Consider the following 56,817-nt stretch of genomic DNA (forward strand, 5'->3'; position numbering starts at 1 on the left):
ACGCACCGCGCAGTTGCCGGCCGTTATCCAGGGTGACCACCGTGGCTGCATCCTCGACTTGCAGGTCGACCACTTCGGCACGCACATGCTCCACCGTGGACGCGGAGCGCGCCTTGGCTTCGGCCAACCGCTGCTGCGCGTACACGCCGAAAATACCCCGTGGCGGAAATAGCTCGCTGATCGGCACCGCTTGCTCGGCCGACTCCAGCCAGCCACCGGCGCCGATATAGTCAGTGAGCCACTCGGTCAGGTCATCGGGGTTGTCCGGGTCGACGCTCATGCGTGCGGCGTTGCCGTTCAGGGTATGGCCCAGCTCGACCGCGCTGTAGGCCTCACCCCGGCCCAGTTCGGCACGCGGCTCGATCACCCGTATCTGTCGCTGCCCAGGCAGGCGCAGCAGTTGCACCGCCAGCATCGTACCGCTCAAGCCGCCGCCGATGATCAGTACATCGGCGTCGCGCAAGGATTCACTCATGCCCATAGGCCCTTATTGTTTGCCCAGATAAATATCCTGCAGGTCACCCCGCGCCAGCAACTCGGCGGCGCTGCCACTCAAGGCTACCCGCCCAGTCTCCAGTACGTAACCCTGGGACGCATAGTTGAGCGCGACATTGATGTTCTGCTCGGCGATCAAGAAACTCACCTGCTGCTCGCGATTGAGCTGCGCGATGATCTCGAAGATCTCTTGTACGATCATAGGCGCCAAACCCATCGACGGCTCGTCAAGCAGTACCAAAGTAGGACGGGTCATCAACGCCCGGCCGATGGCGACCATCTGCTGCTCGCCGCCCGAAGTGAGGCCGGCGCGGGTGTAGCGCTTGGTCTTGAGGCGTGGGAACCAGGTGTAGATGCGCTCCAGGTCGTGCTCCAGGTCCCGCCGGCTCAGGCGCCGCACGAAGCCGCCGCTGCGCAGGTTGTCTTCCACCGTCAGTTGGCCGAACACATGGCGACCTTCCAGCACATGCACCATGCCCTGGCGCACACGCCGGCTGGGGTCGATACCGGCCAGGTCAAGCCCGGCATACTCGATGGCACCACGGCTGACCTCGGCGCGCTCGGCCCGCACCAGGCCGGAGATGGCCTTGAGCGTGGTGCTCTTGCCCGCGCCATTGGCACCGAGCAAGGCCACGATGGCGCCTCGGGGCACCTGCAGCGACACCCCGGCCACCGCCAGGATCGCGCCGTCGTAGATCACCTCGATGTCCTTGACGCTTAACAGTGACGGGCTCGCGGGTGCAGCGGCGGGCTGGCTCATGGTTTATTCATCCCCGGTGCAGGTGCGTGGTGTCAGGCCTTTTTCCTTGGCGAACGCGGCGGACTTTTCATCGATCAGCGGGCGCAGCAACGCACGGTCGGCGGCGATCCAGTCGCTGATCAGCGTCCAATGCGCGCCGTCCCATTGCTGCACCCGCGCCGAGCCGCCGCCTTCGTGGTCGCGGCACGACAGCTTGAGGTTCTGCATCAGGCCCAGGTAGCCCATGTCTTTCAAGCGGGCATCGTCGATGTTCAGGTGCTCCAGCCCCCAACGGCCTTCTTCGCCATTGAGCGGGCGCTTGCCGAACCTGGCCTGGGCGGTGCGGATCGCTTCCACGGCCACGGCGGCGTTCACCAGGCCGGAGTTGTAGTAGACGCTGCCGAAGTTGTTCAGGTCCTTGAGGTCGCTGTGGCCCTTGTCGAGGATGAACTGCTTGAGGCGTTTGTGGATGTCGAAATCCGCCCCGGCCGGATACGGCGTGAGGGCCAGGTAACCCTTGGCGGCAGCGCCTGCGGGCAGCACATCTTCGCTGGAACTGGCCCAGATATCGCCGATGATATGGTCGACAGGAAAGCCGAACCGCGCCGCCGTCTTGACCGCCACCGGCGTGGACACGCCCCAGGTGCGCAGGAACACCCAGTCCGGGTTGGCCTGGCGCACCTGGCGCCATTGCGCCGATTGTTCATTGCCCGGGTCGGCGACCGGGATCTGGATGTTTTCAAAGCCATACTTGTCGGCGAGCAGCTTCAACGGGCCGAGGGTTTCGCGCCCATAGGCCGAGTCGTGATAGACCGTGGCAATCTTCTTGCCCTTGAGTTTGTCGAAGCCGCCTTCGCGCTGGGCGATGTAGTTCACCAGGGTCGACGCCTCGCTGTAGAAGGTCAGCATCACCGGGAAGTTGTAGGGGAATACCGTGCCGTCAGTGGCTTCGGTGCGGCCGTAGCCGAGGGTGATCAGCGGGATCTTGTCCACCTCGGCGCGCTCGCTCAAGGCATACGCCGCAGGTGCGCCGTTGGGCTGGTACACCGCGACCGGCGCACCGTCCAGGCCATGCTTGAAGCGCTCGTAGCACTCGATGCCCTTCTCCGCCGTCCATTCGGTCTCGCACTCCTGCCACACCAGTTTCACCCCGTTGATTCCGCCTTCGACCTCGTTGATATAGCGCAGGTAATCGATCATCCCGGCCCATACCTGCACGCCGCTGGAGGCATAGGCACCGACGCGATAGGTCGCCAGGGGAATGAATTGCTGGTCCGCCGAGGCCATGGCCTGGGGGATGGCGCCAGTCAATGTGGCAAGCGCAAAGGCAGCGCCGGCCAGGGAACGTTTGAAGGTTGCACGCATGGGGATTCTCTTATCGGTTCAGAAACGTAAAGGCCACTGACGCAGCCGGTCGCGCAGGTTGCCCAGCAGGCGAATCAAGCCCTCGGGTTCCTTGATCAGGAACACGATGATCAACACGCCAAAGATGATTTTCTGCAGGTTCTGCAACTGCCCCGCATCCACCGCCCCACCGAACAGCGCCTGCCCGGCATGGCTGAGGAAAATCGGCAGCAGGCTGATAAAGGCCGCCCCGACGAAATTGCCGGCGATGCTGCCCATGCCACCGATAATGATGATGAACAGGATCTGGAACGAACGGTTGATATCGAAGCTGCCGGCACTGGCCGTGCCCAGGTAGGCAAAGGCCCACAATGCCCCGGCGATGCCCAGGTAGAACGAGCTGACGGCGAACGCCAGGCGCTTGTAGCGCGCCACCGCAATGCCGACCACGGCAGCGGCGGTGTCCATGTCGCGGATCGCCATCCAGTTGCGGCCAATTTGGCTACGCACCAGGTTGACGGCGGCCCAGGTCAACAGCAGCACCGTCACCAGCGTCAGCAGGTAGCGGCCCAGCGGCGTATTGAGGTCGTGGCCGAACAGCGCCAGCCTGGGCGCGGAAATGGTCCCGGAGGAGCCGTAGTTGTAGAACCAGGGGAATTTGACGAACAGCCACTCCAGGAAAAACTGCGCGGCCAAGGTGGTGACCATCAGGTAGAAGCCCTTGATTCGCGAGCTGGGCAGACCGAACAGCAGGCCGACCAACGCGCTGATAATCCCACCGCCGAACAGTGCCACCGGCAAGCCCAACTCGGGCAGGCGCAGCAGAAAACCGTAGGTGGCAAATGCACCGACGGCCATGAACCCGGCTGCGCCGACCGAGGTTTGCCCGGTGTAGCCGGTCAACAGGTTCAGGCCCAGCCCGGCCAGCGACAGCACCAGAAAGGGAATCAGGATCGCATTGAGCCAATAGTCATTGCCCCACAGCGGCACCACCACAAAGGCCAGTACCCACAGGCCGATCCAGCCCCACGGGAGGCGCCGCTCAGTCAGCAACAGCGGCGCGGTTTCTTGAACAACGGGTATCGACATGGATTCAGACTCGCTCGATGGCGCGCTCGCCGAACAGGCCGGCGGGGCGGATATACAGGAAGGCCAAGGCCAGTACGTAGGCAAACCACGGCGTGATACCGCCACCGATCCAGGGGCCGATGTACACCTCGGCCAGGTTCTCCGCCGCGCCGACAATCAACCCGCCGACAATTGCCCCACCGATCGAGGTGAAGCCGCCGATGATCAGTACCGGCAGCGCCTTGAGCACCACCAGCGACAAGGAAAACTGCACGCCCTGCCGGGCACCCCAGAGCAACCCGGCGACCAGCCCGACAATGCCCGCCACCGCCCAGACGATCTGCCAGATCCGGTTGAGGTTGATGCCGATGGACAGCGCCGCCGTGGTGTCATCCGCCACCGCGCGCAGCGACACGCCCATGCGGGTTTTGTTGAACAGCAGCGCCAGCACCGTCACCAGCACGACGGCAGCGGCCGCCGCGACCAGGTCGAACTGGCTGAGCATCAGCGGCCCGACGAACAGCGGCACGTCGTCGATACCCAGGTCGAGCGCGCGCACCTGCGAGCCCATCAAACCCTGGGCCAGGCCCTCGATAATGAACGACAGGCCCAAGGTGGCCATGAACAGGGTGATCTGCGAACGGTTCACCAGCGGTCGCAGCACCAGGCGCTCGATCAGCCAGGCGCCGATGACCATCACCAGCACCGTCAACAGGAGTGCCAGGGCAAACGGCACGCCCTGGTCGTGCAGGCTGACGAAAGTCAGCGCGGCAAACAGCAGCATCGCGCCCTGGGCGAAGTTGAACACGCCGCTGGCCTTGTAGATCAGCACAAAGCCAATGGCGACCAGCGAGTACATCGTGCCGGCGAGCAGGCCGCCGAGCAGAGTTTCGAAGAAGAACGTCATCAGTGTGCAACTCCCAGGTAGGCCGCGATCACGTCAGGGTCCGCCTGCACCTGGGCCGGTGTGCCGTCGCCGACCTTGCGGCCGTAGTCGAGCACCACCACATGGTCAGACAGGCCCATGACCACACCGATGTCATGTTCGATCAACACCACGGTGGTGCCGAGGTCGCGGTTCACATCGGCAACGAAGCGCGCCATCTCGCGTTTTTCCTCGGCGTTCATGCCGGCCATGGGTTCGTCGAGCAGCAGCAGGCTAGGCCCGGCGATCAACGCCCGGCCTAGCTCCACGCGCTTTTGCAGGCCGTAGGAGAGGTTGCCCACCAGCACCTCGCGATGGGCTTGCAGGTCCAGGAAGTCGAGGATGCCCTGGGCGCGCAGCCGGAACGCCTCGGCCTCGCGTCGTGCGCGGGGCAGGCCCAGGGCTTGTTCGATAAAGGTACTGCGCATGTGCCGCGACAGGCCGGTGAGCAGGTTGTCGAGCACACTCATCTTCTTGAACAGCGCGTTGTTCTGGAAGGTGCGACCAATGCCCCGGCGGGCTGCATCCAGGGGATCGATACGGTGAAAGGCGTGTTGCTCAAAGACGATCTCACCGGCATCGAAGCGATACACGCCGTTGAGCACATTGAGCAGCGAGCTTTTACCGGCACCGTTGGGCCCGATCAGCGCACAGATCTCGCCGCGTTGCACAGCAAAGGACAAGGCGTTGATGGCCTTGACGCCTTTGAACGACAGCGAGACATCGCGTACCTGCAATATGGCCTGGCTCATGCAATCTCCCGCTTGAATTCAGCCAGCCATGTCGGCTCGACGCTGGTTTTGAGGGGTTGCCAGATATAGGCCAGGCGCTGGAAACCGAGCAGCCTGCGCACGCGGTTTTTCAACAGACGGCGCAGGCCGCTGTGCGGGTGCGCGATAGCCCACTCGCACAGGCGCCGACGCCAGGTGCCGAGGGGAGCCAGACGGCTTTCGATCTCGTCGGCCAAGTGTTGCAAACGCGCAGGCGACAGCAGCAAGCCGGTGGGCGCCACTTCGCGGCGATCACGGCGGGCCGAAGCCGGGCTCTCCGGGAAGGCCAGGCCATGGCCGCTGCTTAGCCAGTGTTCCAGCACCACGGCGAGCCCCCCTGGCCAGTCGGTGCCCTCCTCGCTCCACAGCACGGTTTCACTCGTCGGTTGCCACCAGCGCTGCACGTGTTGCGCCGGGTCGACCGGGCCGAGCAATTGGGCGAAATCCAAGCGTTGGGTGGACGACCAATGTCGCGCCTGCCGACGACTGTGCACATAGGCATGGGTAGGACGGATGCGCCACAGTTGTTGCTGCAACACCTCGGGAGCTAGGTCATCGGCGATGGACAGCACCGACGCGCCGACAGACTGGGCCGCCAACGCCAGCAGCAACAGGTTGGGCTCAAAAGCACCGCTGAGAGCCAGTCGCGACTGCTCACCGAAACCCTGTTGGCGCAAGCCGTCGGCCAGGCGCTCGACATCGCGCAAGGCATCGATCCAGCGCCAGGCATACCACTGGCCCTGGCGCTTGTGACGCAGGGCGGTTTGCAGCGGAGTGACCTGCGCCCAGTGTTGCAGTTGTTCCAGGGCATGGGGCAGATGACCGAGCCATTCGGCAGGCCATTCCAGGGCCAGCGGGCGTTTGAGTTCGTGCACGCTCATAGGGATTTTCTCCTATTGAAGTGGTAAGCGTGCGGTGGTCCGCTGGCTGTCGGGGGGATGCCTCAGTGCATTGCAGAACTCATGCCTGAACCTGCCCCCCTCTAAAACGGGCCTTTCATTAGAGAACCCCACGATTCAAAGAGACTGGAACGAACAAAGTGTTTATCCACTGTTGCGCAAGCAACAGAACCAGAAACTCCCCTGGTTCAATGCAATGTATTTATTGGATATAAAAAAATCGGGCAAACCTGTTAATTCTGACAGTAGACACCTTCACCAACGGTTACTAACTTTGAATCACCTACTCACCACGGCATCGAACAAGGCACGCGGAGGCACCAAATGAACACTTTGGAAATGATGAGCCCACGTAATGCAACGGGGACCTGTAGCGCCAAAATCATCAATGACCCTGACATCACTGATTTTCAGGCAGCAACTTTTACAGTCATGCGCGATGAGGTAAATCGGCGCTGGATGATCTATGCACAGGCTGCCGGCTCACATATAACCTCTGGCCTGAGATTCTTTATTCCACTGTCAGGTAATGTAAAAAACAAGAAGTACAAACTTGTGACAAGCCCTGACAATGACTCTGAAATGACCATCATTTGGGAAAAACTTCGAGGGGGCGAATTATTCCAATATATAAGCACTCACGGCCACGCGAAGGTTACGATCGATGAAAAGTCACGAAAAACCAGTGTGGAGTTCGAATTCATTGCAGGCGACGGCAACACCACCGTTGAAGTCTCGCATGGCCAATTAAAAGTCACTGGCTATAGTCACGATATCGGCTCAGTAACAGCCGATGTGAGGGGTGCGATAAATACCCAATACAAATCCACTGAGGTCAGCCTCACCCATCAACCGGCATCCCGCACATTCCCAGCTTCTTTTCTGGGTTGGTCACGTCATTACCAGCCTCGACCTGACGTACGCGAATTCATCATGGCATTGCGCGTTGCAGACAATCTTCGCCCCGGCACGTATCAGGTGAGCACGCAAAGCCAGGAGGTTGAAATTGTACTGTTCGACATGAACGGCAGGTTTGTGCCGTATTGGGGCTATGAAGGCGAGGTAAATATCGTCGCCATACCGACGCCTGGCACAACAAAAGGCGGTATGAAGGCAACCTTCCATTTCAAAGGTGCCGATGGAACAAAACGTGAAACCGTCGAAGTCAGCGCCGGACATTTGGACATCCGCCCTTAGCCTGTTGCTCGCACCCACGCGCTGCGTGGGTGCGACCATCAAACCGAAGTCGCCTTGAGATCGCGATAGCCGGCGCCGGGATGGTTCGGCGCCAACCGCGCGCCTTCGTCAAACAGCTTCTCACGCAAGGTGCCTTGGGCATATTCGGTCTTGTACACGCCGCGCTTCTGCAACTCCGGCACGAGCAGGTCGACGGCGTCGATAAAGGTTTCGTGGGTCAGCGCATAGGCCAGGTTGAAACCGTCTACGTCGGTCTCTTCGACCCATTCCTGCAGCAGGTCGGCGACGGTTTGCGGGCCGCCGACGAACAGCGGGCCAAAACCGCCGATGCCGACCCAGTCCGCCAGTTCATGGGGGGTCCAGACCTTGTTCTGATCGGCCGTGGAGAACGCTTCCACCGCCGATTGAATGGCGTTGGTGTGCACATGCTTGAGCGGCTCATCCGGTTTGAATTGGCTGAAATCGATACCGGTCCAGCCGGAGATCAGCGCCATCGCGCCTTCGTAGCTGACATAGGTTTTGTATTCGTCGAACTTGGCTTTGGCCTTCGCATCGGTCTCGCCGACGATCACCGTCTGCAGATTGAAAATCAGGATTTTCCTGGGGTCACGCCCGGCCTCGGCGGCGCGGCGGCGGATGTCGGCGACAGTCTTTTTCAGCAGCACCTTGGACGGCGCGGCCACGAACACGCATTCGGCCTGCTCAGCGGCGAACTGCTTGCCACGGCTGGATGCACCGGCCTGGTAGAGCACAGGCGTGCGCTGTGGCGAGGGTTCGCACAGGTGAATACCGGGCACCTGGAAGTGCTTGCCGACATGGCGGATCTCGTGGATTTTGCTCGGGTCGCTGAAAATCCGCCGCTCGCGGTCACGCAGTACGGCGCCCTCCTCCCAACTGCCTTCCCAGAGTTTGTAGCAAACCTGCAGGTATTCTTCGGCGTAGTCGTAGCGTGCATCGTGTTCGGTCTGGGCTTTCTGGCCGAGGTTCTTGGCACCGCTTTCCAGATAGGAGGTGACGATGTTCCAGCCGATACGGCCCTTGGTCAGATGATCGAGGGTCGAAAGCCGGCGAGCAAACGGGTACGGATGCTCGAACGACAGCGAGGCGGTCAGGCCAAAACCCAGGTGTTCGGTAACCAGCGCCATCGGCGCGATCAGCGACAACGGGTCGTTGACCGGCACCTGCGCCGCCTGGCGGATCGCCGCGTCGCCGTTGCCGTTGTAAACATCGTAGATACCCAGCACGTCGGCGATAAACAGGCCGTCGAACTTGCCACGCTCGAGGATTTTCGCAAGGTCGGTCCAGTACTCCAGGTCCTTGTACTGCCACGAGCGGTCCCGCGGGTGCGCCCACAGGCCGGGGGATTGGTGACCCACGCAGTTCATGTCGAAGGCATTCAAGCGGATTTGCCGGGCCATCAATGCACTCCGTTGAGATGGAAATTGCCGACCACCTGATATTTCCAGCGCAGCGGGTCATCCAGGGTCGACGGCAAGGCGGTGCGCTGGCCGGTCAGTTCGAATTCGGCGTTGCTGGCGGCAATCAGGGCTTCGGCGGCGGCGATTTGCGCTTCGGTCAACGCGACCGGGCTGGGATGGGTTTCGGCGCGTTCAAGCAAGGCCGCGGCGACATCGACGCGGATCTGCAAATCACCGAAACGGCTGATCACGTAAGGGTCATCGCTTTTCTCGACATGGCGTCGGGTGCTTTCGAGCAATTGGCGCGCTTGATTCAGAACGGGGTTCGGTGCAGTCATGGGTAGGCTCCTCAGTTCCAGGCGTGGCGGGCAGGCTTCACGCCGTTAAGCACAAAATTGCCGATCAGGTGGTATTTCCAGCGGGCCGGGTCGTGCAGGGTATGGGTGCGTGCATTGCGCCAGAAGCGGTCGAGGTTGTGCTTGGCGGTGACCGAGCGGGTGCCGGCCAGTTCGAAGAGTTTGCTGCTGGCGAGCAATGCGGTTTCGGCGGACAGGACCTTGGCCTGGGCAACCACCAGCGAGGCATTGGCCACGGTGTCTTCATTCGGTTCAGCCAGGGCAAGGTCGACCGCGATACCGGCCTTGGCGAGGATCGCTTCGGTACCATGCACACGCCACTGCAGGTCGCCGATGGCGGCAATGGTGAACGGGTCTTGCCAGCCGTGGTCCTGCTGGCTGTCGATCCATGGGCGCGCCTGGCGCGCGTAGATTTTGGCTTGCTCAAGGGCGCCCAGGGCAATGCCGGTGTCGACGGCGGCCTGGATGATCTGCGAGATCGGGCCGCTGGCGGTGGGTTGGTCGAACGCCCGGTGTGCGGGGATCACCGCGCTCAAGGGCACACTCACGCCATCGAGGGTCACGCCGCCGCTGGCGGTGGTGCGCTGGCCAAAGCCGTCCCAATTGTCGATGACGCTCAGGCCCGGTGCATCACGTTCGATAAGCGCAATAAACGCCTGGCCGTTTTCGTCATTGCCGACGGTGGGCACCAGGTGCGCAAACAGTGCGCCGGTGCAATAGAACTTCTCGCCATTGATTTGCGCGCGGTCGCCGTGGAAACGGATCTGGGTATCGAAAGTGCCGGCATTTTTGCTCTTGGCTTCGGAGAAAGCATTGCCGAAGCGGTAGCCCGCCAGGACCTTGCCGAAGTAATGCCGCTTTTGCTCCTCTGTCGCCGTTTGCACCAGGATATCCACCACGCCCAGGTGGTTCTGCGGGATCTGCCCCAGTGACGGGTCGGCGGCGGAGATCAACTTGATCACCTCGGCCACGGTCACATAGGACACTTCGGCCCCACCGTAGGCTTTAGGCACGGTGATGCCCCACAGGCCGCTGGCAGAGAACTCGTCGAGTTCGGCCACCGGCAAGCGACGCTCACGGTCGCGCGCGCTGGCATCAACGGCAAAACGTGCGGCCAGGCGCGTCGCCACTTCAATGGCTTCGGCGTCCGAACGAATGATATGGGCAGGGTGTTGAGGGTGGGTTGACATGGGCCGACTCCAGGCTCCGATGGGATGACCTGTGCAATTGCAGGAGTCGTGCCTGAATTTAATCGTCAATAAAATCAGCGGCTTGCTGGTAAGTCAGCGCTGTGGGGCGTGTTTCAAACCAGCAAAGTGCCCAGGCGCTGTTGCCTGGCGAACAGTTAGATCACCACGGTCCGAACGAAGCACACGGCCACATCACCCTCATTGCGATAGTGGTGGAACTGGCGGCTGGCGAACATGTAGAACTCGCCTGCGGCAACGTGCTTTTCTTCGTCATCCAGAATCAGGGTCAGGGCCCCTTCATACACAAACAATTGCACGCTCCAGCCTTCCGGGTCCGGTTCGGGGCTGTAGCGATCACCGGGCTCCAGGCGCATCTCCCACAACTCGACTTCGCGCCGGGCGTTGGCCCTGGCCAGCAGCACGGCCTTGCTGCCGGGGATATCGCCGGCCCAGGCCAACTCGTTGATGCGGCTGTGGTCGCCCGCATCCGGCGCCTGGATCAGGTCGCTGAACGCCACCTCCAGCGCTTCGGCGACACGGTCCAGGGTCGACAGGCTCACATTCTTCTCCCCCGCCTCGATGGCCACCAGCATGCGCCGGCTGACCCCGGACTTTTCCGCGAGCGCGGTCTGGCTCAGGTCGGCGGCGTGGCGCAGGCGACGAACGTTTTGGCTGACGTGTTGCAGGACCGAAGCCCGTTGCGGATTTTCTTTGTGCACTATATTGCTCAATTGGTAGGTGTGCGCAGTATACTGCCCAGCGTGCGGCGCATTGTGCGGTCCGTGCCTTTCCCTTGCAAGACCGAGCCGCCATGACCTCCTCGAACGTTTCCCCGCGTTTCAACCGTTTCAGCAAAGCCGAATGCATCCTGGTGCTGATCACCATGATCTGGGGCGGCACCTTTTTGCTGGTGCAGCATGCCATGACCGTCAGCGGCCCGATGTTTTTCGTGGGGTTGCGATTTGCGGCGGCGGCGCTCGTGGTCGGTTTCTTCTCACTGCGTACGCTGAGCGAGCTGACCCTGTTTGAATTGAAGGCCGGCGCCTTCATCGGCACCTCGATCATGTTCGGCTATGGCATGCAGACCATCGGTTTGCAGACCATCCCCAGCAGCCAGTCGGCCTTTATCACGGCGCTGTATGTGCCCTGCGTGCCATTGTTGCAGTGGCTGGTGCTCGGCAGGCGCCCAGGGCTGATGCCGAGCATCGGCATCATGCTGGCGTTTACCGGGTTGATGCTGCTGACAGGCCCCAGCGGCGCCTCGCTCAACTTCAGCGCCGGTGAGATCGCCACGCTGATCTGTGCAATCGCGGTGGCAGCGGAAATCATCCTCATCGGCGCCTATGCCGGGCAGGTGGATGTGCGTCGCGTCACCGTGGTGCAACTGGCCACGGCGTCGCTGTTGTCGTTTCTGATGGTGGTGCCGATGGGTGAAGCGCTGCCCGAGTTCTCGTGGCTGCTGCTGTTCAGTGCCGTCGGCCTGGGCTTGACCAGTGCGATCATCCAGGTGGCGATGAACTGGGCGCAACAGAGTGTTTCGCCAACCCGCGCCACCTTGATCTATGCCGGTGAGCCGGTGTGGGCCGGCGTGATCGGGCGCATCGCCGGGGAGCGCTTTCCGCCGATTGCCATGTTGGGGGCGGCATTGATTGTGGTGGCGGTGATCGTCAGTGAGTTGAAGACCAAGGGGCAAAAGGCCATCGACCTGGCGGATGAAAGGGAACAGGAGCAGCAGAGCTAGGGTCCGACACAATGCCAAATGGGAGTTTTCGGCCTACCTTGTAGGATCCTGCCACATGTTGCCGTTTGGTGATCACGAAAGCGGCACGTATGATGCATCTCAAACTCCCGCAGATTAGAAGCCTATGTCCCTGATAGTTCTACTGCTTCTGCCGTTCCTTGGCAGCTGTCTGGCGGCCTTGCTGCCGCACAATGCACGTAACACCGAATCCTTGCTGGCCGGCCTGGTGGCGCTGGTCGGCACTGTTCAAGTAGCCCTGCTCTACCCCCTGATCGCCCATGGTGGCGTGATTCACGAAGAATTCATGTGGTTGCCCAGCCTCGGGCTGAACTTCGTCTTGCGCATGGACGGGTTTGCCTGGCTGTTCTCGATGCTAGTGCTGGGCATCGGCACGCTGGTGTCGCTGTATGCGCGCTATTACATGTCGCCGGATGACCCGGTACCGCGCTTCTTCGCGTTTTTCCTGGCGTTCATGGGCGCCATGCTCGGGCTGGTGATTTCCGGCAACCTGATCCAGATCGTGTTCTTCTGGGAACTGACCAGCCTGTTCTCGTTCCTGCTGATCGGCTACTGGCACCATCGGGCGGATGCGCGCCGTGGCGCCTATATGGCCTTGATGGTCACCGGCGCCGGTGGCCTGTGCCTGTTGGCGGGTGTGATGCTGCTGGGGCATATCGTCGGCAGCTATGACCTGGACCAGGTATTGGCGGCGGGCGATCAGATCCGTGCGCATTCGCTCTACCCGGTCATGCTAGCGCTGGTGCTGGTCGGCGCGCTGAGCAAAAGCGCGCAATTCCCCTTCCATTTCTGGCTGCCCCACGCAATGGCGGCCCCTACGCCGGTATCGGCCTACCTGCACTCGGCGACGATGGTGAAGGCCGGCGTGTTCCTGCTGGCCCGCCTGTGGCCGTCGCTGTCCGGCAGCGAAGAATGGTTCTGGATCGTCGGCGGTGCCGGCGCTCTCACCCTCCTCCTCGGCGCGTACTGCGCCATGTTTCAGAATGACCTCAAGGGCCTGCTGGCCTACTCCACCATCAGCCACCTCGGGCTGATCACCCTGCTGCTGGGCCTCAACAGCCCGTTGGCGGCGGTCGCCGCGGTCTTCCATATCCTCAACCATGCGACGTTCAAGGCTTCGTTGTTCATGGCGGCGGGGATCATCGACCACGAAAGCGGCACCCGTGACATTCGCAAGCTCAGTGGCCTGGTCCGTCTGATCCCGTTTACCGCGACCCTGGCCATGGTGGCCAGCGCCTCCATGGCCGGCGTACCGTTGCTTAACGGCTTCCTGTCCAAAGAGATGTTCTTCGCCGAAACGGTGTTTATCTCGGCGACCCAATGGGTGGAGATCGCCCTGCCGGCGATCGCGACCATTGCCGGCACCTTCAGCGTGGCCTACGCCCTGCGTTTTACCGTCGATGTGTTCTTTGGCCCGCCCGCGACGGACCTGCCCCACACGCCCCACGAGCCACCGCGCTGGATGCGTGCACCGGTGGAGTTGCTGGTGTTTACCTGCCTGCTGGTGGGGATTTTCCCGGCTCAAGTGGTCGGTTCGATCCTGGCCGCGGCCGCCTTGCCGGTGGTCGGCGGCGTGCTGCCGCAATACAGCCTGGCCATCTGGCACGGCTGGAACGCACCGATGATAATGAGCCTGGTGGCCATGAGCGGCGGCGTGGTGCTGTACCTGCTGCTGCGCAAACAGCTCAAGCGCGGCCGCTTCGCGTACCCGCCGATCATCAGCTACTTCAATGGCAAGCGCATGTTCGAACGCAGCCTGGTGGTGATGATGCGCGGCGTGCGCAAGATCGAGAAACGCATCAGCACCAAGCGCCTGCAGACCCAGCTGTTCCTGTTGGTACTGGTGGCGGTGATCGGCGGCATGATCCCGATGCTCAACAGCGGCCTCAGCTGGGGTGACCGGCCGAAGATCCCGGGCTCCATCGTGTTCGTCACCCTGTGGTTGCTGGCGATCGCCTGCGCCCTGGGCGCCGCCTGGCAAGCCAAGTACCACCGGCTGGCCGCCCTGACCATGGTCAGCGTGTGCGGCATGGTCACCTGCGTCACGTTCGTGTGGTTCTCGGCGCCGGACCTGGCGCTGACGCAACTGGCGGTCGAGGTGGTCACTACGGTGCTGATCCTGCTGGGCCTGCGCTGGCTGCCACGGCGGATCGAAGAGGTCTCGCCACTGCCCAGCTCGTTGCGCAAGGCCCGCATCCGACGCGTGCGGGACTTGCTGTTGTCCAGCGTGGTCGGTGGCGGCATGGCGCTGTTGTCGTATGCGATGCTGACACGCCAGACGCCCAACGATATTTCCTCGTTCTACCTCAGTCGTGCCTTGCCCGAAGGCGGCGGCAGCAATGTGGTGAACGTGATGCTCGTCGACTTCCGCGGCTTCGACACCCTCGGTGAAATCACTGTGCTCGGCGCCGTGGCATTGACCGTGTATGCCCTGCTGCGCCGCTTCCGGCCGTCGAAAGAAAGCATGGAGTTGCCACCGCAACAGCGCCAACTGGCACCGGACGTGGCCACCGACCTGGTCAACCCGCGCCAAGCCAGCGATACCGCCCTGGGCTTCATGATGGTGCCCGCAGTACTGGTACGCCTGCTGCTGCCGATTGCGCTGGTGGTGTCGTTCTACCTGTTCATGCGCGGCCACAACCAGCCCGGCGGTGGTTTTGTCGCCGGCCTGGTGATGTCGGTGGCGTTCATTCTGCAATACATGGTGGCCGGCACCCAGTGGGTCGAGGCGCAGATGAGCCTGCGGCCGATGCGCTGGATGGGCTTCGGCCTGCTCTCGGCGACACTGACCGGGCTCGGTGCGCTGTTGGTCGGTTACCCGTTCCTGACCACGCATACCTGGCATTTCAGCCTGCCGTTGCTGGGCGATATTCACGTAGCCAGTGCGCTGTTCTTCGACGTCGGCGTTTACGCCATGGTCGTTGGCTCGACGCTGCTGATGCTCACCGCCCTCGGCCACCAGTCGGTACGCGCGCATAAACCGAGCAACCAGGCCAAAGTGGTTGCCGCAACAGAAGGAGCCGCCTGATGGAAGAAGTCATCGCAATCGCCATTGGGGTCCTGGCGGCCTCCGGTGTGTGGTTGATCCTGCGGCCACGGACGTTCCAGGTCGTGATGGGCCTGTGCCTGCTGTCCTACGGGGTGAACCTGTTCATTTTCAGCATGGGCAGCCTGTTTATCGGCAAGGAGCCGATCATCAAGGACGGCGTACCGCAAGACCTGCTCCACTATACCGACCCCCTGCCCCAGGCCTTGGTGCTGACGGCAATCGTGATCAGCTTCGCCATGACCGCGTTGTTCCTGGTGGTATTGCTGGCGTCCCGGGGCTTGACCGGAACCGACCATGTGGACGGCCGGGAGCCCAAGCAATGATGTGGATGAACCAACTGATCATCGCACCGATCCTGCTGCCGTTGCTGACCGCCGCACTGATGCTGATGCTCGGTGAAAAACGCCGCCCGCTGAAAGCCAGAATCAATCTGGTCTCCAGCATGATCGGCCTGGGCATTGCGATCCTGCTGCTGTACTGGACACAAAAAGGCGGCCCCGGCTCGATTGGCGTGTACTTGCCGGGCAACTGGCAGGTGCCGTTCGGTATCGTGCTGGTGGTGGATCAACTGTCGGCCTTGATGCTGGTGCTCACCGGCATCATCGGCGTCAGTGCGCTGTTGTTCGCGATGGCGCGTTGGGATCGCGCGGGCACCAGTTTCCACGCGCTGTTCCAGATCCAGATGATGGGCCTCTACGGCGCCTTCCTCACCGCCGACCTGTTTAACCTGTTCGTGTTTTTCGAGGTGCTGCTGGCGGCCTCCTATGGCTTGATGCTGCACGGCTCGGGCCGGGCGCGGGTGTCGGCGGGGCTGCATTACATCTCGATCAACCTGGTGGCGTCGTCACTGTTCCTGATCGGCGCGGCGATGATCTACGGCGTCACCGGCACCCTGAATTTTGCCGACCTGGCGTTGAAAATCCCGCTGGTGCCCGAAGCCGATCGCGGCCTGCTGCACGCCGGTGCGGCGATCCTCGCCACGGCATTCCTGGCCAAGGCCGGCATGTGGCCGCTGAATTTCTGGCTGGCGCCCGCCTACTCCTCGGCCAGTGCGCCGGTGGCGGCGATGTTTGCGATCATGACCAAGGTCGGCGTGTACACCGTGCTGCGCCTGTGGACGCTGCTGTTTTCCGGGCAGGCCGGTGCCTCGGCCTTGTTTGGCGGAGATTGGCTGGTGTACGGCGGTATGGCGACCATCATCGGCGCGGCACTGGCGATGGTGGCGGCGCAGCGGCTGGAGCGCATGGCGAGCTTGAGCATCCTGGTGTCGGCGGGGATTTTGCTGTCGGCGGTCGGTTTTGCCCAGCCGAGCCTGATTGCGGGTGCGCTGTTCTACCTGGTCAGCTCGACGCTGGCGTTGAGCGCGCTGTTCCTGCTGGCTGAATTGATCGAGCGTTCGCGTTCGGCCAACGACCTGCCGCTGGATGAAGAGATTGATGCGCTGCCCAAACCCATGGAGTCCTTGCACCCGCGTCCGGGTGTGAACCTTGACGATGAGCAACAGGCGGTGGTCGGCCAGGTGATTCCCTGGACCATGGCGTTCCTCGGCCTCAGCTTTATTGCCTGTGCGCTGCTGATCATCGGCATGCCGCCACTGTCCGGGTTTATCGGCAAGCTGAGCCTGCTCAGTGCACTGGTCAATCCACTCGGGTTGGGCGTCAGCGTTGACCAACCGATCCGCCCGGCGGCCTGGGGCCTTGTAGCGCTGCTGATCCTCTCGGGCCTGGCTTCGTTGATCGCCTTCGCACGCCTGGGCATCCAACGCTTCTGGACCCCGGAAGAGCGCCCATCGCCGCTCCTGCGTCGCTACGAGTGCGTGCCGATCTTCCTGCTGCTCGGCTTGAGCATCCTGCTGACATTCAAGGCCGAACCCTTGCTGCACTACACCCAGGACACGGCCGTCAGCCTGAACAACCCGGAACATTACGTGATGGCGGTGCTGGCCACACGCCCGGTGCCAAGCCCTGAAGCCAAGGCTGCCGCGCTGGAGGTGCAACCATGAAGCGCCTGTTCCCCGCTCCGTGGCTGTCGCTGGCACTGTGGCTGTTGTGGCTGGTGCTGAACCTGTCGGTCAGCCCCGGCAACCTGCTGCTGGGCGCACTGCTGGGCTTCCTGGCGCCGCTGATGATGGCGCCGTTGCGCCCGCTGCCGGTGCGGATCCGCCGCCCCGGGGTGATCATTCGCCTGTTCTTCCTGGTCGGCCGCGATGTGGTCATCTCCAACCTGCAAGTGGCCTGGGGCGTGCTGACCTGCGGCTCACGCCCGCCACGTTCGCGCTTTATCAAGATCCCGCTGGACCTGCGCGACCCGAACGGCCTGGCCGCGCTGTCGATGATCACCACCGTGGTGCCCGGCACGATCTGGTCGGAACTGGCGCTGGACCGCAGCATCCTGCTGCTGCATGTATTCGACCTGGAGGATGAAGCGCCGTTTATCGAGCACTTCAAGACCACTTACGAACGGCCCCTGATGGAGATCTTCGAATGAGCGCCCTGCTCTCCAATGCGATCCTGTTCAGCCTGTTCCTGTTCTCGCTGGCCATGGTGCTGACGCTGATCCGCCTGTTCAAAGGCCCGTCGGCCCAGGACCGGGTACTGGCGCTGGACTACCTGTACATCCTGGCGATGCTGATGATGCTGGTGCTGGGTATTCGGTATGCCAGCGACACCTACTTTGAAGCCGCGCTGCTGATCGCGCTGTTCGGCTTTGTCGGTTCGTTTGCCCTGGCGAAATTCCTGCTGCGTGGGGAGGTGATTGAATGATGCCGTTATGGGTGGAAGTGATTGTCGCGGGGCTGCTGGTGCTCAGCAGTCTGTTTGCGTTGATCGGTGCAGTCGGCTTGTTGCGGCTGAAGGACTTTTTCCAACGCATGCACCCGCCGGCACTGGCTTCGACGCTGGGCGCGTGGTGTGTGGCGCTGGCATCGATTATCTACTTTTCGGTGCTCAAGTCCGGGCCGGTGCTGCATGGCTGGTTGATCCCGATCCTGCTGTCGATCACGGTGCCCGTGACCACGCTGTTACTGGCCCGCACCGCGCTGTTCCGCAAGCGCATGGCCGGTGACGACGTACCGGCCGAAGTCAGCAGCCGCCGCTGATTCAACGAGCGGACAGGGAAAAACATTTGGGGCGGTGCGACGATTCGATTTGCTCCCGATAGCGGTGGATCAGTCAGCAGTCGGGGGCAAGCCCTAATGCCCGTCAGTTAAATGGTGGGTGTAGAACACATCATCTGTAGTGAGCGGCAGGTTCTCTTAACTGACATTAGGGCAGGCCCCCTCCCACATTTGGACTCGCGTGAAGCCGATTACAAAATCGCTGCGCCAAACCGGCTAACGCGTGGCATCCAGTGATCCAGGATCTCGGCTGAGGCAACGATATGATGCGCTCGCCCGATCAGCAGCCGGCGAGGCACAAAGCCGATATACCGGGAGTCATCGCTGTTATCGCGGTTGTCGCCGAGCATGAAATAGCTGTCGGCAGGCACCACCACCGGGCCGAAATTGCGCAGCGCCCGCACGGTCGGCATGAACTGGACAGTGCGCTGACGGTTGGCCGCCAGCTCGTTCAGCTTGATCCCCGGCACCGTATGGCCGGCAACGATGGGCTCGCTGATGTCCTGCGCATCACTGTAGGTGGCAGGCACGCCGTTGACCCACAACACCTCATCTTTCATTTCCAGGGTGTCACCGGGTATACCGACGATGCGCTTGATCAGGCGCATGCCATCCTTGGGCGACGAAAACGTGACCACATCGCCACGCTGGGGGTTATCAAGCTTGGCCAGGGAAATATCCGTCAGCGGCACCTTGAGGTCATACGCCACGCGATTGACCAGCACAACATCCCCCTCCAGCAACGTGGGGCGCATGGAGCCGGACGGAATGGGGTTCCAATCGGCCAGGGATGTACGGAAAATGCCGAAGCACAGCCAGAAAATGATTGCGTAACGGTAACGGCCCAACCAACGTCGCATACATCCTCGCAATACAGAAAGGGGCATTGGCACCCGCCAGACACCCAGATGATTTTTGGCTACGCTCGCTTGTTACACACCAGGATTAACTGACCATTAGCACTTGCACTCAAGGTCAATGACACAAAAGGAAAGCGGCCCCATGGATATCAAATGCTCTGTCTTTATCGCAGCCAGCATCGACGGGTTTATCGCACGACCCGATGGCGATATCGAGTGGCTTCTTCGGCCGGAGTATGAACGTGCTGTCTTGAACGGCATGACGTTTGAAAGCTATATCGCCACCGTTGATGCACTGGTGATGGGCCGCAAAACCCTGGAGAAAGTGGCGTCCTTCGCCGAGTGGCTTTATGAAGGCACGCCGATCATAGCCCTTTCGCACCGTCCGCTGGCGCTGCCTGCCCATCTGGAAGGCAAGGTCGAAGTCATGGCAGCCGACGCGCCTGCGGTGGTGGCCCAGCTAGCCGAACGCGGCATGAAGCATCTGTATATCGATGGAGGCCAGACAATCCAGGCATTTCTGGAAGCGGGCCTGATCGACGAACTGATCATCACGCGTATCCCGGTCTTGCTGGGGCAAGGCATTGCGCTGTTCAGCCAGGTTGGCCGTGAGCATGAGCTTCATCACGTCAGCACGCATGTGTCGGACAATGGGTTTGTGCAGAGTCGATATCAAGTGACGACAGACTCTCGCGCCGTGCAATAGGAACTGGAGGTCAGGGTGACTCAACACATTATTGTCATTGGCGGCGAGTCCGCAGAAGACATGACCCGCATGACACGCATTGACGAATACATCGTCGCATCATCAGGCAAAACGCACCCTAATGTTCTCTATATCTCGACAGCAAACGGCGATGACCGAGTCAAGATCCGCGACTTCACCGCTAAATATGAAAGCGCTGGCTGCACCGTTAGCAACCTGACGGTATTCATTCCGCCGTTTCCCGATGCGGGCCATGTTTCATCTTTGTTTGAACAGGCCGACATCATTTACGTGGCGGGTGGTAATACACGTGCCATGCTGGCGGTCTGGCGCGAATTTGGTGTCACGGCCTTACTGAAAAACGCCTGGGAAAACGGCAAAATCCTCAGTGGCGTCAGCGCTGGTGCGATTTGCTGGTTTGACTATGGGCACTCGGATTCAGGCGGAAGGTTTGCGCTGGTTGACGGTATGGGCTTGTTGCCGGGCGCATTGTGCCCGCATTTCAGTTCAGAGGCTGGAAGGCAAGCCTCGTTTGTCGAGCTGGTTCAGCACGAGCGTATTCAGCCTGCCTACGCGCTCGACGATGGCGTGGCCCTACATTTCAAAAATGGCAAATGCCACCAGGTCATCCAGAACAGCGCAGCAGGGCTCGCTTACGAGATGACTACGCAAGCACCCTATCCAATACCTTTGTCACACCGTTCGGAAAGATAAATGCCAACGGCATCAACACAAGGAAATTTCCGACAGCGTTTTAGGGGGGCGCTCGGAAGATGGCGGCCTAATCTGCGGTGGAGCCCGTTCACAGCTAAATCTGAAATCGAAGAATTCGCAAAGTGGGCACGGTAAAAATGTGGGAGCGGGCTTGCTCGCGAATACGGCGTGTCAGCCACTGCGATTGTGACTGGAAGAATGCATTCGCGAGCAAGCCCGCTCCCACAGTGGATCGAGTGGGCCGTTGAAACGGTGTGCAAAAAAAACGCCCCGAACCAGTCGGGGCGTTTTTCATTCAGCGTGCAGCAAACAATGGTCAGTCAGCCAACCGCCACGTCGTCCCGCCCTTCCCGTCTTCCAACACCACCCCCATCGCGGTCAGTTGGTCACGGATACGGTCGGATTCCGCCCAGTCCTTGTTGGCACGCGCAGTCAGACGCGCCTGGATCAGCGCATCCACTTCAGCGGCGTCCACACGGCCTTCAGCGCCGGCTTGCAGGAACTCCTCAGGCTTCATTTGCAGAACCCCGAGCACACTCGCCAGCTCTTTCAAGCGCGCCGCCAGGCCCGCCGCTGCGTCGAGATCGCTCTCGCGCAGACGGTTGATCTCGCGCACCATCTCGAACAGCACCGCGCAGGCTTCCGGGGTGCCGAAGTCGTCGTTCATGACTTCGGTGAAGCGGGCCACGAAGGCTTCGCCGCCCGCTGGAGCGACTGCCGGCAAGCCCTTCAACGCATGGTAGAAACGTTCCAGGGCGCCCTTGGCGTCCTTGAGGTTGTCTTCCGAGTAGTTGATCGCACTGCGGTAGTGGCTCGACACCAGCAGGTACCGCACCACTTCCGGGTGATACTTCTCGAGCACGTCGCGGATGGTGAAGAAGTTGTTCAAGGACTTGGACATCTTCTCGCCATTGATGCGGATCATGCCGCAGTGCATCCAGGCATTGGCGTAGGTCTTGCCGGTGGCGGCTTCGCTCTGGGCGATTTCGTTTTCGTGGTGCGGGAACTCGAGGTCGCTGCCGCCGCCATGAATGTCGAAGGTCTCGCCCAGGCAGCAGGTGGACATCACCGAGCATTCGATGTGCCAGCCCGGACGCCCGGCGCCCCATGGCGATTCCCAGCTAGGCTCGCCCGGCTTGGTGGCTTTCCACAGCACGAAGTCGAGCGGATCTTGCTTGGCTTCGTCGACTTCGATGCGGGCGCCGATGCGCAGGTCTTCGATCTTTTTGCGCGACAGCTTGCCGTAGCCCATGAACTTGGCGACGCGATAGTACACGTCACCATTGCCCGGGGCGTAGGCGTAGCCCTTGTCGATCAGGGTCTGGATCATCGCGTGCATGCCAGGGATGTGGTCCGTGGCACGCGGTTCCATGTCCGGCTTGAGGATGTTGAGGCGCGCCTCATCCTCATGCATGGCGGTAATCATGCGCTCGGTCAGCGCGTCGAACGACTCGCCGTTTTCGTTGGCACGGTTGATGATCTTGTCGTCGATGTCGGTGATGTTGCGCACATAGGTCAGGTCATAACCGCTGAAACGCAGCCAGCGGGTGACCAGGTCGAAGGCAACCATGCTGCGGCCATGGCCAATGTGGCAGTAGTCGTACACGGTCATGCCGCACACGTACATGCGCACCTTGTTGCCATCCAGCGGCTTGAAGACTTCTTTGGTCTTGCTGAGTGTGTTGTAGATCGTTAGCACATCGGCTTCCTTAAGACTTGATCACTGGCCCCACGAATCACGCAAGGTCACGGTACGGTTGAAGACCGGAGCGCCTGGTTTCGAGTCCTTGATATCCGCGCAGAAGTAGCCTTCGCGCTCGAACTGGAAACGGTCTTCCGGCTGTGCTTCGCCCAACGAGGGTTCGGCACGACAACCAGTGAGTACTTGCAGGGAGTCAGGGTTGATGTTGTCGAGGAAGCTCGCGCTGTCTTCGGCTTTTTCAGGGTTCGGCGAGCGGAACAGACGATCGTACAGGCGCACTTCGCACTCGATGCTGGCTGCGGCCGGCACCCAGTGGATCACGCCCTTGACCTTGCGGCCCTCAGGGTTCTTGCCCAGGGTGTCCGGGTCGTACGAGCAGCGCAGCTCGACGATGTTGCCCTCGGCGTCCTTGATCGCTTCGTCGGCACGGATCACGTAGCTGCCACGCAGGCGCACTTCGCCATTCGGCTCCAGGCGCTTGTAGCCCTTTGGCGGCTCTTCCATGAAGTCATCGCGGTCGATGTAGATTTCACGGGCGAACGGCAGCTTGCGCACGCCGAGTTCTTCTTTCTGCGGATGACGCGGCAGCTCGAGGTTCTCGACCTTATCTTCCGGGTAGTTGGTGATCACGACTTTCAACGGGCGCAGCACGCACATGGCGCGCGGGGCGTTGGCGTCCAGGTCCTGGCGGATGCTGAATTCGAGCATGCCGAAGTCGACCACACCGTCGGAACGGTTGGTGCCGACCATGTCGCAGAAGTTGCGGATCGAAGCTGGCGTGTAGCCACGGCGACGGAAACCCGACAGCGTGGACATGCGCGGGTCGTCCCAGCCATGCACGTGCTTTTCATCAACCAGTTGCTTGAGCTTGCGCTTGCTGGTGATGGTGTAGTTCAGGTTCAGGCGGCTGAACTCGTACTGACGCGGCTGTGCCGGCACCGGCAGGTGGCTCAGGAACCATTCGTACAGCGGGCGATGGCTTTCGAACTCCAGGGTGCAGATGGAGTGGGTGATGCCTTCGATGGCGTCCGACTGACCGTGGGTAAAGTCGTAGTTCGGGTAGATGCACCACTTGTCGCCGGTCTGGTGGTGGTGGGCATGGCGGATGCGATACATGATCGGGTCGCGCAGGTTCATGTTCGGCGAGGCCATGTCGATCTTGGCGCGCAGCACACGGGCACCGTCGGGGAACTCACCGGCGCGCATGCGGGCGAACCAGTCCAGGTTCTCTTCCACCGAACGGTCGCGGAACGGGCTGTTTTTGCCGGGTTCGGTCAGGCTGCCACGGTATTCCTTGGCCTGCTCAGGGGTCAGGTCATCGACGTAGGCCTTGCCGGCCTTGATCAGCTCGACGGCCCAGTCGTGCAACTGGTCGAAGTATTGCGAGGCATAGCGCACTTCACCGGACCATTCGAAACCCAGCCACTTCACGTCACTTTCAATGGCGTCGATGTATTCCTGGTCTTCCTTGGCCGGGTTGGTGTCGTCGAAACGCAGGTGCGTGACGCCACCGAACTCCTGGGCCAGGCCGAAGTTCACACAGATCGACTTGGCGTGACCGATGTGCAGGTAGCCGTTGGGCTCTGGCGGGAAGCGGGTGACGATCTGCGTGTGCTTGCCCGAATCCAGGTCCGCCTGGATGATCGGGCGCAGGAAATTGACCGGGACGGCAGGTCCGGCCTTGGAATTCGAGGTAGGGTCGACAGTGGGCTTGCTCATAGGATCCTTGAACAGACAGGTACGTGGCCGGTTGGGGCCAGATAAAACAAAGCCGTTATCATAGCTGATGCTGTCAAGCCGCTGACAGGGTACGACCGAAAACTGCAGCTTTAATTGCTGTTTTAATGACGGACGCGGTAAAAAACCACCTCGAAATTCCTGCCAGGCACGCTAAACTGCGCGCCTTGGCTGCCATTGAGCCAAACCGGTCACGGCGCCCAGGCGTCCAACCCACGAATTCCTTGAAAGAGACACGACCATGACCCAAGTCAAACTGACCACCAACCACGGTGACATCGTCATCGAGCTGAACGCCGAGAAAGCGCCGATCACCGTCGCCAACTTCATCGAATACGTTAAGGCCGGTCACTACGAAAACACGGTGTTCCACCGTGTGATCGGTAACTTCATGATCCAGGGCGGTGGTTTCGAACCCGGCATGAAAGAAAAGAAAGACAAGCGCCCAAGCATCCAGAACGAAGCGGACAACGGCCTTTCCAACGACAAGTACACCGTCGCCATGGCCCGTACCATGGAGCCGCATTCGGCCTCCGCGCAGTTTTTCATCAACGTGGCCGACAACGCTTTCCTGAACCACAGCGGCAAGAACGTGCAGGGTTGGGGTTACGCGGTATTCGGTAAAGTCACCGAAGGCACCGACGTTGTCGACAAGATCAAAAGCGTGCAGACCACCGGTAAAGCCGGTCACCAGGACGTACCGGTAGAAGACGTGATCGTCGAGAAAGCCGAGATCGTTGGGTGATATTACTGATTTCAGATTTGCATCTGGAAGAGGAACGCCCGGACATTACCCGGGCGTTTCTGGATCTGCTCCAAGGCCGCGCCCGTGGCGCCCAGGCGTTGTACATTCTGGGGGACTTCTTTGAAGCCTGGATTGGCGACGACGGCATGACCCCCTTCCAGCGTTCCATCTGCGAGGCTCTGCGTGAGCTGAGCGACAGCGGCACCCCGATTTTCCTCATGCACGGCAATCGCGACTTCCTGATCGGCAAGCGGTTCTGCAAAGCGGCAGGCGCCACCTTGCTCAAGGACCCGAGTGTCGTGCAGTTCTACGGCGAGCCGGTGCTCTTGATGCACGGCGACAGCCTCTGCACCCGCGACGTCGGCTATATGAAGCTGCGGCGCATCCTGCGTAACCCGATTGTGCTGTTTATCCTGCGCCACCTGCCCCTGGGCACCCGGCACAAGCTGGCGCGCAAGCTGCGCAGCGAAAGCCGTGCGCAGACGCGCATGAAGGCCAACGACATTGTCGATGTCACCCCCGAAGAAGTGCCGCGCATCATGCAGCAGTTCGGCGTACGCACCCTGGTCCACGGCCATACCCACCGCCCCGCCATTCATAAACTGCAGATCGGCGACCAGGCGGCCAAGCGCATTGTGCTGGGGGATTGGGATAAGCAAGGGTGGGCATTGCAGGTGGATGAGCAAGGCTTTCAGTTGGCGGCATTCGACTTCACCAACCCACAGTTGGCGCTGCCTGGCGCCTGAACCCAGACATCACTGCTCCAATGTGAACAAAGATTCAAATGTGGGAGGAGGCTTGCTCCATCCCACATTTGGACCGCGTGCACCCCGGGGTCAGTGACCGGAAGCCGCAGGCCCCGCTTTGGCGGTGAATGGCGGCTTGGCCAGCCACACCAGCAGCATCAACGCCATGAACATCCAGCCCAGCAACGTGAAGTAATCCACGGTGGACATCATGTACGCCTGGCTGGTGAGGATCTGGTCCAGCTGGGTGTAAGCCTTCTGCCCTGCCCCGCCCAACGCATTCAGGGCGTCACGGGTGGCCGAGTCATAGGTGGTCATGTTCTCGCTCATATACGCATGGTGCTGGTCCGCCCGGCGAATCCAGATCCAGGTGGTCAGCGATGCCGCGAAGCTACCGCCCAGGGTACGCAGGAACGTCGCCAGCCCGGCGCCGTCGGCAATCTGGTGCGGCGGCAGGTCGGACATCAGGATGCTCAAGGTCGGCATAAAGAACAGCGCCACGCCGATACCCATGAACAACTGCACCAGGGCAACGTGCTGGAAGTCGACTTCATTGGTGAAACCGGCGCGCATGAAGCAACTCAAGCCGATCGCCAGGAACGCCACGCCCGCCAGCAGGCGCAGGTCGAACTTGTGCGCGTACTTGCCCACGAAGGGTGACATCAGCACCGGCAAAATCCCGATTGGCGCCACCGCCAGGCCGGCCCAGGTGGCGGTGTAGCCCATCTGGGTCTGCAACCATTGCGGCAGGATCAGGTTGATGCCGAAGAAACCCGCATAGCCCAGGATCAACACGATGGTGCCGATACGGAAGTTGCGGTAGGCGAACAGCCGCAGGTTGACCACCGGGTGCTTGTCGGTCATTTCCCAGATCACGAACACCGCCAGGGCAATCGCCGAGATCACGGCGCCAATGATGATGAAGTTGGATTCGAACCAGTCCAGGTCGTTGCCCTTGTCGAGGATGATCTGCAAGGCGCCCACACCGACGATCAGGCTCAACAGCCCGACGTAGTCCATCGGCTGATAGCTGGTGACCACCGGGCGTTTTTTCAGCTGCGCACGTACCACCATTACCGCAAAGATGCCGATGGGCACGTTGATAAAGAAGATCCACGGCCAGCTGTAGCTGTCGGTGATCCAGCCGCCGAGGATAGGCCCGGCGATGGGCGCCACCACCGTGACCATCGCCAGCAACGCCAGGGCCATACCCCGTCTCGCCGGCGGATACACCGCGATCAGCAACGTCTGGGTCATCGGGTACAGCGGCCCCGCCACCAAGCCTTGCAGCACGCGAAAGCCGATCAGCTCGGGCATCGAGGTGGACACACCACACATAAACGAGGCCAGTACAAACAGGATGGTCGCCCATAAAAACAGCTTCACCTCACCGAAACGCCGGCTCAACCAGCCGGTGAGCGGCAAGGCAATCGCGTTGCTCACCGCAAACGAGGTAATGACCCAGGTGCCCTGCTCCGAACTCACGCCGAGGTTGCCGGAAATGGTCGGCAACGCCACGTTGGCGATGGTGGTATCGAGCACCTGCATAAAGGTCGCCAGCGACAGGCCAATGGTGGCCATCACTAGGCTGGGTGGCGTGAAGGAGGCGTTATTGCTCATCAGCGTTGCACAGCCTTGGGTGCGGCGATGCTGTTGTCATGGATCAACTGGGTGATCATGGCGTCGGCTTCGGCCAGTTGGCGGTCATACACATTGGTGGTGAACGAGGCCTTTTGCGGCGCCTGTTGCGCCAGCACCGGGCCACTCTGGTCGTGCAGATCCACATTGACCAGGGTACTCAAGCCGACCCGCAGCGGGTTTTTGGCCAACTCGTCGGCGTTGATGTGGATACGCACCGGTACCCGCTGGACGATCTTGATCCAGTTACCAGTGGCGTTCTGCGCCGGTAGCAGGGCAAATGCGCTGCCGGTACCGGCGCCGAGACTGTCGACAGTACCGCTGAATTTCACGTCGCTGCCGTAGATATCCGCTTCGATGTCCACCGGCTGGCCGATGCGCATGTTGCGCAGCTGGGTTTCCTTGAAGTTGGCGTCGATCCACAGCTGGTCGAGCGGGATCACGGCCATCAGGGCGGTACCCGGCTGTACGCGCTGGCCCAGTTGCACGGTGCGCTTGGCCACGTAACCGGTGACCGGCGCAATCAAGGTGCTGCGGGCGTTGGTCAGGTAGGCCTGGCGCAGTTGCGCGGCGGCGGCTTGTACGTCGGGGTGCGAACTGATCACGGTGTCATCCACCAGCGCGTTGCTGGTCTTGAGTTGCTGCTCAAGGTTGGTCAGGGCGTTCTTTGCGGCGGTCAGGCTGTCACGGGCGTGGGACAGTTCTTCCTGGGAGATCGCGCCGCCCTGGGCCAGGGTTTTACGGCGGTTGTAGTTATCCTGGGCGGTCTGCACATCGGCTTTCTGCGCATTGACCTGCGCTTTCATACCATCGACATTGCTGTACAAGCCGCGCACCTGGCGCACGGTGCGCGCCAGGTTGGCCTGGGCACTTTGCAGGCCGACGGCGGCGTCATTCGGGTCGAAGTTGACCAGCACCTGGCCTTCGTGGACCAGGTCGCCATCGTCGGCGCCGATGCTGACCACAGTGCCGGTGACCAGCGGAGTGATTTCCACCACGTTGCCGTTCACATAGGCGTCGTCGGTACTTTCGCTGAAGCGGCCGTAGAACTCATACCAGCCCCACACGCCCACGGCGCCGAGGATGACGATCAGCGCCAGGAGCAGCAGCATCACCTTGCGTTTGCGCGGGTTGCTGTCGTTGGTGGGTTCGTTTGCGTTATTGCTGTCGGCAGTGGCCATGACAAATACCTCCAATTATTCCGTGCGTGTGGCTGGGGTGGTTGCGCCCACGTTATTGGCGTTGAACCCGCCACCCAGGGCCTGCATCAATTGAATCGACAAATCGATCTGTGCCGCATTCAGGGTCGCCAGCTGACGCTGGGCCTGCAGCAATTGCTGCTCGATGCTGAGCACATCCAAGTAGCTACCGATCCCGGAGCTGTAGCGCTGCATACCGGTATCAAAGGACTGCCTGGCAATGTCCGCAGCGTGTTGCTGGGCCTGGATCTGCCGTCCGGTGTCGCGTAGCTGGGACAGGGTGGTGCCGATATCGCCCAAGGCTTGCACCAGGGTTTTGTTGTACTGGGCAACGGCCAGGTCGTAATCGGCGTCGCGGGCATCCAGGTCGGCACGCAGGCGCCCGCCATCGAAGATCGGCAACGAGATCGTCGGCGCAATGCTGAAGAAGCGGCTGGCCGAGCCGAACATTGCATCCCCCAGCAACGACTCGGCCCCGGCGCTCGCGCTCAGGTTGAGGTTGGGGTAAAAGCGGGTTTTGCTCGCGTCGATATTTTTGCTCGCAGCCTCCACACGCCAGCGCGCGGCGATCAGGTCCGGGCGACGGCCCAGCAGCTCGGCCGGCAGCACGGACGGCACGGCCACGGCGCTGGCTTTCAATACGTTCGGGCGGGCCAGTTCGTTGCCACGATCGGGCCCTTTGCCGAGCAATACCGCCAGAGCGATCTTGGCGCTCTGCAGTTGTTTTTCCGCATCGATCAGTTGCGATTCGGAGCTGGCTTCCAGGCTTTCGGTCTGTTGGAACTGGTAGTCACTGTCGATGCCCGAACTCAGGCGGCGCTTGCTCAGGTCGAGCATCTGGCGCGTGCGCTTGAGGTCGTCATTGGCCAGGTCACGCACGATATGCGCCTGGCCCAGGTCGCTGTAAGCCTTGGCCACGTTGGCGGCCAGGGTCAGGCGCGCGGCCTGCTGGTCGACTTCGGCGGCGCGGGCCTGGCCCAACGCGGCTTCCCAGGCGGCGCGCTGGCCACCCCAGAGATCGAAGTTGTAGTTGAAGCCGGCACTGATGTTACGCACCGTGGCGTAGGCATCGCCCTGCCCTCGCGGGTCCTGGTCCTTGGCCAACCGCGAGCGGCTGATACCGGCGCTGGCATCCAGGGTCGGCATGCGTGCGGCGTCGGCGGCAAAGGCCGCCGCTTGGGCCTGGTGCGCACGGGCGCTGGCCACTTGCATGTCCGGGCTGTTCTGCAGGGCCTCGCGAATCAGGCCGTCGAGTTGCGGGTCGCCCAGGCTTTTCCACCAATCGGCGGTCGGCCAGGCGGCCGTCGACAGGGTCACGCCATTGAGGGATTTGCCGGTTTGCAGGGTGTTGGCGTCGAGGCGTTTGCCTTGAGTGTCGAGGCCGCTGTAGTTGGCGCAACCGGCCAGGGTCATCGCCACCAGCACCAGGCTGAGTGCGCGTGTGTTCATTGATCACCTACCCGCTGGATGACGATGGCGTCACCCGCAGCTATCAGGATTTTCTTGAGGATGCGTTCCAGGGTTTGCAACTCGCCAGGCTCCAGGGCTCCGGCCAGTTGGTTCATCGACTGGGCGCCGATGTACGGCAACATGTCCGCCAGGCGCTGGCCGTCCTCGGTAAGCACCAGTTGCACCTGGCGCCGGTCGTGCTCGGAACGCTTGCGCGCGAGCAGGCCCTTCTGTTCCAGACGGTCGAGCATCCGGGTCATGGAGCCGCTGTCCAGGGACAGGTTGCGGCACAGCTCGGCCGGGGTGTCGACGTCGAATTGGGCAATGATGATCAACACCTTGAACTGCGCGGCGGTCACGCCATGGGGTTCCATATGGGTGTCGATGATGCGGTCTTTGAGCAGTGCGGCTCGGCCCAGCAGGAGGCCGAGGTGGCAGTTACGGAAACTGTCAGGGGTGAAGTGGGCCATCGGAAGTCACCTTATTACTGCCTAGGCAGTGAATGTATGACAAGATGTTACTGCTTAGGCAGCGAATGTCAAATGGAATTATTAGCTTGCTTGCTAATGTGGGAGGGGGCTTGCTCCCGATAGCGGTGTGTCAGTCACAGACAAGCTGGCTGATATACCGCTATCGGGAGCAAGCCCCCTCCCACAATCAAGCCTCCCCGCACTATTTTTTGTGCGAGTAAGACCTAGAAATCCCGCTTGTAGAAAATATCCAGCGAACTGGCCACGCCACTGGCCACTTCCAGATACACCTTCTTGCTGAGCAGATAGCGCAGCGCAATGGTATTGGCCGGCTCGAACACCCCAACCCCATAACGCAGGCTGAGTTTCTCGGTGATCTTGCCGCTGGCCACTACCGCCGTGGTGTTGCCGCTGCCCTGGGTGTCGAGTTCGAAGTCCTGGATGCCCAGGTTCTTGGCGATGTCCGAAGTCACCCCGGCACTGCCCATCAACCCCAGGCCCAATGCGGCTTGGGCGAGCATGTTGTTGTCTTCGCCGGTGGTGCTCAGCGGACGCCCCAGCACCAGGTAGGACAGTGCCTGCTCCTGGCTCATGGCCGGCTCCGAGAAGATCTGCGTGGTCGGCTGTTCGGCGCTGCCGCTCAGACGGATACCGGCAGTAACGTCGCCGGTCTTGCGCACGGCTTCGATGTCCAGATACGGCTGGTCGAGCGGCCCGGCAAACAACAGCCGGGCACGCCGCACATCGAGTTTTTGCCCGTAGGCGCGGTAGCGACCGTCGTTGAGCCACAGCTCGCCGCGGGTGTCCATGTTGTCGCCGATATGCACCTGGCCCTGCACCTTGGCGGTCAGGCCGAAGCCTGCGAAGTTGAGCTGGTCTTCGCCCACCACCACGTCGATATCCATGGCCATGGCCATCGGCGGCTTGCCCTCCTCGGTCTGGCTGCCGACGATGATCGTGTCATCCGAGACCTTGACGGTCGACGGCGGCAGTTCACGCACGGTGATATCGCCGCGCGGGATGTGCACCTTGCCGGCAATGGCCAGCTTGTCGCCCTTGAGACTGATCTTCAGGTCGGGCGCCACTTCCAGCACGGCGTAAGGCTCCACCGTCACCGGCAGTTGCGAACCTTGCAGGCTGAGGTCGACCGCCAGGGCCTGGCCCCAACCGATCTGGCCCTTGAGGCTGCCCTGCCCGGCCTTGCCGCTGCGCCAGCCACCATTGAGCTGCACATTCTCGCCAGCGATCAGCGCCTGTACATTCAGGCCCTCCAGGCTCACCGGCAATTGCGCCCCGGAAATCTCGCCGCCCACCAGGTTCACGCTGCCGTTGACCTGCGGCGCGAGCAGGCCACCGGAGATGCGCCCGCTGCCATTGAGCTTGCCGTTGAGTTTTTCCACCATCGGCACAAAGGGCCGCGCCACGGCGAGGTCCAGGCCGGTCAGGCTGAAATTGCCGGTCATCGGCTTGTTCTTCGGCAACGGATTGATCTGCGCCTGCACCAGCAGCTCTCCGAGCTTGCCGCCGCGGAAGTTGAGTTGGGTGTCGATGCGGTCAGGTTTGAGGGTGCTTTCCAGCTTCAGGGTCTCGTAGGGAAAGTCCAGCCACTGGGCCTTGTCCTTGACGCGCAAGGTGCCGCCACTGGCGTCCACCGCGACCACGCCCTTGGGGCCGCTGGCGGGCAGGTCGAGCTGCAGGTCGGCGTTGAGCTTGCCCTGCCAGGCAAAGTCTTTGGGCAAGAAGGCCGCCAGGCTGTCGATGGGGAATTGCTTGAGGTGGTAGCGCAATTTGGGTTCGGGCATCAGGCGCTGATCCTCACCACACAGGCTGGCCGCACCGGACACCCAACAATGTGCAGCGAAGGTCAGCTTGCCGTCCGCCAGCCGCTCGATCTTCGCCGGGGCCTGCAGGTTCCAGTCCTGGCCACCGGCTTGTACCTCGCCACTGGCCAGGCGCCCGCGCCAGTTGCCCTGGTCGAGATTGCCGTCCAGGGCCAGAGCCAGCTTGACCAGCGGGCCGGCCAGGTCCAACTGGACTTTCTGGCTCTTGATGTCGCCCTGGGCGCTGGCAGTCAGGGTGCCGACCTGGGTTTCGCCGGCCTGAATGCCGCTGCCCTTGAGGTCGAGCCTGGCGCGCTGGGCGCTATCGAGCGTGGCGTCGAGGCTCAGGCTCTGCAGGCGATTATCAGCGAATGCCAATTGCTGGCCTTTGAGATCAAGCTTGCCTTGCGGCGCCTTCAGGCTGCCGGCGACATCCACCCGGCCATTGATCTGCCCGCGCAGCTGTGGCCACAGCTGGGCCAGACGCGCCAGCTTGATATCAATCTGCCCGGCCAGGCGCTGCCGCAAGCTGCCACTGCCGTTGATGCGGTTGTCGCCGAGGCGGATATCCAGATTGGCCAGGGTCCATTGCTCGCCTGCCCCTTCGGCCTTGGCGGCCAGTACGGCGGTTTGCCCACGCAGACGGCCCTTGAGGTCGAGGTCGGCGTTGAGCTTGAGCTGTTCATTCTTGAACTCACCCTTGCTGCGCAGTGGGCCGGCCAGGGTGCCCGGCAATTCGGCGACCCAATACGCCGGGTTCAACGCCGACAGGTCCAACGCGGTGTCCCAGGCGATGCCGTCGGCAAATTGCAGGTTCAGGTGGCCCTCGGACTTGCCTTGGCCGGCGCTCAGTTTCAACTCCGGCAGGAAGACCTGCTTGAGGTCGCCACTGAACGGCGTGACCACATTGAATTTGCCGGCCGGGCCGTCGAGGTCGGCCTTGAGGTTGCCGAGGTAGTTGCCGTCTTTGTAGGAGACTTCACCATTAAAGGTACGCAATACCACCTGCGGCTCGTCGATCAGTGGGTAGAGGCGATGCCAGGGGAAATCCCGCCAGTCGATCCTGGCGTCGGCGCTGAAGCCTTGTTGCCAGTCCAGGTTGGCGCTGAGCTTGAGGCTCTGCTGGTCGCCGGCAGTCAGGTCGAGCCCGGCGATCTGCGCGCCCTTGGCGTCGACCTTGCCTTGCAGCAGCAAGTCCACCGGCCCTTTTTGCGCCGGCAACAGCGCTTTGCCCAGCAGTTGGTAACCGTTGTGCAAATCGCCTTGGGCGGTGAGGTCCAGTTGATTGAGTTGCAGGGTGTCGGGCAGGTCGGCGCTGGCTTTGAAGCCATCGGCGGTGAGGTGCAGTTGCGCGGGAAGGTTCTCCACCAGGGGCTGCAGTTCGCCGCTGAGCTTGCCCGGCAGGTAGCCGCTGCTGTCGGCGTCGAGCTTGAGGGTCTTGAGCAAGTCGCCATCGACCTTGAGGGCCACCTTCCATGGCACGCCGCCCGGAGCATAGGGCAAGCTCAGGTTGCCGGCGGCGGTCAACGGCCAATCGCCCACAGGTTGCAACAGGCCATTGAGGTCCAGCACCAGCCCATCGCGCTGCAGATGCACCGAGTCGATCTGCAGACCCGCCGCCGTCCAGTGTGCGGCCAATTGCAGGCCCTTGAGCTCTTCGCTGCCATTGAACACCAGGCTACCGACGCGAACTTCGCCCAATTGGATGGCAACCGGCAATTTCAACTCAGGCAATTGGATCGGCCCGCTGCTCTCTTCCGTACTGGGCGCAAAGTGCAGGTTGACCTGCTCCACGTCCAACTGATTGATGCACACCGTCATGCGCAACAGGCAGGCCGGTGACCAATCGAATTTCGGTGCATCAAGCTCGACGCGGCTGGAGCCCTGTTGCCACAGCAGATGATCGGCGCTCCATTGGCCGCCTAAATGCCCCTGGAAGTTCTCGACGCTCAAACCCGGCACCTGGCCCAATGCCCAACGGCTGCCCGCCTGGGTGCCAAGCAGCGCCCATAACCCCACAAACACTAAAGCGAGGAGCGCCACCACGGCCAGCCCCGCTATTTTCAAACCACGCATCACAGCTCAGGCCCCATGGAAAAGTGCAGTCGAATGCCGCCCGGATCTTCGAGGGCATGGGCCAGGTCGAGGCGGATCGGCCCCACCGGCGAGACCCAGCGGATGCCCACGCCGACACCGGTTTTCAGGCTGGGCATGTCCAGGGTGTTGAACGAGTTGCCCTGGTCGATAAAGGTCGCGATCCGCCATTTCTCGGCGATGGAGTATTGATACTCGGCGCTCAGGGCCACCATGTAGCGACCGCCGATACGGTCACCACGGTCGTTCTCCGGCGACAGGGTCTGGTACTCGTAGCCGCGTACGCTCTGGTCACCCCCGGCAAAGAAGCGCAGCGAGGGCGGCACGGATTTGTAGCCGTTGGTGGCACTGCCGCCGAACTGTGCACGGCCCAGAAAGCGATGGTTGTCCCACAACGTGGTCAGGCCCTTGATGGTCGCCGTACCGTAAAGCAGGTTGGTGTCGGAACCGAGCCCTTCCTTGGCAACCTTGGTGTCGAACATCAAGCGGTAGCCGTTGTGCGGGTCGATACGGTTGTCGCTGCGCAGGTAGGAATAACTGATCCCCGGCATCACCAGGTTACTCAAGCCGGAATCATTGCCCAGGCGATATTCTTCACGCTGGTACTTGAGCGAGATGATCCGGGTCCAGCCACTGGGCAACTTGCTGTGCCATTCGGGACCGACCGTGAGCAATTTACTCAAGGTGTCGGTGCCGGCGAGTTCTTCGTTCTGGTAGCCGCCGGCAAAGCGCAGCTTGTCGGTCAGCGGCGGGTCCAACGGCACGTCGTACCACAGCCCGACGTTCTGGCGCGGCGCCGATAATTCGGCTTCCCAGCCGTAGCTATGGCCTTGGGGGTTGACCCAGTGACGGGTCCAGTTGGCCTTGCCGCGGGGGCCGACGTCGGTCGAGTAACCCAGGCCAAGGCCCATGGTACGAGGCTTGCGGGTTTCCAGTTGCACCGCCACCGGGATCACATCGTCGGTGGCGGCAGCGGGCGCGGCGTCCACGCGCACGCCTTCGAAGAACCCGCTCGCTTGCAGGTTCTGGTTGAGTTCGGCGATCAATTCGGAATCGTAGGGGGTACCGCTTTTGAACGGCACCATGCGCTGCAGCAGGTCGGCATCGAACGGCGTGTCGCCGGTGAAGTTGACCTTGCCCATGGTGTAGCGCTTGCCACTGTCATAAATGAGTTCGATATCGGCCACGCCCGCCTTGGGGTCCACCGACAGCTTCTGGCTGGTAAAACGCCCGCTGAAAAAGCCGTAGCGTGACGCCTGGTTCTGGATCAGACGCTTGGCGTCTTCATAATGGCCGTGGTTGAGCACGGCGCCGGGCTTGAGGTCGTCACCGGCCGGCACGCGAAACGCCTTGAGGCTCGCGGCCTGGCCGTCGACCCGAATGGTCACGTTGCGCAAATGCACCGGTTCGCCGGGGTCGATGGTGAGGATCAGGCGCGCGTTCTTGCCGCCCTGTACATCACTGGCGATCTGTGGCTGATAGAAACCCAGAGCCTGCGCCGCTTTGCGCGCCTGCTCCTCGGCGCCACGGCTGAACCGCAGCAACGCTTCTTCATCACGATCGCCGACCCCGCCGATATAGCCTTCGATGTTGGCTTTCAACGCGTCGTTTGAGGGTTTGACACGCACGTCCAATTCGCTTTGCGCCAAAGCGCCGCAGCTTGTGAACAGCAGAACCAAGCCGCTGGTAAATCTTCCTGGAAACTTCATAGGCGCGGATGCTACACGAGCTAGGGAGACTGTTTGAACTCGGAATTGTCTGAATAATTCTGTCTTAACCCGTTGCAGCATGTAACGCCTGGGGATTGGGGTGAAAAAACACGTGCTCCAGGATCGGCCCTACGGCGACTTCACCGATTTCCTCATAGCCTTGGCGTTTGTAGAACTCCAGGTAGCGGGAGTTGCCGGTGTCGAGCACCACGCCCGACGAGTGTGGGTCTTCGGCACACCAGTTGTGCACCGCTTCCAGCAGTTGCTCGCCGTAGTGCTTGCCCTGGAATTGCGGGTGAATGCCCAACAGCGGCAGCACATGCACCGCGTCCCCCGGCAGGCACGCCAACACCGCGTGATGGTATTCCAGGTAACGCCGCGTACCGCGCACGCCGGTGCTCAGCCACATGCGCAATTGCCAGGCCCAGCTCTCGGTGATCCCCAGGCGCCGTTGCGGTGGCGCGATCAAGGCAATGCCGATCAAGCGGTCATTCACCAATAGGCCGATGGCCGGCAAGTTCTGGAAGAAATGCTGCTTGACCAGCTCGCGCACCGTGGCCCGCACGCGCTGCTCGTAGCCCGGACGCTCGGCTTCGAAGATATAGGCGAAGGTCGGCTCATGACGATAGGCCTGGTACAGCAATGAGCGGGCTTCGCGGGAATATCCGCTGTCGAGCAGGTGAATCTGGGCAGTGGTGTCGGGCATACGTTCAATCTCCCTGGGCGCCATTGAAAGGTGGCGTTCTTATGGGTACGAACTTGTACGGCGCGAGTCGTTCCCAGACATTAGCAGTGCATCCATCCTACCGCCACGCTGGCCCCCGCCGGACTTGTCGGCTAGCATCGCCGTTTTGCCAGACTGGACTGCCGACCATGAAAATCGTCTCTTTCAATATCAACGGGCTGCGCGCCCGCCCTCATCAGTTGGCAGCGTTGATCGAGAAACACCAACCCGACGTGATCGGCCTGCAGGAAACCAAAGTCCACGATGACCAGTTCCCCTTGGCCGAAGTACAGGCTTTGGGCTATCACGTGTATTACCACGGGCAAAAAGGCCATTACGGCGTGGCGCTGCTTTCGCGCAAAGAAGCCCTGAGCGTGCACAAAGGCTTTGCCACGGATGAAGAAGACGCCCAGCGCCGTTTTATCTGGGGCACCTTCGCGGATGAAAACGGCCACCCGATCACCGTGATGAACGGCTACTTCCCCCAGGGCGAAAGCCGCGACCACCCGACCAAGTTCCCGGCCAAGCAGCGCTTCTATGAAGACCTGCAGCACCTGCTGGAAAGCCAGTTCAACAATGAGCAGGCTCTGGTGGTGATGGGCGACGTGAACATTTCCCCGGAAGACTGCGATATCGGCATCGGCGCCGACAACGCCAAGCGCTGGCTGAAAACCGGCAAGTGCAGTTTCCTGCCGGAAGAGCGCGAATGGATGGCGCGCCTGAAAAACTGGGGCCTGGTGGACAGCTTCCGGCACTTGAACCCGACGGTAGCCGACCGCTTCAGCTGGTTCGATTACCGCAGCCGCGGCTTTGAAGACGAGCCCAAGCGTGGCTTGCGCATTGATGTGATCCTGGCGTCCAACGGCTTGCTGCCACGGGTCAAGGATGCCGGTGTGGATTACGAGTTGCGCGGTTTGGAAAAGCCGTCGGACCATGCACCGATCTGGCTTGAGTTGAGCTGATTCCCGGCTGAACCTGGTTGTTTCAGTGTCGGAGGGGGCTTGCTCCCGATAGCGGAGGGTCAGTCGGCAGATGTATCAACTGATCCACCGCTATCGGGAGCAAGCCCCCTCCCACATTTTGTCCCCCGGTGTGGCAGTCATATTGATGTCATCTGCCTGACTTATTCTCGCGGCACTCCCTTTGGCTTAAGAAGGTGCCGGCATGAGGCTGCGCGTTCTGTTCCTGCTGACCCTGTTCCCGCTCGTTGCTGTGGCCGCTGCCCTCCCCGTTCCCGACCAAGGCCCTGCGTTACGCATCCAGGGCTCCAACACGATTGGCGCGGCACTGGGACCGGCGCTGGTCAAAGGGTTGATGGAGCATCAGGGGTTACAGGGAATACACAGCGAAACCCCAGGCAGCAATGAACAGCGCTGGGTGGGCAAGACGCGCCAGGGCAAAACGGTAACCATCGAGGTCGCGGCCCACGGCTCCAGCACCGGTTTTACCGCACTGAACATGGCCAACGCCGACCTGGCGGCGTCTTCGCGCCCCATCAAGGACAGCGAGCTGGTAGACCTCGAGCCCCTGGGTGACCTGAAAAGCCCTGAAGCCGAACAAGTGATTGCCATCGATGGCCTGGCGATCATCCTCAACCCGCGCAACCCGCTCACCACCTTGAACACCGAGCAATTGGCGCAGATTTTCAACGGTGAGGTCAGTACCTGGGAGGCACTGGGCGGGATCGGGGGCGGCATTCATTTGTATGCGCGGGATGATCAGTCCGGCACCTATGACACGTTCAAGGAGCTGGTATTGAGCCGGCGTGGCAAGCCCCTGGCCACCAGTGCCAAGCGTTTCGAGTCCAGCGAGGCCTTGTCCGATGCGGTGAGCCACGATCCCCAAGGCATTGGCTTTATCGGCCTGCCCTATGTGCGCCAGGCCAAGGCCGTGGCGATTGTCGACGGTGACTCCCAACCCATGCTGCCGCTGGCCAGCCTGATTGCGACCGAGGACTACCCGTTGTCACGCCGGTTGTTCTTTTACCTGCCGCCGTCCAACCACAACCCCTGGGCCAAAGCCCTGGTGGACTTTACCCAGAGCGGCAAAGGCCAGGCGATCGTGGCGGCCAGTGGCTTTATTGCCCAGCACGTGCAGGCGATCAGTGTGGAGCCACGCCCATCGATGCCCGAGGACTATCAAGCCATCGCCCGCGACGCCCAGCGCTTGAGCGTGAACTTCCGCTTCGAGGAAGGCAGCGCCAGCCTGGACAACAAGGCGCGGCAGGATTTGCAGCGGGTGGTGGCGTACCTGAAAGGCCACGGCAAGCTCGACAAGCAGGTCACGTTGGTGGGGTTTGGCGATGTGAAGAATGATCCGCAGCGGGCGGCGTTGCTGTCCAAGCTGCGGGCGATGGCGGTACGCCGGGAACTGGTCAAGAGCGGCGTGGTGCTGCGTGATATCCGTGGGTTTGGTGCGCAGATGCCGGTGGCGGCGAATACGGCGGATGAGGGGCGAATCAAGAATCGGCGGGTGGAGGTTTGGGTGTACTGAGGTCTGTGGGGTTTGTGTTGTCGATACTGGCCTCATCGGGAGCAAGCCCCCTCCCACACCAGACTGGGTTCACAAATGGGTACGTGCGAACCCAATCAAGTGTGGGAGGGGCGGTGCGACGATTCGACTTGCTCCCGATTGCAGGCGACGCGGTCCTACTGCCCGCTACGCATCAGTTCCCGCGGCACATACTTGCCGATCTCGAACTTGCCGATCGCCGCGCGGTGCACTTCGTCCGGGCCGTCGGCCAGGCGCAGGGTGCGTTGCATGGCGTACATGTAGGCCAACGGGAAGTCGTTGGACACGCCCGCGCCGCCATGGATCTGGATCGCCCGGTCGATGACCTTCAACGCTACGTTCGGCGCCACCACCTTGATCTGGGCAATTTCGCTTTTCGCCACTTTATTGCCGACAGTGTCCATCATGTACGCCGCTTTCAAGGTCAGCAGGCGCGCCATGTCGATTTCCATGCGCGAGTCGGCGATCTTGTCGATATTGCCGCCCAGACGGGCCAATGGCTTGCCGAATGCGGTACGGCTGACAGAGCGTTTGCACATCAGTTCCAGTGCGCGCTCGGCCATGCCGATCGAGCGCATGCAATGGTGGATACGGCCCGGGCCAAGGCGCCCCTGGGCAATCTCGAAGCCCCGGCCTTCGCCGAGCAGCACGTTTTCGTAGGGCACTCGCACATTCTCGAACAGCACTTCGGCGTGACCGTGGGGAGCATCGTCGTAGCCGAATACCGGCAGCGGGCGCAGGATTTTCACCCCGGGCGTATCCACCGGCACCAGGATCATCGAGTGCTGCTGGTGACGCGGCGCGTCCGGGTTGCTCAGGCCCATGAAGATCAGGATCTTGCAGCGCGGGTCGCATGCGCCGGAGGTCCACCATTTTTTACCGTTGATCACCCATTCGTCGCCCTGGCGCTCGGCGCGGGCAGCCATGTTGGTGGCGTCTGAGGAAGCCACGTCCGGTTCGGTCATGGCGAAGGCAGAGCGGATTTCGCCGCGCAGCAACGGTTCGAGCCAGCGCTGCTTCTGTTCTTCATTGGCATAACGCACCAGCACTTCCATGTTGCCGGTGTCGGGAGCCGAACAATTGAAGGGCTCCGGGCCGAGCAAGGAACGTCCCATGATTTCGGCCAGCGGCGCATATTCAAGATTGGTCAGGCCGGCGCCGAGTTCGGATTCCGGCAGGAACAGGTTCCACAAGCCCTCGGCTTTGGCCTTGGCCTTCAACTCTTCCATGATGGCAGTGGGCTGCCAGCGATCGCCTTCGCTGACCTGGCGTTCAAACACCGGCTCGGCCGGGTAGACATACGCATCCATGAAGGCGGTGACGCGCTCACGCAGTTCCTGAACCTTGGGCGAATAGGCAAAATCCATGGGCAGCTCCCTTCTTTGAGAGGTTGTTTAGGGCATGGAATTGATGCTAGAACAGCGCTGATAATTTACCTAGCCTATTCTCGGCGTGTATTAACATTCATCACCGATATATGATCAACGCATGAGCACCTGACAAATCGCCATCTAACAATAAGAGCGCAACGCAATGAATCTGAGCAAGGTCGACCTCAACCTGTTTATCGTTTTTGATGCGATCTATACCGAAGCCAACCTGACCCGCGCCGGGCAGATTGTCGGCATCACTCAGCCGGCGGTATCCAACGCACTGGCGCGTCTGCGCGAAACCTTCAACGACCCGCTGTTCGTGCGTACCGCCCAGGGCATGGTGCCCACGCCCATGGCGCAGAACATCATCGGCCCGGTGCGCAATGCCTTGTCGTTGCTGCGGGTGTCGGTACAGGAAAGCCGGATTTTCAACCCCCAGCAGGCGGCCAAGACCTACCGCATCAGCATGACCGACCTCACCGAAGCGGTGATCCTGCCCCTGCTGTTCCAGCGTCTGCGCCGCCTGGCGCCCACGGTAGCGATCGAGAGTTTCCTGTCCAAACGCCGCGAGACCACCAAAGAGCTGGCGGCCGGGCGCCTGGACTTTGCCGTGGATGCGCCGCTGAACACCGACCCACAGGTGCGCCACGTCAAGTTGATGGAAGACCGCTACGTGTGCGCAATGCGCAAAGGCCATCCACTGGCGGGCAAAGACAAGTTCACCCTGGATGACTACCTGGCACTGACCCATATTCACATCTCCAGCCGCCGCAACGGCCTGGGCCATGTCGACCTGGCCCTGGGCAAGATGGGCATCCAGCGCAAGATCGCCCTGCGCTCGCAGCATTACCTGATGGCCTCGCAGGTGTTGCAGCAGACCGACATGGTGATGACCGTGCCCGAACGCTTCGCCCGCCGCCACGAACTGCACTGGTTCAACCTGCCGGTCAACGACGTGCCGCCCGTGGAAACCCACTTGTATTGGCATGAAAGCACCGACCAGGACCCGGCCAACCGCTGGATGCGTGAGCAAATGATCGAGTTGTGCCAACAAGTCATGGCGCAGGAAAAGAAGTTCGACAGCAAACCGGCTTGACCTTGACGTATACGTAAAGCTGACACTAGCCTAGCGCCCAAGCCATCCCTTGAGCGCCACCATGAGTACGACCTACAGCATCTCCGACCTCGCCCGTGAACTCGACATCACCACCCGCGCCATTCGCTTCTACGAAGAACAAGGCCTGCTGGCCCCGGAACGCCGGGGCCAGGAGCGCATCTACTCGGCGCGGGACAAGGTCAGCCTCAAGCTGATCCTGCGCGGCAAGCGCATCGGCTTCTCCCTGGCCGAGTGCCGCGAGTTGATCGAACTCTACGACCCCACCAGCGGCAACCACGTGCAACTCAACAGCATGCTGGCCAAGATCGCCGAACGGCGTGCGCAGCTTGAGCAACAGTTGCTGGATATCGAACAAATGAAGCTGGAACTGGACACCGCCGAAGAGCGCTGCACCCAGGCCCTGGCGCACACCATGAGCCAAGCCGGCCATTGATCAGAAGGTAACTGCCATGTCCCTCCCCTCGTATGTCCGCCTGGTCGAAGTCGGCCCACGCGACGGTTTGCAGAACGAAGCCCAGCCCATCAGCGTGGCCGACAAGGTCCAATTGGTGGACGCACTCAGCGCGGCGGGCTTGAGCTATATCGAAGTCGGCAGTTTCGTTTCACCCAAATGGGTGCCGCAGATGGCCGGGTCGGCCGAGGTGTTTGCACAGATCCAGCGCAAACCCGGGGTGACCTACGGTGCCCTGGCGCCGAACCTGCGCGGCTTTGAAGATGCCCTGGCTGCGGGGGTGAAGGAAGTCGCGGTCTTTGCAGCGGCATCGCAGGCGTTTTCACAACGCAATATCAACTGCTCCATCAGCGAAAGCCTGGAGCGCTTCGCGCCGATCATGGCCGCCGCCCAGCGGCATGGCATCAGCGTACGCGGCTATGTGTCCTGTGTGCTGGGCTGCCCCTATGAGGGTGAAGTTGCACCAGAACAAGTGGCGGCTGTCGCGCGGGAGTTGTATGCCATGGGCTGTTATGAAGTGTCCCTGGGCGACACCATCGGCACCGGCACCGCAGGCGCCACGCGGCGCTTGTTCGAGGTGGTGGGCGCCCAAGTGCCGCGGGACAAGCTGGCGGGGCACTTTCACGACACCTATGGCCAGGCGATCGCCAATATCTACGCCGGCCTGTTGGAAGGGATCAGTGTGTTCGACAGCTCTATCGCGGGCCTCGGCGGCTGTCCTTATGCCAAGGGCGCCAGCGGTAACGTCGCCAGCGAAGATGTGCTGTACCTGCTCAACGGCTTGGGTATCGAGACCGGTATCGACCTGGACGCCTTGATACGTGCGGGCCAACAGATCAGCGCGGTGCTGGGCCGCCCCACGGGCTCGCGGGTGGCCAAGGCGCGTAACGCCGTTTGAGTAGCGTGGTCGTGACAATGTGTTACCGCCTCGCTACTTAACGAGTAACACGGGAACATATTTTGTCTTATTTGCCGTAGGCCGTTGCCTACTAAAAAATCAAACCATTGATTTTAAAGGGTTTTAAAAAGTTGGCACGGCTTCTGCTATCTCTATGGCATAACAAGAATAAAAAGCGCCAAACCTAATAAAAATAAGACGAAACGACTCTGACATAACAAAAACAACACGGCAGAGACGCAGCTAACAGATTTTTTTGGAGAAGATGTGCTTCGCAGGGTACGGCATGCCGAAACCCGCAACCGGATAGAGAACAATAAAACTACCATCAGGTAGCTACCCACTGGTTGGATCGCACGCGAAGAAGCAGATCAGCGCTCAAAAAAATACGTTTGCTCTTGACCCCGCATGGGGGTCGCCAAAAAACAGCGGTAAAGGGTAACGGCTACCAAAAACAACAATAGGCCGCCCCTCAATAATAAAAAAAGAGCACGCAACGACAAATTAAAGGGGACCTTCGGGTCCCCTTTGTGCTTTCCGGGGTTTACCCCCGCCCTTCTCCCAGCTCTTCGATGGAAATCTCGCGCATGCGGAATTTCTGCACCTTGCCCGTCACCGTCATCGGAAACTCATCCACGAACTTGAAATACCGGGGCGTCTTGAAGTGGGCGATACGGCCCTTGCACCAGGTTTGCAGTTCCAGCTCATTGGCGGCGTGGCCGGGATGGAACTTGACCCAAGCGACGATCTCTTCACCGTAGCGCGCGTCCGGGATGCCGATGACCTGCACATCCGCCACCGCCGGATGGGTGAAGAAAAACTCCTCCAGCTCACGCGGGTACACGTTCTCGCCACCTCGGATGATCATGTCCTTGTTGCGTCCGGCAATGCTTACGTAGCCTTGCTCATCCATGGTCGCAAGGTCGCCGGTGTGCATCCAGCCGGCATCGTCGATGGCCTCGCGGGTGGCTTGCGGGTGGTTCCAGTAGCCGAGCATCACGCTGTAGCCACGGGTGCACAACTCGCCGATCTCGCCCCGCGCCACCGTGTTACCGGCAGTGTCGATGATCTTGTTTTCCAACTGCGGCTGGGTGCGGCCAACGGTGGTGACACGGCGCTCGAGGTCGTCATCCGGCCCCGTCTGCAGCGACACCGGGCTGGTTTCGGTCATGCCGTAGGCAATCTGCACCTCGCTCATGTGCAGCTCGCTGATCACTCGGCGCATCACCTCAATAGGGCACGTGGCGCCGGCCATGATGCCGGTGCGCAAGGTCGACAGGTCGAACTCGCGTCGGCGTGGGTGATCCAGCATCGCGATAAACATGGTCGGCACACCGTACAGGCCGGTCGCGCGCTCTTCGGCGACGGCGGTGAGGGTCAGCAGCGGATCAAAGCCGTCATTCGGATAAATCATGGTGGTGCCGTGGGTGATACAGCCCAGGTTGCCCATGACCATGCCAAAGCAGTGATACAGCGGCACCGGGATCACCAGGCGATCCTGCGCCGTCAGGCCCAGGCTTTCGCCGACCATGTAACCGTTATTGAGGATGTTGTGGTGACTGAGGGTGGCGCCCTTGGGGAAGCCGGTAGTGCCGGAGGTGTACTGGAGGTTGACGGCTTGATCGAAGTGCAGGCTGGCTTGGCGGGTATGCAATTGCTCGGGCGGCACGCCTGCACCGAGCGCCGCCAGTTGCGACCAGGGCAGGAAACCCGCAGGCGGGGCCGGGTCGAGACTGATGATGCCGCGCAGGTCGGGCTTCAGCTCCAGGAGCATGGCGTGGTAATCGGAAGTCTTGAACGACCCGGCGCACACCAGCCACTGGCAGCCGGACTGTTTGAGCACGTACTCCAGCTCGCTGCTGCGATACGCCGGGTTGATGTTGACGAGGATCACGCCGATCTTGGCGCTGGCGATCTGGCTGATACACCACTGGGCACAATTTGGCGCCCAAATACCCAGGCGATCGCCGGTTTGCATGCCCAGGGCCAGGAACGCACGGGCGTGCAGGTCCACCGCCTCGCAGAGTTGCCGCCAGGTGTAGCGACATTGCTGGTGACGCACCACCAGCGCCTCGCCATCCGGGTACTGCGCGACGGTGCGATCGAATGCCTGGCCAATGGTCATGGCCAGCAAGGTCTTGTCCTGGAAGCCACGGCTGTAGCTCTGATGCGGTTGATCCATAACGACCCCTGTTGTCTTTTTTGTAGGTTGACGTAAACGTAAACTACGATTGACAGCGTCGCAAGGCAAGCTTACGTTAACGTAAAGGTTAGCGCCCTCCCCTGGCGCTCAACCCACACAACAACAAAGCTCACATTAAGGTGCCTGTCCATGAGTTACCCGTCCCTTAACTTCGCCCTCGGCGAAACCATCGACATGCTGCGCGATCAAGTGCAGTCCTTCGTGGCCAAGGAGCTGGCACCGCGCGCGGCACAGATCGACAGCGACAACCTGTTCCCCGCCGATATGTGGCGCAAGTTCGGTGACATGGGCCTGCTGGGCATCACCGTCGCGGAAGAATATGGCGGCGCCGGCCTGGGTTACCTGGCCCATGTGGTGGCGATTGAAGAGATCAGCCGCGCTTCGGCTTCGGTCGGCTTGTCCTACGGCGCTCACTCCAATCTCTGCGTCAACCAGATCAACCGCAACGGCAGCCACGCGCAGAAACTCAAGTACCTGCCCCAGCTGATCAGCGGCGAACATATCGGCGCCCTGGCCATGAGTGAGCCAAATGCCGGCTCCGATGTGGTCTCGATGAAGCTGCGCGCCGACAAACGCGGCGATCACTACGTGCTTAACGGCAGCAAGACCTGGATCACCAACGGCCCGGACGCCCACACCTATGTGATCTACGCCAAGACTGACCTGGAAAAAGGCGCCCATGGCATCACTGCGTTTATTGTCGAGCGCGACTGGAAAGGCTTCAGCCGCAGCAACAAGTTCGACAAGCTGGGCATGCGCGGCTCCAACACCTGCGAGCTGTTCTTCGATGACGTCGAGGTGCCCGAAGAAAACATCCTCGGTACGCTCAATGGCGGAGTCAAAGTGCTGATGAGCGGCCTGGACTATGAACGCGTGGTCCTGGCTGGCGGCCCCACCGGGATCATGCAGGCTTGCATGGACCTGATCGTGCCTTACATCCACGACCGTAAGCAGTTCGGCCAGAGCATTGGCGAATTCCAACTGATCCAGGGCAAGGTCGCGGACATGTACACCCAGCTTAACGCCAGCCGCGCCTATCTTTACGCGGTGGCCCAGGCCTGTGAGCGTGGCGAAACCACGCGCAAGGATGCGGCCGGTGTGATTCTCTACAGCGCCGAACGCGCCACGCAGATGGCCCTCGATGCCATCCAGATTCTCGGCGGCAATGGCTACATCAATGAGTTCCCTGCCGGACGCCTGTTGCGTGACGCCAAGCTGTATGAAATCGGCGCCGGTACCAGCGAAATTCGCCGGATGCTGATCGGTCGCGAACTCTTCAACGAAACCCGCTGAGGGAGCACGCCATGGCCACCTTGCACACCCAGCTCAACCCGCGCTCGGCGGAGTTCGCCGCCAACAGCAGGGCGATGCGCGAACAAGTCGACGCCCTCCACGCCTTGCTTGCTCAAGTACAGCAAGGCGGCGGCGCCAAGGCCCAGGAGCGGCACACCTCACGCGGCAAGCTGCTGCCGCGTGAGCGCATCAACCGCCTGCTGGATCCTGGCTCGCCGTTTCTGGAACTCAGCCAGTTGGCCGCTCACCAGGTCTACGGTGAAGACGTGCCGGCCGCCGGGGTGATTGCCGGGATCGGCCGCGTGGAAGGCGTCGAATGCATGATCGTCGCCAACGACGCAACGGTGAAAGGCGGCTCCTACTACCCGCTCACCGTCAAAAAACACCTGCGCGCCCAGACCATCGCCGAGCAGAACCGCCTGCCGTGCATCTACCTGGTGGACTCCGGTGGCGCCAACTTGCCGCGTCAGGATGAAGTGTTCCCTGACCGCGAGCACTTTGGGCGGATCTTCTTCAACCAGGCGAACATGAGCGCCCAGGGCATCCCGCAGATCGCCGTGGTCATGGGCTCATGCACCGCAGGCGGTGCCTATGTGCCCGCCATGGCGGACGAAGCAATCATGGTGCGTCAGCAAGCCACCATCTTCCTCGCCGGCCCGCCGCTGGTGAAAGCCGCTACCGGCGAAGTGGTCAGCGCCGAAGACCTTGGCGGCGCGGACGTGCACTGCAAAATCTCCGGCGTGGCCGACCACTATGCCGACAGCGATGAACACGCCCTGGCCCTGGCCCGCCGCAGTGTGGCCAACCTCAACTGGCGCAAGCAGGGTGAGTTGCGGCAACGGCCGCCCGAGGCGCCGCTGTACAGCGGCGAAGAACTCTACGGCGTGATCCCGGCCGATGCCAAGCAACCGTTCGATGTCCGCGAGGTGATCGCACGGCTGGTCGACGGCTCGGTGTTCGATGAATTCAAGGCACTGTTCGGCACCACACTGGTGTGCGGTTTTGCGCACCTGCAGGGCTACCCGGTTGCGATCCTGGCCAATAACGGCATCTTGTTCGCCGAAGCCGCGCAAAAAGGCGCGCACTTTATCGAACTGGCCTGCCAGCGCGGGATTCCACTGGTATTCCTGCAGAACATCACCGGGTTCATGGTCGGCCAGAAGTATGAGGCCGGCGGTATCGCCAAACATGGCGCCAAGCTGGTCACGGCAGTGGCCTGCGCCAAGGTGCCGAAGTTCACGGTCATCATCGGCGGCAGTTTTGGTGCGGGTAACTACGGTATGTGCGGCCGAGCCTACGACCCACGCTTCCTGTGGATGTGGCCGAACGCACGCATTGGCGTGATGGGTGCCGAACAGGCGGCCGGCGTGCTGGTGCAGGTCAAGCGCGAACAAGCCGAACGTGCGGGCACAGGGTTCAGTGCCGAGGAAGAGGCGGCGATCAAGCAGCCGATCCTCGACCAGTACGAGACTCAGGGCCACCCCTACTACTCCAGCGCACGCCTGTGGGACGACGGTGTCATCGACCCGTTGCAGACCCGCGACGTGCTGGCCCTGGCCTTGTCCGCCGCGCTGAACGCCCCCATCGAGCCGAGCCGCTTCGGCGTGTTCCGCATGTAAATGGAGCTGTACCCCATGAGCGATTTCAACACCCTCGAACTGGTCACTGACACGCGTGGTTTCGCCACCCTGTGGCTCAGTCGTGAGACCAAGAACAACGCGTTCAATGCCGAGATGATCCGTGAACTGATCATCGCCCTCGACCAGGTACAGGCCGACCCGTCCCTGCGCTTTCTGGTGCTGCGCGGGCGCGGCAAACACTTCAGCGCCGGTGCCGACCTGGCCTGGATGCAACAATCGGCCGAGCTGGACTACCACACCAACCTGGACGACGCTCGCGAGCTGGCCGAGTTGATGTACAACCTGGCCAAGCTGAAGATCCCGACCCTGGCGGTGGTGCAAGGCGCGGCTTATGGCGGCGCCCTGGGCCTGATCAGTTGCTGCGATATGGCGATTGGCGCCGATGATGCGCAGTTTTGCTTGTCGGAAGTGCGCATCGGCCTGGCCCCGGCCGTGATCAGCCCGTTTGTGGTGCAAGCCATCGGCGAACGCGCGGCGCGCCGCTATGCCTTGACTGCCGAGCGCTTTGGCGGCCAGCGCGCACGGGAAATCGGCCTGTTGGCGGAAAGCTACCCCGCCACTGAGCTGGACCTGCAGGTCGAACAGTGGGTCGCCAACCTGCTGCAAAACAGCCCGGCCGCGATGCGCGCCAGCAAGGATTTGCTGCGCGAAGTCGGCAACGGCGCGCTCACCCCGGCCCTGCGCCGCTATTGCGAAAATGCCATTGCGCGGATTCGTGTCAGCGCCGAAGGCCAGGAAGGCTTGCGCGCCTTCCTGCAAAAACGCCCGCCCAGCTGGCAAGCGCAGGAGCCACGTTCATGAGCAAGCTGACCACCGTACTGGTCGCCAACCGTGGCGAAATTGCCTGTCGCGTGATGCGCACTGCCAAAGCCATGGGCCTGACCACCGTGGCCGTACACAGCGCCACCGATCGCGATGCACGCCACAGTCGCGAGGCAGACATTCGCGTTGACCTGGGTGGCAGCAAAGCGACCGACAGCTACCTGCAAATCGACAAACTGATCGCCGCCGCCCAGGCCAGCGGCGCCCAGGCGATTCATCCGGGCTACGGCTTCCTCTCGGAAAACGCCGGCTTTGCGCGTGCGATTGAAGCGGCTGGTTTGATCTTCCTCGGCCCGCCCGCCTCGGCCATCGACGCCATGGGCAGCAAGTCGGCGGCCAAGGCACTGATGGAAACCGCGGGCGTGCCGCTGGTGCCGGGTTATCACGGCGAGGCCCAGGACCTGGAGACCTTCCGCAGCGCCTGCGAACGTATCGGCTACCCGGTGCTGCTCAAGGCCACGGCCGGTGGCGGCGGCAAGGGCATGAAGGTGGTCGAGGACGTCAGCCAACTGGCCGAAGCCTTGGCTTCCGCCCAGCGCGAAGCGCTATCGTCCTTCGGCAATGGGCAGATGCTGGTGGAGAAGTACCTGCTCAAGCCACGCCATGTGGAAATCCAGGTGTTTGCCGATCAGCAGGGCCAATGCCTGTACCTCAATGAGCGCGACTGCTCGATTCAGCGTCGTCATCAAAAAGTCGTGGAGGAAGCGCCCGCCCCCGGCTTGAGCGTGGAACAACGCAAAGCCATGGGTGAAGCCGCCGTGCGTGCGGCCCAGGCCATCGGTTATGTGGGCGCGGGCACCGTGGAGTTCTTGCTGGACGCGCGCGGCGAGTTTTTCTTCATGGAGATGAACACACGGCTGCAGGTGGAACATCCGGTCACCGAGGCGATTACCGGCCTGGACCTGGTGGCCTGGCAGATCCGTGTCGCCCAGGGCGAACCACTGCCGATCACCCAGGAGCAGGTGCCGTTGATCGGCCATGCGATTGAAGTGCGCCTGTATGCCGAAGACCCGGCCAATGATTTCCTGCCGGCCACCGGGCATCTGGCGCTGTATCGCGAGTCGGCGCCGGGCCCTGGTCGCCGCGTGGACAGCGGCGTTGCCCAGGGGGACAGTGTCTCGCCATTCTACGACCCGATGCTGGGCAAGCTGATTGCCTGGGGCGAAGACCGCGAACAGGCACGGCTGCGGTTATTGAGCATGCTCGATGAGTTCGCCGTTGGCGGGCTCAAGACCAACCTGGGTTTTCTGCGGCGGATCATCGGGCATCCGGCGTTTGCGGCGGCAGAGTTGGATACCGGGTTTATTCCGCGCTATCAGGATGAGCTGTTGCCGCCGCCCGGCGCCTTGTGCGATGAGTTCTGGCAGATGGCAGGCTCGGCCTTCATGCAGAGCCTGCCGACCGCCGATGGCCCCTGGGCGGACACACGCGGGTTCCGCGCCGGGCTGCCGGCCGAGGTCTCCCTGCATTTGAGCAGCGGCGGGCAAGACCGGCTGGTGACGCTGGCGGACAGCACATCGCAGTGGCGCGATGAGCAGTTGCTGACCGAACAGCACGGCGTGCGTCGCAGCCATCTGGCGGTGCGCCAGGGGGCGCTGCTGTATCTGCGCTGGGGCGGTGAGATGCATGCGGTCAGCCTGTTTGACCCGATTGCGGCGGTCGAGGCCAACCAGTCGCATCAAGGCGGCCTCACGGCGCCCATGAACGGCAGTATCGTGCGGGTGTTGGTGGAAGTAGGGCAAAGCGTGGAAGCCGGAGCGCAGTTGGTGGTGCTGGAGGCGATGAAGATGGAGCACAGCATCCGTGCTCCCCAGGCCGGGGTGGTCAAGGCGCTGTTTTGCCAGGAAGGTGAAATGGTTGCCGAAGGCAGTGCCTTGGTGGAGCTGGAAACGGCGGACTAAAATTTCGCGGTGGCTTGCACCACGACGCCGAGGATTCGGCAATCGTCGCTGAATACCTGCTTGGGGTAAGTGGGATTGAGCGGTACCAGGTAGAGCTGGCCGCTCTCTTCCTGCAACTGGCGAAAGGTCGCTTGGGCGCTGTCGGCCCACTGGGCTAGCACCAGCTTGCCAGGTGCGGCGTCGATAGCCGGGTCCACCAGGATCAGCATGCCGGCGCCGATGCTCAGACCGCTGGGCGCCGTCATGGCGTCCCCCATCACGGGTAGCCAGAATGCCTCGCCCTGGGCGTGGTAATCGGTCGGTTCAAAGCGCGCAGTTGCGTAGGTGCCGCGCTCTTCGCGCGTTTCACAGAGCCCTTTCCAGTCGCTGACCGGGTAGCGGAAATACGGGTTGTAGCGTTGCTCGTGGGCCTCTGCCCCCTCATCGATTCGTTCACGAACCTCAAGCGCGACTTCCAGGTACCCCAGGCCGAGTTCCTTCAGCACCCGGTTCATGTCCGCCAGGCTGGGCACGCGGCGTTTATTCAGCCAATGGCCAACGCCCCCCTGGGACATGCCCAGGCGCTCGGCCAATTGATCCTGCGTGACCTTGCGGTCTTTCATGTGGGTTCTGACCAGCGCTATCCATTTATCCATGGCGCCTGACAATACGTTGCGTATTTTCCAGGGCAATAAACAGTTTGTAGTAATCCATAAAACGACATAAATACGATACGTACTATCATCGAACATAAGGTTTTCGACACCCACTCAGAGTAGCGCCCCTTATGATGAACAGCCCGTCTTTACTCGCTCAAACACCTGAATACGACGAACTGCACGGCATGCGCAGTAGCGGCGCGGCCCAGCGCGCGTTGGACTTCTACTTGAAAGAAGATATGTCTGCATCGATGCCGGAAGAGGCCTTGTTCGCCATCCACCCCGGCTGGCCCAGCGCGCGTTGGACTTCTACTTGAAAGAAGATATGTCTGCATCGATGCCGGAAGAGGCCTTGTTCGCCATCCACCCCGGCATCAGCCAGGAGGAAGCCCTGGTCCACGCTTCAGACCTGTTGCGCAGCGCGGCAGCCACGGCCTACGAGTCGGCGAGCAACCATCAGGGCAACCAACGGGACCTGGCATTTTCAGTGGTGTATTTGATTGATATGGCCAAAGCGATGGTGGAACGGTCGCTGCAGGCATCGGTGCCGCCGTCACAGGCATGACGGGCACGCGGGAAAAATATTTCTATCCGACGGATAAAAACATTTGACTTGCAAATGATAATGATTATTATTGGGCTCAGCTGATCGCGAGATCAGTCGATAGACCAAGGGACCTTAGGTCGGACTCTTGGAATATCTCCTCATCAGGCTAATCACGGTTTTTGACCCGGCTCTTTGGCCGGGTCTTTTTTTTTGCCAGTTCCCTGGCATGGCTTCAGGCTAATGAAGACTGTGTGTTGCTCGATGGCGCGCATGGTAGCAAAAGAGCATCAACCAAAGAAAGTCGCATGAACGCTCTAGCCCGTATCTTTGAGAAATAGCGCTTGAGAATCAATCTCATAGATTCTAAGCTGCCAGAGCGTCAAGGATGACGCCCCCTCCCCCTGCAACAATTTTGCATCCAGATTTTTCCTCGCGCCTGTGTAAGATATCCGCCACAACAACTCATAATCAGGCAGCCAGACTATGACCGTGGCCTTGACCTCCATCAAGATCAGCACCGACTTCGACAGCGGCAATATCCAGGTCCTGGATGCCAGCGACGCTTATCAGTTGCTGCTGGCGATCAAACCCGATACCCGCAGCCCGCACTTCCAATGGTTCCACTTCAAGGCTGAAGGCATGCATGTGGGGCACACCCACACCTTCCGCCTGAGCAATGCGGGCCGCTCCTCTTATAAACATGCCTGGAGCGGCTATAACGCCGTGGCTTCGTACGACCATATCAACTGGTTTCGCGTGCCCACGCGCTTTGATGGCGAAATCCTGCACGTCAGCCTCCAGACTCGCGAGAAACAAGTGTGGTTCGCCTACTTCGAACCCTACAGCCGTGAACGCCATGACTGGCTGATCGACCAGGCCCTGAATCGCGCCGGCACTGAGTTGCTCGCTACCGGCAAAAGTGTCGAGGGCCGCGATATCCAATTGCTACGCCGTGGCAAGGGTGGCGAAGGCCGACGCAAAGTCTGGATCATCGCGCAGCAACACCCCGGCGAGCACATGGCCGAATGGTTTATGGAAGGCATCATCGAACGCCTGCAACAGGACGGTGATACCGAGCTGAAAAAACTGCTGTCCGTCGCCGACCTGTACCTGATACCGAACATGAACCCCGATGGCGCCATCCATGGGCATCTGCGTACTAATGCCATGGGCCAGGACCTCAACCGTGCCTGGCAGAGCGCCAATCAGGAAACCAGCCCCGAAGTGCTGTTCGCCCAGCAGCAGATGGAAAAGTATGGCGTCGACCTGTTCCTCGATATCCACGGCGACGAGGAAATCCCCTACGTGTTCACCGCCGGCTGCGAAGGCAACCCCGGCTACACCCCGCGTATCGAGAAACTGGAAAAACACTTCCGCAGCCACTTGAGTGGGTTGACGCGCGACTTCCAGACCACCCACGGCTACACCCGCGACCTGCCGGGCGAGGCCAACATGACGCTGGCCTGCAATGCCGTCGGCGAGAAGTACGACTGCCTGTCGCTGACCCTGGAGATGCCCTTCAAGGACAACGACGACGCGCCCAACCCGAAAACCGGCTGGTCAGGCGAGCGCTCCAAGCAATTGGGCAAGGACGTCTTGAGCACCGTGGCCGATATCGTCACGGCGCTGCGCTAACCTCCCCGCCCCCGGCATCAGACCTTGGTGCCGGTCATGCTTTGCAATACACCATCGCGCCGGATCAGGCCGTGGAACAACGCTGCGGCCAGGTGCAACAGCACCGTCAGGAACAACAGGTAAGCGAGATAACCATGGGCCTTGCGCAACAGCGCAAACAATGGCGCGTTCGCCCCTACCAGTGCCGGCAGTTGTACCGAACTGCTGAGCATCACCGGATCGCCGGCCGCCGAAATCATCGCCCAGCCCAACAAGGGCAACACCAGCATCAACGCGTACAGCACCCAATGGGACGCCTTGGCCGCCAAGACTTGCCACAGAGGCAAATCGGCGGGCAGCGGCGGTTGCCGGGTCGAGAAACGCACCACCAGGCGCACGATCACCAGCGCCAGAATCGCGATACCCAGCGGCTTGTGCAGGTGAATCAGCCACTCGTGACGTTCCGACACGGATGCCACCATGCCCGCGCCGATAAACAACATGGCGATGATCATCAGCGCCATCAACCAATGCAGCAGACGCGCCAGCGGTGCGAAAAACCTGGGTTGAGCATTCATGGCTTCGACTCCTGTGGGGCGCTGTGCAGTGGGCTGACTTCACCCGCGCGGCGCAGGTAGGAACTGGCGTAAGCGGCCGAACGGGCTGCCAGCAATGGGTCGTTGGAGGCTTCGATGCCGCTGGGCAGAATCAGCGGGTCGAAGTTGATATCGCGGCAATCACCGTCCGCCTGGGGCTGGCTGCTTTGCAGCACCAGGGTGCCGGCGTTGAGCACCTTGTGCTCACCGGTCCAGGGCTTGCTGGCGTCGTCCACCGGGTCGCCGGGGTTGGCCAGGGTCATGTTCAATTGCCAACGCAGCGGCCCGGCCGCCAACCGCTGCACCAAGTCTGTTTCCAGGAAATCGCTGCCCGGCGGCGCGCTGTCACCGCTTGCGTCCTGGCTCTGTGGCACCACGCCCCAGCGTACGGCCTGGCGCTTGCCATCGGTGCCTACCAGGTAAAACGCATTGATGCCGTTATAGGTTTGCGTGGCATAGCTGGCTGACGGCTTGGCGGTCTTGACCCACGCCAGGAACGGCGCCGTCTCCGGGTGTGCGGCGAAAAACGCGGGCATGCTCGCAGGATTCGGCTTGCCGGTGGCCGGGTCCGGCGCGCCGGCCTTGAGCAACTGGTAAAACGCCTCGGGCGTGCCCACCGGGAACACCGGCATGCTGTTCATGCCCGTGCGCCATTGCTGGCCGTTGGCCTGGCTGAACTGCAAGGCCAGACTGCGGATCGGCACGCTGCTGTCCGGCGCATAAGGGTTACCGCTGGGCAGGGCAAACCGGCCAATCACCTGGGTTTTCGCCGCGCTGAATACCTCGGCACTGGAGTAGGCACGCGCCTCAGGGCTGCTTTCGAAATAACCGGCTACGCACACGCCCTTGGCATGATTGCGCCGCAAGCCCGGGTGCTGGCCGTTATTGGTTTCCAAGGCATTGACCAAGGTCTTGGGGCGCAGTCGCTGGGGGTCGAGGGTGCCATTGACGTAGGCAAACGCCCCAGCCATAACCGCCACCACACCACCAATACACGCCAGCCTGACGACCAGAGTGGCTGTACTGAGTGGCGGCCGTGGCGGTGATGAATGATCTACCATGAAAAGCTCCAGGGCACGTGGCCGTAGGGGAAATGAGCTATGAGACGAATCCCATGTAGGTTTATTCCCCTTTTACTGTAGTTATTTTCAAAGTAGATGCGCCGCCCTTCTACCTCTGGTTGAAGGAAGCCGCGCGCTTGCCCAAGAACGCCTGCATGCCCTCCTGCTGGTCGGGCGTAGCGAACAGGCCGTGGAACAATCGGCGCTCCAGACGCACGCCCTCGTGCAATCCCACCTCAAGGGATTGCTCCACAGCCTCTCGCGCCGCCCGGGTGGCCGTGCGAGAGAATCCAGCGATTTGTGCTGCCACCGCCAACGCCTGCTCCAACAAAGCCGCCGACGGATAAACACGCGACACCAACCCGGCCTGCTCGGCCTCCTGGGCCGTCATCGGCCGGCCGGTCAATATCAGGTCCATGGTCTTGGCCTTGCCGATCAATCCTGTCAAACGCTGGGTGGCGCCCATGCCAGGCATCACGCCGAGCTTGATTTCAGGCTGGGCAAACGTGGCGGTGTCGGCGGCAAAAATCATGTCGCACATCAACGCCAGTTCACATCCGCCACCAAAAGCGTATCCGGCGACTGCGGCGATGGTGGGCGTACGCAGCCGGGTGAACGCTTCCCAGCCGACGAAATAGTCTTCGTTGAGCATCTCCAGATAGGACTTGCCACTCATCTCCTTGATGTCGGCCCCCGCGGCAAAATAGTCCGTGCCGCCGGTGATCACAAAACAGCCCACCTCAGGATCTCGGTCAAGGGTTTCCAGACAAGAAACCAGTTCGGTCATCAGCGCCGAACTCAGCGCATTTTTGACTTCAGGGCGATTGAGCCTGACCAGAATCACTCGGCCATGACGTTCGACCAATACATTCATAAGCACCTCCACTGATTGATAACCTTCAACGACCCCACGCTCTCAGGAATCCCAGATCGCGCCATAAGCGGGTATCCCTTGGGCTTCCAACGCCTGCACCACACGCTGCGTCAGGTTCTGGTTGGCGATGCAGATGACCGCCTCGATGCCATAAGCCTGGACAGCGCCATAGGCCAGTTGCACAAGGTCAGGTTTACCGCGCTCATCGGTATCCCAGATCAGCGCCTGGGGGTGTGCCCGGAGAATTTCATCCACCAATGCGTCACCGTAAGTTTTGCGCGGGCTGCGGGCCGACCAGATCAACCGTATCGGCACGTTGCCTGCCAGCAGGTGCGGCATGACCGGACCGATGCCACTGCCGGTGGCGACGTAGAGCACCGACTTGAATAGCGTCTCCACATTCGCGACCCCGGCGGTGGTAATGCCCTTGACCCAGACCTGGGCAGGCGGTTGCTCAATGAACCGCCCCGTCCAGTCCCCAGCCCGTGAAATGATCAGGCGAAACCCCGCCTGATCCGGCGCAGGGATATTGGCGAAGGAATGCCATTCCAGCAGTGGGTTCAGGCTGATCGCCGTGGATGAGCCGGCAAACGGTGTGGTGTGGGTCAATTGTGCAATTGCCGCATGCCGGGAAGGCCGCA

Annotated in this window: 52 protein-coding genes (2 of these 52 running past the window's edge); 24 read left to right on the plus strand and 28 right to left on the minus strand. The window is 61.5% G+C overall.

Annotated elements, in window-relative coordinates; all coding sequences use genetic code 11:
- The 7 genes in view from C9383_RS25240 to C9383_RS25270 are tightly spaced (at most 18 nt apart) and all read right to left on the minus strand, a layout consistent with a single transcriptional unit that may run on beyond the window.
- Nucleotides 1-475: the 5' portion of an FAD/NAD(P)-binding protein gene (locus C9383_RS25240; protein WP_090372369.1), read on the minus strand. It extends 920 nt beyond the left edge of the window; the window shows 475 of its 1,395 coding nt (coding positions 1-475); the start codon lies at nt 473-475; its stop codon lies beyond the left edge, outside the window.
- Nucleotides 476-487: 12 nt separating this feature from the next.
- Nucleotides 488-1,255 carry an ABC transporter ATP-binding protein gene (locus tag C9383_RS25245; protein ID WP_090370208.1) on the minus strand — a complete coding sequence of 256 codons (768 nt, stop codon included), beginning with the start codon at nt 1,253-1,255 and terminating at the stop codon, nt 488-490.
- A 3-nt stretch (nt 1,256-1,258) separates the two neighbouring features.
- Complete coding sequence (locus C9383_RS25250; protein ID WP_090370206.1) at nt 1,259-2,599, minus strand: ABC transporter substrate-binding protein; 1,341 nt, start codon at nt 2,597-2,599, stop codon at nt 1,259-1,261.
- Between the two features lie 18 nt (nt 2,600-2,617).
- Nucleotides 2,618-3,667, minus strand: coding sequence for a branched-chain amino acid ABC transporter permease (locus C9383_RS25255; RefSeq protein ID WP_060756691.1), 1,050 nt, complete (start codon nt 3,665-3,667; stop codon nt 2,618-2,620).
- A gap of 4 nt (nt 3,668-3,671) precedes the next feature.
- Nucleotides 3,672-4,553, minus strand: coding sequence for a branched-chain amino acid ABC transporter permease (locus C9383_RS25260; protein ID WP_090370204.1), 882 nt, complete (start codon nt 4,551-4,553; stop codon nt 3,672-3,674).
- Complete coding sequence (locus tag C9383_RS25265) at nt 4,553-5,323, minus strand: ABC transporter ATP-binding protein (RefSeq protein WP_090370201.1); 771 nt, start codon at nt 5,321-5,323, stop codon at nt 4,553-4,555. Before C9383_RS25265 ends, C9383_RS25260 begins: the two co-directional genes overlap by 1 nt.
- Nucleotides 5,320-6,222 carry an AMP-binding protein gene (locus C9383_RS25270; RefSeq protein WP_090370199.1) on the minus strand — a complete coding sequence of 301 codons (903 nt, stop codon included), beginning with the start codon at nt 6,220-6,222 and terminating at the stop codon, nt 5,320-5,322. The genes C9383_RS25265 and C9383_RS25270 overlap by 4 nt, the downstream gene beginning before the upstream one ends.
- A gap of 342 nt (nt 6,223-6,564) precedes the next feature.
- Here C9383_RS25270 and C9383_RS25275 point away from each other — a divergent pair, with 342 nt between their 5' ends.
- Entirely contained in the window at nt 6,565-7,437 is an 873-nt protein-coding gene (locus C9383_RS25275) for a hypothetical protein (RefSeq protein WP_090370197.1), read from the plus strand.
- Between the two features lie 38 nt (nt 7,438-7,475).
- On the opposite strand, the gene C9383_RS25280 is transcribed toward C9383_RS25275, so the two are convergent.
- The 4 genes from C9383_RS25280 to C9383_RS25295 form a co-directional block, all read right to left on the minus strand.
- Complete coding sequence (locus C9383_RS25280) at nt 7,476-8,855, minus strand: LLM class flavin-dependent oxidoreductase (protein WP_090370195.1); 1,380 nt, start codon at nt 8,853-8,855, stop codon at nt 7,476-7,478.
- Nucleotides 8,855-9,193, minus strand: coding sequence for an acyl-CoA dehydrogenase (locus C9383_RS25285; RefSeq protein WP_090370192.1), 339 nt, complete (start codon nt 9,191-9,193; stop codon nt 8,855-8,857). Before C9383_RS25285 ends, C9383_RS25280 begins: the two co-directional genes overlap by 1 nt.
- Before the next feature lie 11 nt (nt 9,194-9,204).
- Nucleotides 9,205-10,401, minus strand: coding sequence for an SfnB family sulfur acquisition oxidoreductase (locus C9383_RS25290; protein WP_090370190.1), 1,197 nt, complete (start codon nt 10,399-10,401; stop codon nt 9,205-9,207).
- A gap of 155 nt (nt 10,402-10,556) precedes the next feature.
- Nucleotides 10,557-11,120 (minus strand): helix-turn-helix domain-containing protein, encoded by a 564-nt coding sequence (locus tag C9383_RS25295; RefSeq protein WP_090370188.1) that lies wholly within the window; start codon nt 11,118-11,120, stop codon nt 10,557-10,559.
- Nucleotides 11,121-11,212: 92 nt separating this feature from the next.
- Here C9383_RS25295 and C9383_RS25300 point away from each other — a divergent pair, with 92 nt between their 5' ends.
- The 7 genes from C9383_RS25300 to C9383_RS25330 all read left to right on the plus strand — a co-directional run bounded on the left by C9383_RS25300 (nt 11,213) and on the right by C9383_RS25330 (nt 18,306).
- Nucleotides 11,213-12,142: a DMT family transporter gene (locus tag C9383_RS25300; RefSeq protein ID WP_090370186.1), complete on the plus strand. Its 930-nt coding sequence runs from the start codon at nt 11,213-11,215 to the stop codon at nt 12,140-12,142.
- A gap of 124 nt (nt 12,143-12,266) precedes the next feature.
- Nucleotides 12,267-15,188, plus strand: a complete 2,922-nt coding sequence (locus C9383_RS25305) for a monovalent cation/H+ antiporter subunit A (RefSeq protein ID WP_090370184.1) — start codon at nt 12,267-12,269, stop codon at nt 15,186-15,188.
- Complete coding sequence (locus C9383_RS25310; protein WP_060756701.1) at nt 15,188-15,532, plus strand: Na+/H+ antiporter subunit C; 345 nt, start codon at nt 15,188-15,190, stop codon at nt 15,530-15,532. The genes C9383_RS25305 and C9383_RS25310 overlap by 1 nt, the downstream gene beginning before the upstream one ends.
- A complete protein-coding gene (locus tag C9383_RS25315; protein WP_090370181.1) occupies nt 15,529-17,211 on the plus strand; it encodes a monovalent cation/H+ antiporter subunit D in 1,683 nt (560 codons plus the stop codon). The genes C9383_RS25310 and C9383_RS25315 overlap by 4 nt, the downstream gene beginning before the upstream one ends.
- On the plus strand, nt 17,208-17,696 hold the full coding sequence (locus C9383_RS25320; protein ID WP_060756703.1) for a Na+/H+ antiporter subunit E: 489 nt from the start codon (nt 17,208-17,210) through the stop codon (nt 17,694-17,696). The genes C9383_RS25315 and C9383_RS25320 overlap by 4 nt, the downstream gene beginning before the upstream one ends.
- Entirely contained in the window at nt 17,693-17,971 is a 279-nt protein-coding gene (locus C9383_RS25325; protein WP_005789171.1) for a K+/H+ antiporter subunit F, read from the plus strand. Before C9383_RS25320 ends, C9383_RS25325 begins: the two co-directional genes overlap by 4 nt.
- Nucleotides 17,968-18,306, plus strand: a complete 339-nt coding sequence (locus tag C9383_RS25330; protein ID WP_060756704.1) for a Na+/H+ antiporter subunit G — start codon at nt 17,968-17,970, stop codon at nt 18,304-18,306. Before C9383_RS25325 ends, C9383_RS25330 begins: the two co-directional genes overlap by 4 nt.
- Nucleotides 18,307-18,515: 209 nt before the next feature.
- Here C9383_RS25330 and lepB read toward each other — a convergent pair whose 3' ends face one another.
- Nucleotides 18,516-19,184 carry a signal peptidase I gene (gene lepB, locus C9383_RS25335; protein ID WP_060756705.1) on the minus strand — a complete coding sequence of 223 codons (669 nt, stop codon included), beginning with the start codon at nt 19,182-19,184 and terminating at the stop codon, nt 18,516-18,518.
- A 142-nt stretch (nt 19,185-19,326) separates the two neighbouring features.
- Here lepB and C9383_RS25340 point away from each other — a divergent pair, with 142 nt between their 5' ends.
- Together C9383_RS25340 and C9383_RS25345 are read left to right on the plus strand one after the other, a co-directional pair.
- On the plus strand, nt 19,327-19,890 hold the full coding sequence (locus C9383_RS25340; RefSeq protein ID WP_090370178.1) for a dihydrofolate reductase family protein: 564 nt from the start codon (nt 19,327-19,329) through the stop codon (nt 19,888-19,890).
- Between the two features lie 15 nt (nt 19,891-19,905).
- Entirely contained in the window at nt 19,906-20,604 is a 699-nt protein-coding gene (locus tag C9383_RS25345; RefSeq protein WP_090370176.1) for a Type 1 glutamine amidotransferase-like domain-containing protein, read from the plus strand.
- 316 nt (nt 20,605-20,920) lie between these two features.
- On the opposite strand, the gene cysS is transcribed toward C9383_RS25345, so the two are convergent.
- Together cysS and C9383_RS25355 are read right to left on the minus strand one after the other, a co-directional pair.
- A complete protein-coding gene (gene cysS / locus C9383_RS25350; protein WP_090370174.1) occupies nt 20,921-22,303 on the minus strand; it encodes a cysteine--tRNA ligase in 1,383 nt (460 codons plus the stop codon).
- A 21-nt stretch (nt 22,304-22,324) separates the two neighbouring features.
- Entirely contained in the window at nt 22,325-24,025 is a 1,701-nt protein-coding gene (locus tag C9383_RS25355; protein WP_060756709.1) for a glutamine--tRNA ligase/YqeY domain fusion protein, read from the minus strand.
- 259 nt (nt 24,026-24,284) lie between these two features.
- Between C9383_RS25355 and C9383_RS25360 the strand changes: the two genes are divergently transcribed.
- Nucleotides 24,285-24,788: a peptidylprolyl isomerase gene (locus tag C9383_RS25360; protein WP_090370172.1), complete on the plus strand. Its 504-nt coding sequence runs from the start codon at nt 24,285-24,287 to the stop codon at nt 24,786-24,788.
- Nucleotides 24,785-25,534, plus strand: a complete 750-nt coding sequence (gene lpxH, locus C9383_RS25365; RefSeq protein WP_090370170.1) for a UDP-2,3-diacylglucosamine diphosphatase — start codon at nt 24,785-24,787, stop codon at nt 25,532-25,534. The genes C9383_RS25360 and lpxH overlap by 4 nt, the downstream gene beginning before the upstream one ends.
- A gap of 90 nt (nt 25,535-25,624) precedes the next feature.
- Here lpxH and C9383_RS25370 read toward each other — a convergent pair whose 3' ends face one another.
- The 7 genes from C9383_RS25370 to C9383_RS25400 form a co-directional block, all read right to left on the minus strand.
- Nucleotides 25,625-27,154, minus strand: a complete 1,530-nt coding sequence (locus C9383_RS25370; RefSeq protein ID WP_090370168.1) for a DHA2 family efflux MFS transporter permease subunit — start codon at nt 27,152-27,154, stop codon at nt 25,625-25,627.
- Complete coding sequence (locus C9383_RS25375; protein ID WP_060756713.1) at nt 27,154-28,353, minus strand: HlyD/EmrA/EmrK family protein; 1,200 nt, start codon at nt 28,351-28,353, stop codon at nt 27,154-27,156. Before C9383_RS25375 ends, C9383_RS25370 begins: the two co-directional genes overlap by 1 nt.
- Nucleotides 28,354-28,368: 15 nt before the next feature.
- Nucleotides 28,369-29,820 (minus strand): efflux transporter outer membrane subunit, encoded by a 1,452-nt coding sequence (locus C9383_RS25380; protein WP_090370165.1) that lies wholly within the window; start codon nt 29,818-29,820, stop codon nt 28,369-28,371.
- Complete coding sequence (locus C9383_RS25385; protein ID WP_090370163.1) at nt 29,817-30,290, minus strand: MarR family winged helix-turn-helix transcriptional regulator; 474 nt, start codon at nt 30,288-30,290, stop codon at nt 29,817-29,819. Before C9383_RS25385 ends, C9383_RS25380 begins: the two co-directional genes overlap by 4 nt.
- Nucleotides 30,291-30,514: 224 nt before the next feature.
- Nucleotides 30,515-34,186, minus strand: a complete 3,672-nt coding sequence (locus tag C9383_RS25390; RefSeq protein ID WP_090370161.1) for a translocation/assembly module TamB domain-containing protein — start codon at nt 34,184-34,186, stop codon at nt 30,515-30,517.
- Nucleotides 34,186-35,913, minus strand: coding sequence for an autotransporter assembly complex protein TamA (locus C9383_RS25395; RefSeq protein WP_090370159.1), 1,728 nt, complete (start codon nt 35,911-35,913; stop codon nt 34,186-34,188). The genes C9383_RS25390 and C9383_RS25395 overlap by 1 nt, the downstream gene beginning before the upstream one ends.
- 64 nt (nt 35,914-35,977) lie before the next feature.
- Complete coding sequence (locus C9383_RS25400) at nt 35,978-36,619, minus strand: GNAT family N-acetyltransferase (protein ID WP_060756718.1); 642 nt, start codon at nt 36,617-36,619, stop codon at nt 35,978-35,980.
- A 167-nt stretch (nt 36,620-36,786) separates the two neighbouring features.
- On the opposite strand from C9383_RS25400, the gene xthA reads away from it, so the two are divergent.
- The gene (xthA, locus tag C9383_RS25405) at nt 36,787-37,599 is read left to right on the plus strand and encodes an exodeoxyribonuclease III (RefSeq protein WP_090370158.1); all 813 of its coding nucleotides are present in this window, start codon (nt 36,787-36,789) and stop codon (nt 37,597-37,599) included.
- Nucleotides 37,600-37,801: 202 nt separating this feature from the next.
- Nucleotides 37,802-39,130, plus strand: coding sequence for a substrate-binding domain-containing protein (locus C9383_RS25410; RefSeq protein ID WP_090370156.1), 1,329 nt, complete (start codon nt 37,802-37,804; stop codon nt 39,128-39,130).
- Between the two features lie 155 nt (nt 39,131-39,285).
- Here the strand turns inward: C9383_RS25410 and C9383_RS25415 are convergent, their stop codons facing one another.
- Nucleotides 39,286-40,515 (minus strand): acyl-CoA dehydrogenase, encoded by a 1,230-nt coding sequence (locus C9383_RS25415; RefSeq protein WP_090370155.1) that lies wholly within the window; start codon nt 40,513-40,515, stop codon nt 39,286-39,288.
- Nucleotides 40,516-40,681: 166 nt separating this feature from the next.
- Here C9383_RS25415 and C9383_RS25420 point away from each other — a divergent pair, with 166 nt between their 5' ends.
- From C9383_RS25420 to C9383_RS25430, 3 genes are all read left to right on the plus strand, one after another.
- Entirely contained in the window at nt 40,682-41,617 is a 936-nt protein-coding gene (locus tag C9383_RS25420) for a LysR family transcriptional regulator (RefSeq protein WP_090370153.1), read from the plus strand.
- A 61-nt stretch (nt 41,618-41,678) separates the two neighbouring features.
- Nucleotides 41,679-42,071: a MerR family transcriptional regulator gene (locus tag C9383_RS25425; protein ID WP_060756723.1), complete on the plus strand. Its 393-nt coding sequence runs from the start codon at nt 41,679-41,681 to the stop codon at nt 42,069-42,071.
- Between the two features lie 16 nt (nt 42,072-42,087).
- Entirely contained in the window at nt 42,088-42,987 is a 900-nt protein-coding gene (locus C9383_RS25430; RefSeq protein ID WP_090370151.1) for a hydroxymethylglutaryl-CoA lyase, read from the plus strand.
- A gap of 544 nt (nt 42,988-43,531) precedes the next feature.
- On the opposite strand, the gene C9383_RS25435 is transcribed toward C9383_RS25430, so the two are convergent.
- Nucleotides 43,532-45,169 (minus strand): AMP-binding protein, encoded by a 1,638-nt coding sequence (locus tag C9383_RS25435; protein ID WP_090370150.1) that lies wholly within the window; start codon nt 45,167-45,169, stop codon nt 43,532-43,534.
- A gap of 150 nt (nt 45,170-45,319) precedes the next feature.
- On the opposite strand from C9383_RS25435, the gene C9383_RS25440 reads away from it, so the two are divergent.
- Genes C9383_RS25440 through C9383_RS25455 form a run of 4 tightly spaced genes read left to right on the plus strand, consistent with a single transcriptional unit; the run spans nt 45,320 to nt 50,846 of the window.
- A complete protein-coding gene (locus C9383_RS25440) occupies nt 45,320-46,483 on the plus strand; it encodes an isovaleryl-CoA dehydrogenase (RefSeq protein WP_090370148.1) in 1,164 nt (387 codons plus the stop codon).
- A gap of 11 nt (nt 46,484-46,494) precedes the next feature.
- On the plus strand, nt 46,495-48,102 hold the full coding sequence (locus C9383_RS25445; protein WP_060756727.1) for a carboxyl transferase domain-containing protein: 1,608 nt from the start codon (nt 46,495-46,497) through the stop codon (nt 48,100-48,102).
- Nucleotides 48,103-48,117: 15 nt separating this feature from the next.
- Nucleotides 48,118-48,924 (plus strand): gamma-carboxygeranoyl-CoA hydratase, encoded by an 807-nt coding sequence (locus C9383_RS25450; RefSeq protein ID WP_090370146.1) that lies wholly within the window; start codon nt 48,118-48,120, stop codon nt 48,922-48,924.
- The gene (locus C9383_RS25455) at nt 48,921-50,846 is read left to right on the plus strand and encodes an acetyl/propionyl/methylcrotonyl-CoA carboxylase subunit alpha (protein WP_090370144.1); all 1,926 of its coding nucleotides are present in this window, start codon (nt 48,921-48,923) and stop codon (nt 50,844-50,846) included. Before C9383_RS25450 ends, C9383_RS25455 begins: the two co-directional genes overlap by 4 nt.
- Here the strand turns inward: C9383_RS25455 and C9383_RS25460 are convergent.
- Nucleotides 50,843-51,481, minus strand: a complete 639-nt coding sequence (locus tag C9383_RS25460; protein ID WP_090370142.1) for a LexA family protein — start codon at nt 51,479-51,481, stop codon at nt 50,843-50,845. The two genes, C9383_RS25455 and C9383_RS25460, sit on opposite strands and share 4 nt — an antisense overlap.
- 131 nt (nt 51,482-51,612) lie before the next feature.
- Between C9383_RS25460 and C9383_RS25465 the strand changes: the two genes are divergently transcribed.
- The 3 genes from C9383_RS25465 (at nt 51,613) to C9383_RS25480 (ending at nt 53,666) form a co-directional block, all read left to right on the plus strand.
- Nucleotides 51,613-51,801, plus strand: coding sequence for a hypothetical protein (locus tag C9383_RS25465; protein ID WP_090370141.1), 189 nt, complete (start codon nt 51,613-51,615; stop codon nt 51,799-51,801).
- 8 nt (nt 51,802-51,809) lie between these two features.
- Nucleotides 51,810-52,049 (plus strand): DUF6124 family protein, encoded by a 240-nt coding sequence (locus tag C9383_RS25470; protein ID WP_090370139.1) that lies wholly within the window; start codon nt 51,810-51,812, stop codon nt 52,047-52,049.
- Between the two features lie 465 nt (nt 52,050-52,514).
- The gene (locus C9383_RS25480) at nt 52,515-53,666 is read left to right on the plus strand and encodes a M14 family metallopeptidase (RefSeq protein ID WP_090370137.1); all 1,152 of its coding nucleotides are present in this window, start codon (nt 52,515-52,517) and stop codon (nt 53,664-53,666) included.
- 17 nt (nt 53,667-53,683) lie between these two features.
- Here C9383_RS25480 and C9383_RS25485 read toward each other — a convergent pair whose 3' ends face one another.
- The 4 genes from C9383_RS25485 to C9383_RS25500 form a co-directional block, all read right to left on the minus strand.
- Nucleotides 53,684-54,223: a cytochrome b gene (locus C9383_RS25485; RefSeq protein ID WP_090370135.1), complete on the minus strand. Its 540-nt coding sequence runs from the start codon at nt 54,221-54,223 to the stop codon at nt 53,684-53,686.
- Entirely contained in the window at nt 54,220-55,302 is a 1,083-nt protein-coding gene (locus C9383_RS25490) for a catalase family peroxidase (protein ID WP_090370133.1), read from the minus strand. The genes C9383_RS25485 and C9383_RS25490 overlap by 4 nt, the downstream gene beginning before the upstream one ends.
- Nucleotides 55,303-55,411: 109 nt before the next feature.
- Entirely contained in the window at nt 55,412-56,176 is a 765-nt protein-coding gene (locus C9383_RS25495; protein ID WP_090370131.1) for an enoyl-CoA hydratase-related protein, read from the minus strand.
- Between the two features lie 42 nt (nt 56,177-56,218).
- Nucleotides 56,219-56,817, minus strand: partial view of a hypothetical protein gene (locus C9383_RS25500; RefSeq protein ID WP_090370128.1) — the final stretch only. It continues 700 nt past the right edge of the window; 599 of the gene's 1,299 nt are visible here — the last part of the coding sequence; its start codon lies beyond the right edge, outside the window; it ends in the stop codon at nt 56,219-56,221.

Source organism: Pseudomonas palleroniana (genome assembly GCF_003031675.1).
Classification (GTDB): Bacteria; Pseudomonadota; Gammaproteobacteria; order Pseudomonadales; family Pseudomonadaceae; genus Aquipseudomonas; species Aquipseudomonas palleroniana.

What these genes read in the sequence shown, in the direction of transcription:
- C9383_RS25245 (WP_090370208.1), bottom strand. Translation starts at nt 1,255, where the DNA reads ATGAGCCAGCCCGCCGCTGCACCCGCGAGCCCGTCACTGTTAAGCGTC.
- C9383_RS25250 (WP_090370206.1), bottom strand. Translation starts at nt 2,599, where the DNA reads ATGCGTGCAACCTTCAAACGTTCCCTGGCCGGCGCTGCCTTTGCGCTT.
- C9383_RS25255 (WP_060756691.1), bottom strand. Translation starts at nt 3,667, where the DNA reads ATGTCGATACCCGTTGTTCAAGAAACCGCGCCGCTGTTGCTGACTGAG.
- C9383_RS25260 (WP_090370204.1), bottom strand. Translation starts at nt 4,553, where the DNA reads ATGACGTTCTTCTTCGAAACTCTGCTCGGCGGCCTGCTCGCCGGCACG.
- C9383_RS25265 (WP_090370201.1), bottom strand. Translation starts at nt 5,323, where the DNA reads ATGAGCCAGGCCATATTGCAGGTACGCGATGTCTCGCTGTCGTTCAAA.
- C9383_RS25270 (WP_090370199.1), bottom strand. Translation starts at nt 6,222, where the DNA reads ATGAGCGTGCACGAACTCAAACGCCCGCTGGCCCTGGAATGGCCTGCC.
- C9383_RS25275 (WP_090370197.1), top strand. Translation starts at nt 6,565, where the DNA reads ATGAACACTTTGGAAATGATGAGCCCACGTAATGCAACGGGGACCTGT.
- C9383_RS25280 (WP_090370195.1), bottom strand. Translation starts at nt 8,855, where the DNA reads ATGGCCCGGCAAATCCGCTTGAATGCCTTCGACATGAACTGCGTGGGT.
- C9383_RS25285 (WP_090370192.1), bottom strand. Translation starts at nt 9,193, where the DNA reads ATGACTGCACCGAACCCCGTTCTGAATCAAGCGCGCCAATTGCTCGAA.
- C9383_RS25290 (WP_090370190.1), bottom strand. Translation starts at nt 10,401, where the DNA reads ATGTCAACCCACCCTCAACACCCTGCCCATATCATTCGTTCGGACGCC.
- C9383_RS25300 (WP_090370186.1), top strand. Translation starts at nt 11,213, where the DNA reads ATGACCTCCTCGAACGTTTCCCCGCGTTTCAACCGTTTCAGCAAAGCC.
- C9383_RS25305 (WP_090370184.1), top strand. Translation starts at nt 12,267, where the DNA reads ATGTCCCTGATAGTTCTACTGCTTCTGCCGTTCCTTGGCAGCTGTCTG.
- C9383_RS25310 (WP_060756701.1), top strand. Translation starts at nt 15,188, where the DNA reads ATGGAAGAAGTCATCGCAATCGCCATTGGGGTCCTGGCGGCCTCCGGT.
- C9383_RS25315 (WP_090370181.1), top strand. Translation starts at nt 15,529, where the DNA reads ATGATGTGGATGAACCAACTGATCATCGCACCGATCCTGCTGCCGTTG.
- C9383_RS25320 (WP_060756703.1), top strand. Translation starts at nt 17,208, where the DNA reads ATGAAGCGCCTGTTCCCCGCTCCGTGGCTGTCGCTGGCACTGTGGCTG.
- C9383_RS25325 (WP_005789171.1), top strand. Translation starts at nt 17,693, where the DNA reads ATGAGCGCCCTGCTCTCCAATGCGATCCTGTTCAGCCTGTTCCTGTTC.
- C9383_RS25330 (WP_060756704.1), top strand. Translation starts at nt 17,968, where the DNA reads ATGATGCCGTTATGGGTGGAAGTGATTGTCGCGGGGCTGCTGGTGCTC.
- lepB (WP_060756705.1), bottom strand. Translation starts at nt 19,184, where the DNA reads ATGCGACGTTGGTTGGGCCGTTACCGTTACGCAATCATTTTCTGGCTG.
- C9383_RS25340 (WP_090370178.1), top strand. Translation starts at nt 19,327, where the DNA reads ATGGATATCAAATGCTCTGTCTTTATCGCAGCCAGCATCGACGGGTTT.
- C9383_RS25355 (WP_060756709.1), bottom strand. Translation starts at nt 24,025, where the DNA reads ATGAGCAAGCCCACTGTCGACCCTACCTCGAATTCCAAGGCCGGACCT.
- C9383_RS25360 (WP_090370172.1), top strand. Translation starts at nt 24,285, where the DNA reads ATGACCCAAGTCAAACTGACCACCAACCACGGTGACATCGTCATCGAG.
- C9383_RS25370 (WP_090370168.1), bottom strand. Translation starts at nt 27,154, where the DNA reads ATGAGCAATAACGCCTCCTTCACGCCACCCAGCCTAGTGATGGCCACC.
- C9383_RS25375 (WP_060756713.1), bottom strand. Translation starts at nt 28,353, where the DNA reads ATGGCCACTGCCGACAGCAATAACGCAAACGAACCCACCAACGACAGC.
- C9383_RS25380 (WP_090370165.1), bottom strand. Translation starts at nt 29,820, where the DNA reads ATGAACACACGCGCACTCAGCCTGGTGCTGGTGGCGATGACCCTGGCC.
- C9383_RS25385 (WP_090370163.1), bottom strand. Translation starts at nt 30,290, where the DNA reads ATGGCCCACTTCACCCCTGACAGTTTCCGTAACTGCCACCTCGGCCTC.
- C9383_RS25390 (WP_090370161.1), bottom strand. Translation starts at nt 34,186, where the DNA reads ATGCGTGGTTTGAAAATAGCGGGGCTGGCCGTGGTGGCGCTCCTCGCT.
- C9383_RS25395 (WP_090370159.1), bottom strand. Translation starts at nt 35,913, where the DNA reads ATGAAGTTTCCAGGAAGATTTACCAGCGGCTTGGTTCTGCTGTTCACA.
- C9383_RS25400 (WP_060756718.1), bottom strand. Translation starts at nt 36,619, where the DNA reads ATGCCCGACACCACTGCCCAGATTCACCTGCTCGACAGCGGATATTCC.
- xthA (WP_090370158.1), top strand. Translation starts at nt 36,787, where the DNA reads ATGAAAATCGTCTCTTTCAATATCAACGGGCTGCGCGCCCGCCCTCAT.
- C9383_RS25410 (WP_090370156.1), top strand. Translation starts at nt 37,802, where the DNA reads ATGAGGCTGCGCGTTCTGTTCCTGCTGACCCTGTTCCCGCTCGTTGCT.
- C9383_RS25415 (WP_090370155.1), bottom strand. Translation starts at nt 40,515, where the DNA reads ATGGATTTTGCCTATTCGCCCAAGGTTCAGGAACTGCGTGAGCGCGTC.
- C9383_RS25420 (WP_090370153.1), top strand. Translation starts at nt 40,682, where the DNA reads ATGAATCTGAGCAAGGTCGACCTCAACCTGTTTATCGTTTTTGATGCG.
- C9383_RS25425 (WP_060756723.1), top strand. Translation starts at nt 41,679, where the DNA reads ATGAGTACGACCTACAGCATCTCCGACCTCGCCCGTGAACTCGACATC.
- C9383_RS25430 (WP_090370151.1), top strand. Translation starts at nt 42,088, where the DNA reads ATGTCCCTCCCCTCGTATGTCCGCCTGGTCGAAGTCGGCCCACGCGAC.
- C9383_RS25435 (WP_090370150.1), bottom strand. Translation starts at nt 45,169, where the DNA reads ATGGATCAACCGCATCAGAGCTACAGCCGTGGCTTCCAGGACAAGACC.
- C9383_RS25440 (WP_090370148.1), top strand. Translation starts at nt 45,320, where the DNA reads ATGAGTTACCCGTCCCTTAACTTCGCCCTCGGCGAAACCATCGACATG.
- C9383_RS25445 (WP_060756727.1), top strand. Translation starts at nt 46,495, where the DNA reads ATGGCCACCTTGCACACCCAGCTCAACCCGCGCTCGGCGGAGTTCGCC.
- C9383_RS25450 (WP_090370146.1), top strand. Translation starts at nt 48,118, where the DNA reads ATGAGCGATTTCAACACCCTCGAACTGGTCACTGACACGCGTGGTTTC.
- C9383_RS25455 (WP_090370144.1), top strand. Translation starts at nt 48,921, where the DNA reads ATGAGCAAGCTGACCACCGTACTGGTCGCCAACCGTGGCGAAATTGCC.
- C9383_RS25460 (WP_090370142.1), bottom strand. Translation starts at nt 51,481, where the DNA reads ATGGATAAATGGATAGCGCTGGTCAGAACCCACATGAAAGACCGCAAG.
- C9383_RS25465 (WP_090370141.1), top strand. Translation starts at nt 51,613, where the DNA reads ATGATGAACAGCCCGTCTTTACTCGCTCAAACACCTGAATACGACGAA.
- C9383_RS25470 (WP_090370139.1), top strand. Translation starts at nt 51,810, where the DNA reads ATGTCTGCATCGATGCCGGAAGAGGCCTTGTTCGCCATCCACCCCGGC.
- C9383_RS25480 (WP_090370137.1), top strand. Translation starts at nt 52,515, where the DNA reads ATGACCGTGGCCTTGACCTCCATCAAGATCAGCACCGACTTCGACAGC.
- C9383_RS25485 (WP_090370135.1), bottom strand. Translation starts at nt 54,223, where the DNA reads ATGAATGCTCAACCCAGGTTTTTCGCACCGCTGGCGCGTCTGCTGCAT.
- C9383_RS25490 (WP_090370133.1), bottom strand. Translation starts at nt 55,302, where the DNA reads ATGGTAGATCATTCATCACCGCCACGGCCGCCACTCAGTACAGCCACT.
- C9383_RS25495 (WP_090370131.1), bottom strand. Translation starts at nt 56,176, where the DNA reads ATGAATGTATTGGTCGAACGTCATGGCCGAGTGATTCTGGTCAGGCTC.